The sequence below is a fragment of the Vibrio panuliri genome, assembly GCF_009938205.1.
GTDB classification, from domain to species: Bacteria; Pseudomonadota; Gammaproteobacteria; order Enterobacterales; family Vibrionaceae; genus Vibrio; species Vibrio panuliri.
In genome coordinates this window covers 1,496,381-1,554,051 of record NZ_AP019655.1, presented here as the reverse complement: position 1 = coordinate 1,554,051, position 57,671 = coordinate 1,496,381, and the positions used below count along the sequence as shown (strand labels likewise).

At 44.7% G+C, this 57,671-nt stretch carries 51 protein-coding genes and 1 riboswitch (1 of these 52 cut by a window edge); of the genes, 36 read left to right on the top strand and 15 right to left on the bottom strand.

What is annotated here, in order from left to right:
* Positions 1–669, bottom strand: partial view of a LysR family transcriptional regulator gene (locus GZK95_RS21715; RefSeq protein ID WP_075705756.1) — the 5' portion only. It extends 240 nt beyond the left edge of the window; 669 of the gene's 909 nt are visible here — the first part of the coding sequence; the start codon lies at positions 667–669; its stop codon lies off the left edge, out of view.
* A 304-nt stretch (positions 670–973) separates the two neighbouring features.
* Between GZK95_RS21715 and GZK95_RS21710 the strand changes: the two genes are divergently transcribed.
* Together GZK95_RS21710 and GZK95_RS21705 are read left to right on the top strand one after the other, a co-directional pair.
* Entirely contained in the window at positions 974–1,708 is a 735-nt protein-coding gene (locus GZK95_RS21710; RefSeq protein WP_075715470.1) for a beta-ketoacyl-ACP reductase, read from the top strand.
* A gap of 14 nt (positions 1,709–1,722) precedes the next feature.
* Entirely contained in the window at positions 1,723–2,934 is a 1,212-nt protein-coding gene (locus GZK95_RS21705; protein ID WP_075705754.1) for an acetyl-CoA C-acetyltransferase, read from the top strand.
* A 72-nt stretch (positions 2,935–3,006) separates the two neighbouring features.
* Here the strand turns inward: GZK95_RS21705 and GZK95_RS21700 are convergent, their stop codons facing one another.
* Positions 3,007–3,948, bottom strand: coding sequence for an alcohol dehydrogenase catalytic domain-containing protein (locus GZK95_RS21700; RefSeq protein ID WP_075715469.1), 942 nt, complete (start codon positions 3,946–3,948; stop codon positions 3,007–3,009).
* Between the two features lie 182 nt (positions 3,949–4,130).
* Here GZK95_RS21700 and GZK95_RS21695 point away from each other — a divergent pair, with 182 nt between their 5' ends.
* From GZK95_RS21695 to GZK95_RS21680, 4 genes are all read left to right on the top strand, one after another.
* Positions 4,131–4,904 (top strand): phosphotransferase, encoded by a 774-nt coding sequence (locus tag GZK95_RS21695; protein WP_075715468.1) that lies wholly within the window; start codon positions 4,131–4,133, stop codon positions 4,902–4,904.
* Positions 4,905–5,003: 99 nt separating this feature from the next.
* On the top strand, positions 5,004–5,528 hold the full coding sequence (locus GZK95_RS21690; protein ID WP_075715467.1) for a TetR/AcrR family transcriptional regulator: 525 nt from the start codon (positions 5,004–5,006) through the stop codon (positions 5,526–5,528).
* Positions 5,525–6,571: an alcohol dehydrogenase family protein gene (locus GZK95_RS21685; RefSeq protein WP_075715466.1), complete on the top strand. Its 1,047-nt coding sequence runs from the start codon at positions 5,525–5,527 to the stop codon at positions 6,569–6,571. The genes GZK95_RS21690 and GZK95_RS21685 overlap by 4 nt, the downstream gene beginning before the upstream one ends.
* 225 nt (positions 6,572–6,796) lie before the next feature.
* Entirely contained in the window at positions 6,797–8,473 is a 1,677-nt protein-coding gene (locus tag GZK95_RS21680; RefSeq protein WP_075715465.1) for a DUF342 domain-containing protein, read from the top strand.
* Between the two features lie 86 nt (positions 8,474–8,559).
* Here the strand turns inward: GZK95_RS21680 and GZK95_RS21675 are convergent, their stop codons facing one another.
* On the bottom strand, positions 8,560–8,937 hold the full coding sequence (locus GZK95_RS21675) for a hypothetical protein (RefSeq protein ID WP_075715464.1): 378 nt from the start codon (positions 8,935–8,937) through the stop codon (positions 8,560–8,562).
* A 726-nt stretch (positions 8,938–9,663) separates the two neighbouring features.
* Here GZK95_RS21675 and GZK95_RS21670 point away from each other — a divergent pair.
* The 3 genes from GZK95_RS21670 (at position 9,664) to GZK95_RS22170 (ending at position 12,134) form a co-directional block, all read left to right on the top strand.
* Complete coding sequence (locus GZK95_RS21670) at positions 9,664–10,389, top strand: IclR family transcriptional regulator (protein WP_075705748.1); 726 nt, start codon at positions 9,664–9,666, stop codon at positions 10,387–10,389.
* Positions 10,390–10,394: 5 nt separating this feature from the next.
* The gene (locus GZK95_RS21665) at positions 10,395–11,228 is read left to right on the top strand and encodes an arginase family protein (protein WP_075705747.1); all 834 of its coding nucleotides are present in this window, start codon (positions 10,395–10,397) and stop codon (positions 11,226–11,228) included.
* A gap of 753 nt (positions 11,229–11,981) precedes the next feature.
* Positions 11,982–12,134 carry a hypothetical protein gene (locus GZK95_RS22170; RefSeq protein WP_167369906.1) on the top strand — a complete coding sequence of 51 codons (153 nt, stop codon included), beginning with the start codon at positions 11,982–11,984 and terminating at the stop codon, positions 12,132–12,134.
* A gap of 74 nt (positions 12,135–12,208) precedes the next feature.
* Here GZK95_RS22170 and GZK95_RS21660 read toward each other — a convergent pair whose 3' ends face one another.
* A complete protein-coding gene (locus GZK95_RS21660; RefSeq protein ID WP_075705746.1) occupies positions 12,209–13,099 on the bottom strand; it encodes a LysR family transcriptional regulator in 891 nt (296 codons plus the stop codon).
* 450 nt (positions 13,100–13,549) lie between these two features.
* On the opposite strand from GZK95_RS21660, the gene GZK95_RS21655 reads away from it, so the two are divergent.
* Positions 13,550–13,984, top strand: coding sequence for a hypothetical protein (locus GZK95_RS21655; protein ID WP_075715461.1), 435 nt, complete (start codon positions 13,550–13,552; stop codon positions 13,982–13,984).
* Between the two features lie 16 nt (positions 13,985–14,000).
* Here GZK95_RS21655 and GZK95_RS21650 read toward each other — a convergent pair whose 3' ends face one another.
* Complete coding sequence (locus GZK95_RS21650; RefSeq protein ID WP_225623965.1) at positions 14,001–14,363, bottom strand: HMA2 domain-containing protein; 363 nt, start codon at positions 14,361–14,363, stop codon at positions 14,001–14,003.
* A gap of 141 nt (positions 14,364–14,504) precedes the next feature.
* Here GZK95_RS21650 and GZK95_RS21645 point away from each other — a divergent pair, with 141 nt between their 5' ends.
* The 7 genes from GZK95_RS21645 (at position 14,505) to GZK95_RS21615 (ending at position 21,358) form a co-directional block, all read left to right on the top strand.
* A complete protein-coding gene (locus GZK95_RS21645; protein ID WP_171972113.1) occupies positions 14,505–14,837 on the top strand; it encodes an HMA2 domain-containing protein in 333 nt (110 codons plus the stop codon).
* On the top strand, positions 14,834–15,649 hold the full coding sequence (locus tag GZK95_RS22355; protein WP_083626256.1) for a hypothetical protein: 816 nt from the start codon (positions 14,834–14,836) through the stop codon (positions 15,647–15,649). Before GZK95_RS21645 ends, GZK95_RS22355 begins: the two co-directional genes overlap by 4 nt.
* Positions 15,646–15,954, top strand: a complete 309-nt coding sequence (locus GZK95_RS21635; RefSeq protein ID WP_075715460.1) for a magnetosome protein MamC — start codon at positions 15,646–15,648, stop codon at positions 15,952–15,954. Before GZK95_RS22355 ends, GZK95_RS21635 begins: the two co-directional genes overlap by 4 nt.
* Positions 15,944–16,243 carry a hypothetical protein gene (locus tag GZK95_RS21630; protein ID WP_075715459.1) on the top strand — a complete coding sequence of 100 codons (300 nt, stop codon included), beginning with the start codon at positions 15,944–15,946 and terminating at the stop codon, positions 16,241–16,243. Before GZK95_RS21635 ends, GZK95_RS21630 begins: the two co-directional genes overlap by 11 nt.
* Complete coding sequence (locus GZK95_RS21625) at positions 16,240–18,303, top strand: heavy metal translocating P-type ATPase (RefSeq protein WP_075715458.1); 2,064 nt, start codon at positions 16,240–16,242, stop codon at positions 18,301–18,303. Before GZK95_RS21630 ends, GZK95_RS21625 begins: the two co-directional genes overlap by 4 nt.
* A 315-nt stretch (positions 18,304–18,618) precedes the next feature.
* Positions 18,619–19,371, top strand: coding sequence for a phosphatase PAP2 family protein (locus tag GZK95_RS21620; RefSeq protein ID WP_075715457.1), 753 nt, complete (start codon positions 18,619–18,621; stop codon positions 19,369–19,371).
* Between the two features lie 295 nt (positions 19,372–19,666).
* A complete protein-coding gene (locus tag GZK95_RS21615) occupies positions 19,667–21,358 on the top strand; it encodes an amidohydrolase (RefSeq protein ID WP_075715456.1) in 1,692 nt (563 codons plus the stop codon).
* Between the two features lie 55 nt (positions 21,359–21,413).
* Here the strand turns inward: GZK95_RS21615 and GZK95_RS22535 are convergent, their stop codons facing one another.
* Positions 21,414–21,512, bottom strand: a complete 99-nt coding sequence (locus GZK95_RS22535; protein WP_225623975.1) for a DUF333 domain-containing protein — start codon at positions 21,510–21,512, stop codon at positions 21,414–21,416.
* 119 nt (positions 21,513–21,631) lie between these two features.
* On the opposite strand from GZK95_RS22535, the gene GZK95_RS21605 reads away from it, so the two are divergent.
* Complete coding sequence (locus GZK95_RS21605; protein ID WP_075712849.1) at positions 21,632–21,952, top strand: SMR family transporter; 321 nt, start codon at positions 21,632–21,634, stop codon at positions 21,950–21,952.
* Between the two features lie 94 nt (positions 21,953–22,046).
* Here the strand turns inward: GZK95_RS21605 and GZK95_RS21600 are convergent, their stop codons facing one another.
* The 4 genes from GZK95_RS21600 to GZK95_RS21585 form a co-directional block, all read right to left on the bottom strand.
* A complete protein-coding gene (locus GZK95_RS21600; RefSeq protein WP_075712851.1) occupies positions 22,047–22,685 on the bottom strand; it encodes a hypothetical protein in 639 nt (212 codons plus the stop codon).
* A gap of 239 nt (positions 22,686–22,924) precedes the next feature.
* Positions 22,925–23,569, bottom strand: coding sequence for a helix-turn-helix domain-containing protein (locus GZK95_RS21595; RefSeq protein WP_075705735.1), 645 nt, complete (start codon positions 23,567–23,569; stop codon positions 22,925–22,927).
* Between the two features lie 373 nt (positions 23,570–23,942).
* Positions 23,943–24,566, bottom strand: coding sequence for a DsbA family protein (locus tag GZK95_RS21590; RefSeq protein ID WP_075712853.1), 624 nt, complete (start codon positions 24,564–24,566; stop codon positions 23,943–23,945).
* 429 nt (positions 24,567–24,995) lie between these two features.
* A complete protein-coding gene (locus tag GZK95_RS21585) occupies positions 24,996–28,049 on the bottom strand; it encodes an efflux RND transporter permease subunit (protein WP_075712855.1) in 3,054 nt (1,017 codons plus the stop codon).
* A gap of 631 nt (positions 28,050–28,680) precedes the next feature.
* On the opposite strand from GZK95_RS21585, the gene GZK95_RS21580 reads away from it, so the two are divergent.
* Positions 28,681–29,226: an NAD(P)H-dependent oxidoreductase gene (locus tag GZK95_RS21580; RefSeq protein WP_075712857.1), complete on the top strand. Its 546-nt coding sequence runs from the start codon at positions 28,681–28,683 to the stop codon at positions 29,224–29,226.
* 6 nt (positions 29,227–29,232) lie between these two features.
* Positions 29,233–30,438 (top strand): NupC/NupG family nucleoside CNT transporter, encoded by a 1,206-nt coding sequence (locus GZK95_RS21575; RefSeq protein ID WP_075705731.1) that lies wholly within the window; start codon positions 29,233–29,235, stop codon positions 30,436–30,438.
* A gap of 60 nt (positions 30,439–30,498) precedes the next feature.
* Here the strand turns inward: GZK95_RS21575 and GZK95_RS21570 are convergent, their stop codons facing one another.
* Entirely contained in the window at positions 30,499–31,179 is a 681-nt protein-coding gene (locus GZK95_RS21570) for a Crp/Fnr family transcriptional regulator (RefSeq protein WP_075705730.1), read from the bottom strand.
* A gap of 302 nt (positions 31,180–31,481) precedes the next feature.
* On the opposite strand from GZK95_RS21570, the gene GZK95_RS21565 reads away from it, so the two are divergent.
* Positions 31,482–32,213, top strand: coding sequence for a nucleoside phosphorylase (locus tag GZK95_RS21565; RefSeq protein WP_075712859.1), 732 nt, complete (start codon positions 31,482–31,484; stop codon positions 32,211–32,213).
* 56 nt (positions 32,214–32,269) lie between these two features.
* Here GZK95_RS21565 and GZK95_RS21560 read toward each other — a convergent pair whose 3' ends face one another.
* Positions 32,270–33,157 carry a LysR family transcriptional regulator gene (locus GZK95_RS21560; protein WP_075712861.1) on the bottom strand — a complete coding sequence of 296 codons (888 nt, stop codon included), beginning with the start codon at positions 33,155–33,157 and terminating at the stop codon, positions 32,270–32,272.
* A 145-nt stretch (positions 33,158–33,302) separates the two neighbouring features.
* On the opposite strand from GZK95_RS21560, the gene GZK95_RS21555 reads away from it, so the two are divergent.
* Entirely contained in the window at positions 33,303–34,559 is a 1,257-nt protein-coding gene (locus GZK95_RS21555; RefSeq protein ID WP_075705727.1) for an adenylosuccinate synthetase, read from the top strand.
* A gap of 1,319 nt (positions 34,560–35,878) precedes the next feature.
* Positions 35,879–36,358 carry a GNAT family N-acetyltransferase gene (locus tag GZK95_RS21550; protein ID WP_075713043.1) on the top strand — a complete coding sequence of 160 codons (480 nt, stop codon included), beginning with the start codon at positions 35,879–35,881 and terminating at the stop codon, positions 36,356–36,358.
* Positions 36,359–36,422: 64 nt separating this feature from the next.
* On the opposite strand, the gene ribB is transcribed toward GZK95_RS21550, so the two are convergent.
* The gene (gene ribB, locus GZK95_RS21545) at positions 36,423–37,079 is read right to left on the bottom strand and encodes a 3,4-dihydroxy-2-butanone-4-phosphate synthase (RefSeq protein ID WP_075705724.1); all 657 of its coding nucleotides are present in this window, start codon (positions 37,077–37,079) and stop codon (positions 36,423–36,425) included.
* Positions 37,080–37,187: 108 nt separating this feature from the next.
* Positions 37,188–37,329: riboswitch (FMN riboswitch) on the bottom strand.
* A 243-nt stretch (positions 37,330–37,572) separates the two neighbouring features.
* Here ribB and GZK95_RS21540 point away from each other — a divergent pair.
* The 11 genes from GZK95_RS21540 to GZK95_RS21490 all read left to right on the top strand — a co-directional run bounded on the left by GZK95_RS21540 (position 37,573) and on the right by GZK95_RS21490 (position 49,421).
* Positions 37,573–37,983, top strand: a complete 411-nt coding sequence (locus tag GZK95_RS21540; protein ID WP_075713045.1) for a putative signal transducing protein — start codon at positions 37,573–37,575, stop codon at positions 37,981–37,983.
* On the top strand, positions 37,983–38,804 hold the full coding sequence (locus tag GZK95_RS21535; protein ID WP_075713047.1) for a helix-turn-helix domain-containing protein: 822 nt from the start codon (positions 37,983–37,985) through the stop codon (positions 38,802–38,804). The genes GZK95_RS21540 and GZK95_RS21535 overlap by 1 nt, the downstream gene beginning before the upstream one ends.
* Positions 38,805–38,912: 108 nt before the next feature.
* Entirely contained in the window at positions 38,913–39,512 is a 600-nt protein-coding gene (locus GZK95_RS21530; protein ID WP_075713049.1) for a GNAT family N-acetyltransferase, read from the top strand.
* A gap of 104 nt (positions 39,513–39,616) precedes the next feature.
* A complete protein-coding gene (locus GZK95_RS21525) occupies positions 39,617–40,069 on the top strand; it encodes a GNAT family N-acetyltransferase (RefSeq protein ID WP_075713051.1) in 453 nt (150 codons plus the stop codon).
* Positions 40,070–40,466: 397 nt separating this feature from the next.
* Positions 40,467–42,554 (top strand): type VI secretion system Vgr family protein, encoded by a 2,088-nt coding sequence (tssI, locus tag GZK95_RS21520; RefSeq protein WP_075713053.1) that lies wholly within the window; start codon positions 40,467–40,469, stop codon positions 42,552–42,554.
* Positions 42,542–43,348, top strand: coding sequence for a DUF4123 domain-containing protein (locus tag GZK95_RS21515; protein WP_075713055.1), 807 nt, complete (start codon positions 42,542–42,544; stop codon positions 43,346–43,348). The genes tssI and GZK95_RS21515 overlap by 13 nt, the downstream gene beginning before the upstream one ends.
* On the top strand, positions 43,341–46,424 hold the full coding sequence (locus GZK95_RS21510) for a hypothetical protein (RefSeq protein WP_075713057.1): 3,084 nt from the start codon (positions 43,341–43,343) through the stop codon (positions 46,422–46,424). The genes GZK95_RS21515 and GZK95_RS21510 overlap by 8 nt, the downstream gene beginning before the upstream one ends.
* Positions 46,421–47,422 (top strand): tetratricopeptide repeat protein, encoded by a 1,002-nt coding sequence (locus tag GZK95_RS21505; protein ID WP_216350090.1) that lies wholly within the window; start codon positions 46,421–46,423, stop codon positions 47,420–47,422. The genes GZK95_RS21510 and GZK95_RS21505 overlap by 4 nt, the downstream gene beginning before the upstream one ends.
* A gap of 15 nt (positions 47,423–47,437) precedes the next feature.
* A complete protein-coding gene (locus GZK95_RS21500) occupies positions 47,438–48,100 on the top strand; it encodes an SEL1-like repeat protein (protein WP_083626126.1) in 663 nt (220 codons plus the stop codon).
* Between the two features lie 22 nt (positions 48,101–48,122).
* Entirely contained in the window at positions 48,123–48,461 is a 339-nt protein-coding gene (locus tag GZK95_RS21495) for a hypothetical protein (RefSeq protein WP_083626124.1), read from the top strand.
* A gap of 168 nt (positions 48,462–48,629) precedes the next feature.
* On the top strand, positions 48,630–49,421 hold the full coding sequence (locus tag GZK95_RS21490) for a nucleotidyltransferase domain-containing protein (RefSeq protein ID WP_075713865.1): 792 nt from the start codon (positions 48,630–48,632) through the stop codon (positions 49,419–49,421).
* 73 nt (positions 49,422–49,494) lie between these two features.
* On the opposite strand, the gene GZK95_RS21485 is transcribed toward GZK95_RS21490, so the two are convergent.
* A complete protein-coding gene (locus GZK95_RS21485) occupies positions 49,495–53,079 on the bottom strand; it encodes a hypothetical protein (RefSeq protein ID WP_075713863.1) in 3,585 nt (1,194 codons plus the stop codon).
* A 209-nt stretch (positions 53,080–53,288) separates the two neighbouring features.
* On the opposite strand from GZK95_RS21485, the gene ggt reads away from it, so the two are divergent.
* Both ggt and GZK95_RS21475 read left to right on the top strand, forming a co-directional pair.
* Positions 53,289–55,031: a gamma-glutamyltransferase gene (gene ggt, locus GZK95_RS21480; protein WP_075713861.1), complete on the top strand. Its 1,743-nt coding sequence runs from the start codon at positions 53,289–53,291 to the stop codon at positions 55,029–55,031.
* Positions 55,032–55,145: 114 nt separating this feature from the next.
* Positions 55,146–56,396, top strand: coding sequence for a peptidoglycan DD-metalloendopeptidase family protein (locus GZK95_RS21475; RefSeq protein WP_075713859.1), 1,251 nt, complete (start codon positions 55,146–55,148; stop codon positions 56,394–56,396).
* An 82-nt stretch (positions 56,397–56,478) separates the two neighbouring features.
* Here the strand turns inward: GZK95_RS21475 and GZK95_RS21470 are convergent, their stop codons facing one another.
* Entirely contained in the window at positions 56,479–57,561 is a 1,083-nt protein-coding gene (locus GZK95_RS21470) for a permease (RefSeq protein ID WP_075713857.1), read from the bottom strand.
* Positions 57,562–57,671: the final 110 nt, after the last annotated feature.

The following is a 57,671-nucleotide window of genomic DNA, read 5'->3' as shown; positions in this document are numbered from 1 at the left end:
CACCTCAACTGTTTGGGCAATATCGACCGTAGTCATTTCACCATCGCGTTCGAAAACCCATTTGTTGCCGCCCACTAAGGTCGAAGCATACAGACAGTTGTGGCGCCTTAAATCTTCTGGCAGTTCTGGTTCGCCATATTTCGCAATGTATTCGGGGGAGCAGCAAGCCATCAGCGGATATTTCAGCAGTGAGCGTTTTACCAACAGGCTATCTTTCTCTTGAAAGCCTTGGTATATCGCACTTGCTCGGATAGCAAAATCGATCTCATCGATATGGTCCATATCAAAGGCGGTTTCCAATATTCTAAAAGTGACATGGGGGTGCTGCTGTAAGTACTCGCCGACGATTGTGCCGAGAAAATATTTTGCAAACAGTGGCGTTGAAGCGATGCGGATCACGCCACGGTCATCGTTGCCCAGGTTTTGAATCTCAGTGAAAATTTCATCTATTTCACCATTAATGCGATCAAACCGCTCATACAGGCGCAAACCCGCTTGCGTGGGTACCACCTTTCTGGTTGAACGTTTAAGCAAACTTATCCCCATGCTCTCTTCAAGTTCGATTATCCAGCGGCTACCTGCTGACGCTGAAATACCATATTGCTTGGCGGCAAGGCTAAATGACCCTGTGCGGACCACGTGAAGAAAGTAGACGATTTTATCGAGCATAGTTAAGACCCTAATTATTGCATTTACAGCGCAATAAAATTTATAGCCTAGCTGGTAGCAAGAAAAAATAACCTTGTTGAAGTTTAGCAAGCGAGTTCAAATTTCTAGCGGTGTACTCATTGTGCAAATCATGACGAGCAAAGTTCAACCCCATTTTCAATATTTGATTATCCCTTATTTGCAATAGTGTTTTGAATTGGAATTAGTCAACAAATGGTATTTCACTCCATAGAATAAATTCACCCACTGCGAATAATACTATGCCAAGACATAGCCTCGCATCCTTTCGAAATAAGGTGAAACTATGCTTACCAATAAAATCTGTATCGTAACTGGCGGCGCTCAAGGAATTGGTCGCTGTATCGTTGAAACATTCGCCAAGCAAAATGCGGCTATGGTTTACGCGTGTGACATGAACACGCAAGTCGCTCAGGAACTGCAAGCGGAATATGCCAATGTGCAAGTGAAGCAACTTAATGTTTGCGATCGCGCTGCGATTCAAGCCTTGGTTGAAGAGATCCAAGCGCAGCATGGCAAGGTCGATGTGTTGGTCAATAATGCAGGGATCACCCGTGACAACTTGCTTGATCGTATGAGCGAAGATGACTGGGATATGGTGATCAACGTGAACTTGAAAGGGGTGTTTAATATGACACAGGCGGTGGCACCTCTGATGATCGAAAATGGTGTTGGTTCGATCATTACCATGTCTTCAGTAGTTGGTACCGATGGTAATGTTGGTCAAAGTAACTATGGCGCGACCAAAGGTGGCGTAATCTCAATGACGAAAGGATGGGCAAAAGAGTTTTCTCGTAAGGGCGCACAAGTGCGTGCCAATTGCGTGGCTCCTGGCTTTATTGAGACTCCGATGACTGTTGACTTACCTGAGAAAGTCCTCGATTACATGAAATCAAAAACACCATTAGGTCGTATGGGTAAGCCAGAAGATATTGCCAATGGTGTTGCATTCTTAGCCAGTGACAATGCCAGCTTTATCACAGGACAAACACTTAAAATCGATGGCGGCTTAGTCATTTAAACGGAGGCAGTAAGATGAGAAAAGTCTATATCGTTGCGGCTAAGCGCACTGCGCTCGGCAGTTTTGGTGGCAGCCTCGCTTCTACGCCTGCGGCTGAACTGGGCGGGCATGCGATTGCTGCCGCGTTAGCGCAGGCCAATATCGCCCCTAATTTACTCGATGAAGTGATTGTTGGTAACGTGCTAAGTGCTGGGCAAGGTATGGGGCCAGGTAGACAAGCTGCCAAACTTGCTGGAGTACCTGATTCTGTTCCCGCTTTTACGCTTAATATGATTTGTGGTAGTGGCATGAAAACGGTGATGGAAGCGGCCAGTAAAATTAAAGCAGGTGATGCTGATCTTATTGTTGCTGCGGGCATGGAAAACATGTCGTGTGCACCTTATGTTTTGGATGCAAAAAACCGATTTGGCAGCAAAATGGGCCACCAACAACTGGTGGATACCATGATTAATGATGGCTTAACCGATGCATTCAACCAATACCACATGGGTATGACGGCTGAGAACGTTGCAGAGAAATATCAAATTGATCGCCAAACTCAAGATGCGTTTGCATTACGCAGCCAGCAGCGCGCGGTTGCCGCGATCAATCAAGGCAAGTTCACCGATGAAATTGCTCCGATTGAAGTATTGCAGCGTCGCGAGAAAGTGAGTTTTGCTCAAGATGAATACCCAAGACATGACGCATCACTAGAGAGTTTAGCCAAGCTTAAACCCGCTTTTAGAAAAGAAGGCAGTGTAACGGCTGGTAATGCTTCAGGCATCAATGATGGTGGTGTTGCATTTATTTTAGCGTCTGCTGATGCGGTAGCGACTCATCAGCTTAAACCACTCGCGGAAATTGTCAGCTATGGTCAGGGGGGTCTTGATCCTGCTTACATGGGATTAGGGCCCGTTCCGGCGATAGAGCAAGCACTGGATCGCGCTCAGATGACACTGGCGGATATGCAGCTACTGGAGTTAAACGAGGCATTTGCCGCACAAGCGCTTGGTGTGATGCACGGATTGAGTGACAAATACCAGCTTCCTATGACGTGGTTTGACGATAAAACTAACGTTAACGGTGGAGCGATTGCGTTGGGTCACCCACTTGGTGCATCTGGAGGGCGTATTTTGACGACCTTGATTTATGAGATGGACAAGCGTCAACTTGAGTATGGTTTAGCTTCTCTCTGTATTGGTGGTGGAATGGGTACTGCAATCGTGATTCGAAAGCTGCCCGCGTAACTGGAAAATTGGCTATTAATGACAAAGCGGCACTCGAATGATTGCCGCTTTTTAGTTTGCAACTTATGGCTTTTAAACCACAACCACTGATTTCTGCTTGCTGGTCTCGCTATGCTTTAGAGCTGTACGCATGTCGTCAAAGTGAAACTCTGTGGGTGACTCTACCACGAGTTTATGTTCGATAACGTGATTGAATAAAACTTCACCATCATTCATTAACTCAAGCCAATCTTGCTCATCGCCGAAGCTGTGCAGCGCCCCAAGTGCAATTTCATGATAAGAGATGGTTTTGGTAAAAGGCGCGTCGATAGGCGTTTCGACTCTACCTTGAATACAGACCACATGACCGTTGGCTTTGATGTAAGGCACTAACTCAGCGGCATTGTCTGGTCCAACCGCATCGTATGCAGCAAAGTAGTGCTGGTCGACGTCATTTAGCTGACGATAGACTTTTCTAATACCGAGCTTCTCAGCCAGTTCAGCCGAACAACTTTTGGAGATCACATCCACGACAAAACCACGTTGCACCAATAATTGTGTGACTAGCTTGGTGACGGCTCCAAGTCCAGAAATCAATACATTTCGCGTGGGTTTTACAGGGATTTTCTCCACCGCTTGCCAGGCAGTTAGTATTGGACAAGGTAGGGCTGCCGCCAAACTGAATGCCATTGTTTTTGGTAGCTTCATTAAGCGATTAAGATAAACAGGGGTGTGCTCAGCAAAGCTACCATGTCGGGCGAGTGCAGCATGGTAAGCAACGGGGGTACCTATCCAAGCTTGGTCGACATCTTCGCCTACATCAACGATTACACCAGCCCCATCGACACCAGCAATATGACCTTCTTGCCATGTGAGAGGATTAGCTTGGATAAATTTCCAATCCACAGGATTAATGCCAATGGCTTTATTGGCGACCAATACTTGATTTGGTTCTAGACTCGGTACGCTTTGCTCAGCTAGCGAAACGTCATAGTGCTCAGGCTGATAGGCCCATACTTTATGCTGTGTACGCATCGAATTAATCCTTTCTTCATGGGTGTAGTTATCGTTCTACGTTAAATTATCGACTGATGTTTACAATGTAAATTGAATATTTACGAGTCAGCTCAATGGGTTCACATCGAGCTCAATCTTCCTCTCTGCCACCAAGGTATCATGTTTCATCATCTGAGCAGTTAAGGTTGAAAGGGGATAAAGTGTCTGACGAAATTTTAGGTCGTGGTGGCGTGATTTCCAAGCGCAATGGGTGTGTCGTAAGACCATTAAATAAATGGTCTGCTTCAGTGCACTTGCTCTTATCTCATCTTCATCAAAAGGGGTTTCATCAATGCCCAGCTTTGGTGGCGATTGAAGAGAAATGCGAGGTATTGAGTTTTGTCGCTGGCGACTGTTATGACTACCCCCTGCAAGGCGCAATCGCCACTGAGCAAGCATTGATCTCTGCCGCTCAGTTGCTGCGTGAGTTCCATGATGCCTCCAGTGATTTTTTACAACAACATGTGAGTGATAAATTGGTGTGGATGTTGCCATCAAGAGAGCCACAACAGGTGATATGTCATGGGGATTATGCTCCCTATAACCTTGCCTTAAATGGCGATAGCGTGCGCGGTATTTTCGATTTCGATACTGTCCATCCCGGCCCAAGGATTTGGGATATTGCCTATGCCATATACTGCTTTGCACCATTTAAAACCGATGTGAATGATCGCCTTGGTTCCCTCGAACAACAAACTTATCGAGCGCGTCTGTTTTGTGATATCTACGGTGTTTCGTCGCTAGACCGTGGCCAGTTGGTTGACAATATGGTTCAACGATTACAGGCACTGGTTACTTTTATGCATCAACAAGCGGAGCAGGACAACAGGCAGCTTATTGAAAACCTCCAAGATGGACATCATTTAGCGTATTTAAGTGACATCGAATATCTGATTGAAAATAAGCGATTTATATCCGACTCCATCATTAGGTAGCCTCGCTTGTTTGGCGGTTTCTTGTACTTCTCATTGACAGGGTAGAACAAACGCTCTACCTTAAAGGTAAAATAAACGTTCTACCTAGGTTTTATAACCATGCTTAAACAACAGATAGCAGCGGATCTCGAAAAAGCGTTTAGTCGGTATGGCTTTGCTGAGCCAAGTGTTGCTCAGTTAAAGGATGCTTGTCATGTCAGTTTGAGAACCTTGTACAAATATTATGCGTCGAAAGAGCAAATGATCGCGGCAGCATTGGAACATCGCCATCAGCGCTATATTGAGTTTCTACTTGAAGACAACCAAGAGGTAGGGACATCCAGCATTCTCGCGGTGTTCGATAAGCTGGGTATTTGGATGCGAGATTTTGCCCCGAATGGTTGTATGTCGAGTAACGCTGTCGCCGCTTTTCCCGAGAATCAAGAGATTAGGGAAGCCGTCTCCCGACACAAACTCAATGTTATGGCATTGCTCGGCGAAAAAAGCCAACAACCACAATTTGCCACTAGCTTGCTATTAATTCATGAGGGGATATCAAACTCATGGACGGTTTTGGGCGAGCAATCTGTGGTGACAGCAAAACAATTAGCTACCACGTTATTAGAAGGAGATGCACCACAATGACCATTCCCAACACAATGAGAGGCGTTGAGCTTATCGGCCACGGCGGTCCTGAGATGTTGCGCTATCGCGAGGATATCGCGGTGCCAAAACCACGAGAGTTTGAAGTCCTCGTGCAAGTATTGGCTGCGGGGGTGAACAATACCGATATTAATACTCGCACTGCATGGTACTCAAAAGGTGATAATGATAGTGCGGATGCTAGTTGGTCTGGTAATGCATTGCCTTTGCCACTGATTCAAGGTGCAGACGTATGCGGTGTCATTGTGGCAGTGGGCAAGTGTGTCGATGTTGCACGAGTTGGTGAACGCGTTTTGATTGAGCCAAGTCTGCAAGAGGTGAATGGTCAGCAACTTGACTCGCCTTGGTATTTTGGTTCGGAGTGCAATGGCGGATTTGCCCAATATACGACGGTATCGGCGAAACATGCGTATCCGGTCGAAAGTGCTCTTACTTCAGTTGAGCTTGCTACATTCCCATGTTCCTATTCCACCGCGGAAAACATGCTGACTCGGGCGAATGTGACCGATCAAGATACGGTACTGATTACTGGTGCTTCTGGGGGCGTAGGATCTGCCGCGGTGCAACTGGCGAAGGCTCGAGGAGCACGTGTTATCGCAATAACCAGTGCAGAAAAAACGCAGCAGTTACTCGATCTTGGGGCTGATCAAACGGTCACAAGGAATGATGATCTTGTCAGTGTTCTGGGGCAAAACAGTGTCGAAGTGGTGATTGATCTTGTCGCTGGAAAACAGTGGCCAGAGCTGCTTAAAGTGCTTAAGCCGAAAGGGCGCTATGCTGTATCAGGCGCGATTGGTGGGGCGATGGTAGAGTTAGATGTGCGAACCCTCTATCTAAAAGATTTAAGCTTTTTTGGTTGTACGGTGTTAGAACCACAAGTATTTGGCAACTTAGTTAAGGTGATTGAATCTGGGAAGATTCAGCCGATAGTGGCACAAATTTTCGATTTAAAAGCGATCAACCAAGCCCAAATTATGTTCGAGCAGAAGCATCATGTTGGCAAGATCGTTTTGTCAGTGACGTAAGCTTCGAGCATCTTAATTTATTGCTAAAAAAATCAGATAATTAGAGTGATGTTTATTCCATATTATCGGGGTGAAATGTATAAATTTCTCATATGTGAGACACATTTTGTTACGTAAGGTCGGTTAAAAATGTCGACCTATGCTGGAAAATGTTAGCAATTTCATACTTATATTACGTCAACTTATATACACTGTTTACAAGGTTACTGTTAAGTTGAGTGAAGCATGTGGAAAGAGCTGCTTGTTCTGTCTGATGATAAAAAACAAGTCATCGCAAAGCTACCGAATGATCTTACGCTACCGCGTGATATGGACTTTTCTGGTCTTGAAGAGGCAATGGTTCCGCTTAATGCTGACGCATTTTTTATTTACGAAGAAGAAGTCCTTCGTTTTCTTACTCTCGCCAAAGAAGGCAAATCAGAATCTTTCCATGGAATTGTTATTGCTCAAAAGCTAGATGCGACCGTCGATCTGCTGGTCTCGGAAGACGATATGCTCGCGAGCATGGTTGTGACAGGTGCTTATGGAGGCAAACCTTTGAGTGGCCCTCAGGTTGTCCAAGCGCTTGCCAGTGGATCAGTAACCAAGGGTATCAATAAACTCGCATTGAAAAAGGTACTTGTTGTCAGTCGCCAACTAAAACCGGGTAAACAGTATTCTCAGCCAGTTGCAACAGGAACAAAGCCTGTTGATGGCAAGGACACACAGTTTGTCCCACTAGTGAAAGATGTGACCAAGCAAGTACTTGCGCCTGTTGAAGATGAAACAGGCAAGGTGGATATGCTTAACCTAGGTGAGACGGTGAGTGTGACTAAAGGTCAACCCTTAATGCGGCGAGTTCCCCCTTCTTTAGGCAAACCGGGTCTTACGGTTCAAGGCAAAACGATCCCTGCGGTTGATGGTAAAGATCTGCCACTTAAAGAGGGGAAAGGATCGCATATTTCTGACAGTGATCCTGATCTGTTGGTTGCGACGGTAACCGGCATGCCGATCCTGCAAGAATGCAGTGTGGATGTCGACGATGTGCTGGTGCTCGATACCATCGGAGTGGCTACTGGGCACGTTAAGTTCAAAGGTAACTTGTTGGTAAAGGGCAACGTTGAGTCCGATATGAAGGTGCGTGCCACGGGAAACATTACCATTGGTGGTTTTGTTGAGTCGGCAAATATTCAAGCCCAAGGTGATGTCACCATTGCAAAGGGCATAATAGGGCACAACGTTTCAGATAATCAGAAAAAGTCATGCATCATCAAGGCTGGTGGGTCTATCAAAGCCAACTACGCTCAGTTTGCAGAGCTTCAGGCTGGCCACGATATTGAACTGGCGATTCACTGTATGAACAACGAGATCCGCTGTGGCAACAACCTCTTTGTGACGAATAAAAATGGTAGTCAAGGCACGCTAAGTGGCGGTGAAACAAAGGTTGGTGGCAAAGTGGTGTGCGTCAACTTAGGTGTTGAAGGTGACACCGCCACCTATGTTCATGGTTTTGCGCGCTATAAAATGCACAAAGAGCGGCAAAATAAGTTTCGCGAGCATTATCAACTTGCCCAAGAAGCGACCATGGATGTCGTACGTAAGGAACTTGAGTTTAAGAAACGGCCTAAAGCTGAACGCAGCGAAGAAGAAGAGGCGCAAATTGAGTCGAGTAAGGTCGCAGCCAGTGCGAACTTAGAGCGTATCAAAACCGCCAGAGATTTACATTCTGAAGAGTTTGAGAGACTGCTGGTCGAAAATACCATTCAAGCGACTAAAAAGGTTTATACGCGAGTTATCGTTCAGTTTGGTGATGATAAGGTTACGACGAAGCGAGTGCATGGCGCCGCGACCTTCTCCTACAATCAGTATGAAATTCAATGTTCCTCAATGATAGATGAGGAGATGTTAGAAGACGATTTGTAAGCTTTAGACATAGACTCTGATGGCTTCATACCCAACCATCAAAGGAGCGAAGTAACACCTCACCATCGCTGCGATAAGCTTAGCGGTTAATATACTTTACTCAGTTCCTTCCGCCATTCGGGCTGAACATCTTCAAATGCCCAGTAGGTTTCCATTCGGCTAATTTGACTCGATGTAAATGTGAAAATGCTTGTCGCATAGAAACTGTTCGGGCAAGAAGGGCTTGTAACGTAAACAATGCTAATGACTTTATCCGAATCAGTGCTTTCTACATGCTTTACTTCAAACATCCAGTTTTTACCAAAGGCCTCGTTTACAGCAATGAACTGATCCACACTTTCATAATATTCTCGACTTGTTGGCCATATCACTTCTAACTGTTTGCTGAATAAGAATTTAGAGCCTTCATAGTCTCCAGCACTGAACTTATCCCATAGACTTATTACTATTCCAACGTTATCCACTTTGCTTTCCTCGCATCATGACTTTGCCAGGCAACTCTAATTGGCAAACTCTAATTCTAAAAAATCAATCTCTTGCCGTTTTTCAACGCTATTGCGTTGATATATTCGCCCTCATCTTGATTCGCTTTTTGTTAAGTGCGCCTATCCAACAATATCTGTTTTTAAATGCACTACCTGATTTGGTAGTAGAATCTGCGACTTACTCCACTGTAGCCATCGACTCATCAATTGAGTAAGGAAGCACTTTTACTGACTCAATCTATAGAGAAAGAGAAGCATCCGTTATTGATACTCGATCACGTTGTATCAGTGTTTGGTTTCCAACTTATTTTGAGTGGGATCGGGCAATACTCAAAGTAAGAGTACTGCCTTAGCTGGGGGATAAAGTGTTGCATCTGAGTATTGGTAACATTATCACTAAGTAAGAATGGCTGGGTTTCTCGCTAAACAAGAATGGTTGAGAATTAGTCGTCGCACATCATCGGTGTGTCGGGCGCACTCCGCTTTCCTCTATACCTCATCGAACCTAAGCAGTTCACACCACTGAACTAAAAATAAAGTGTGGGATAGGTAACCGTTTACCTAAACGTTTATTGCCAGGTAATAAAAAGGGCTTCATTATCACACTGTGAGAATGTGAGGTTCTCTGTGTTTATAAATTCTCATATTCTAGGAATACAATTTGGTCAATCCAACCCAAAACGTTAAAACATAAGTGTGAACTCGATGAAGCAAAATTCCGGACAGGTCAACGAAAAACTGCTGCAACTGCTGATGCAGGTCGCAGTAAATGATGAGCCTGTAACAGCGAAGACACTGAGTGATATGTTAGGGACGCCGATAAGCAGTCTTTACCGTCATCTTAAATTACTCAAAGAGTGGAACTTGATTGAGGAAAGTCCAAGTGACAAAACCTTGATCATTGGTCCGGCTGCATTGCTATTAATGCGCAGTTACGAAACCAGCCAACACGACTTGGACGCGGTTGATGCCGTTCTCAACCGCCTTCAAAAACAGACCGGTGAAATGGCTGCCTATATGGTGCCAGTGGGTTATCGTGCTTTGTGTGTTAGTCGCAAAGAAAGTATGCAAGCTCTACGTTGTAGCTATGTCCAAGGGCAGAGTCAGCCACTGCTGCGTGGTGCTTCATCGAAGGTGATGTTGGCGTTTATGCCAGCACAGCGACGTGAAAAGATCTTACGCTACTTTGGGGAAGCTCACCGTATTAACGAGTGGCAGCATGATTTGGATGCGATTCGTGCCCAAGGTTATGCATTCAGTACTTCGGAGATTGATCCCGGTGTATCAGGGATTAGTGCTCCTGTGATGAAAGGCTCTAAGTTAGTCGGCGCAATTTCCGTAATGGCACCTGCGCATCGAGTTCAACAAAATCAACAAAGGATCATTCTTCACGTTCTTCAAGCAGCAAGGGCTTTGCCCCCAGAAAGGTAATGCATATGTTCGGCCTATTTCGACGCAACAAAACTCACAGTGTTACTGGTGTTTCTTCTTTCTCGATGGTGTTGATGAGTGTTTCTCAATCAATCAAACCGATGAAAGCCGTTGAATTTGAAATGGCCGATCAAAGTCTGCAAGATGTGTTCGATTGGTTGGCGGAACAGAAAAACTATCGTTGGTTAAATGGCGGTCATTATATGCTGTCAGAACAAATGATAGGCCGCTATCAGTTGAACTTAAGCCGCTACTTGGGCTCGCACACTTTGCCGGTGGTATTTAGCAACTGCACCGAAGGGGTGCTTCATGCACTGCCATTGATCAATAAAAAAGGGACAGAGCTAGGTATTATTCATATTGGCAACCAGTTTGAAATCAAACCGACCCTAGAGCCTGAGTTAGGCTCTGCCTACCATTTTGCTTTGGCTCGCTTTAACGAACTACGCTTATTTTGCATGGGAATTGATAGCCATCGTCAAAATGAGAAGACTCTAGAGTATGCTGAAGATCTTGGATGTGATTGGATGACTCAAGCAGAGTGTCAGTTTAGTCATCGCTTTTTGATGAAGGAACAACTGGCGAGTTACTTGTCTCATTGTGATCAAGTGATCCTAAATATCGATCTTGCTTCGCTTTGTCCACCATCACTTGTTGGTACGGATCACTACCTAGATGTGCAGATGGTGAATCGAATCATTCGCCAATGCTTGGTTTCAGGCAAAGTGAAAATGGTACAACTCGTGGGTTGGAAGGATAAGCATATCTTTGCTAAATCGACTTTAGCGATTTTACATGAGCTGTCTGGTATGGTGCCGACAAGCGACAAAGTCGCCTAAGAGGTAGTAAAGACCACTTTTCCAATTACACAATGGAAATGACGTGGCTTAAGAGCAAGGATGGTTTTGTTTTTCAATCGGTTAAATACGCTCCCAGAAATACAAAAGCTGGCTAAATAGCCAGCTCATACGTTGTTGTAACTTACAATTTTACGATTTCGCTACCTGTTTATTGACTTCTTTCCAGTACTGGATGCGAATACGATGTAATTGTGCTTTTCTCATTTTTTTCATGATATTCCCTCACTAAAATCTTGCTTCCATATGAGCATGTGTGAATACAGTTCCTCATGAACTCTTTGAATGTAGCTGTGTTCTGTTTGTATAGCTAGGATTTTGATCACATTTTCGTGTCGAAATTCTGCTGTCTTTAACTCTTAATATGGCTGACATCTCACTATAATTTTTCTGACAGCAAAATGTAATAAAAGTGCCACTAAAATTAAATGTAAACAAAACATGCGTTTAACGTGCTAGTTGCCGCTATGATCTATTAAGCAGTTTTAATGCCAACTAAGTCAATTGCCACAGGCTAGATAGCGCGAGGCTTTAGGTGTGATGCGCTTCATGTTTAGGGCTCGAAATGTGATGAGTTTCTAAGGCTAAAAATCTGAACAAAAAAACAGCCTAGAGTGAAGTTTTTTCTGGCATAAATTTTGTGACCTTGTATCGCTTTTGTTATTCACTTGATTGACTAACCAAACATCGAGGCGTAAGTTGTAAGTATCTGTTCAATATTTGAGAGGTAACGCTATGTTAGTTTTAGCATTTCTAGCAGTCGCTATAGGCGTGTTTTTCGGCTCTTGGGTATGTCACCATGGTTTGCCTATGATGGGGCTTCATGTTGATACCAATGACGCTTTGCTTCTCTGTGAGGTAACAGGACAAGACGTGCTAGAAGCATAAATTGAGTGAGTGTGAAAAGAGAGCCGTTAGGCTCTTTTTCAGTTTATGGGCGTTTGAAAATCCATCGGCAAAAATTAGCGTGACAATATGTTTTCTATCTGATTAATGATTGTCGTAAAACGTAGGGGTCTGCGCGCCCGTTGCTTGGTAATCAAATAGAGTGTTTCGGCAACTTCTTGCTTGGCTTGATAAACCACAATCTTCTCTTTTTCTGGGAAGTTCTCTAATGCCCCTTGCGGCAACACAGTAAACCCGAGTCCTTTCGATACTGGCAATAAGATCTGGCTGAGCTGATTGACGTATCCTGTAATTGGGATTTGATCAAAGCGTAGATCTTGCAGCCACTCTTCATGGCAGTTTTCGCAATAAAGTGCCAAACAGTTTTCGGCATCAGGATGATTAATCATGCCCAACTGTTGCAGTTGATCAATACTGAGGTTGTCTGATGGGTGTGAGGCTGGCAGCATCAAGCAAAGGGGCTCAACACTCAGTTGTTGGCTGACTAAACGTTTGTCTGTAGGGATGCTAGTGACGATGCCAATGTCCGCTTCACCAGAGAGAACGTCTGCTAATACTTTACGTTTTGGCGCAGCCTCAACATGTGAAATAAGTGCAGGATGCTGGCATTGTAGTTCAAGCAGGTCAGGGTAGAGCAGCAAGGCTAACGAACCTGAACAAGCAATTTTAACCGTGCCTTTGTAAGGGGAGTCAGGCTCTAAGTTGGTGAGTAACTGCGTCTCACGTAGTTGCATTTCCCGTGCATAGTCATAAACGGCTTGCCCTTGGGTCGTGATATCAAAGCTTTTGTTATTACGCTCAATGAGTGGATAGCCGCATTCCGCCTCTAGCTTCTTTATGTGTTGGCTAACGCCCGGTTGAGTCATAAATAGCTTTTCTGCTGTACGCGTAAAATGACCTGTTTCAATCAAGGTAACAAATGTTTTGAGCCACAGAGGATTCAGCATCAGGTTACTTCCCAATCATATAGTGTTATGGCTAAATCATATACTTTATACTCAAGTAACCTCAAGATGCTTGGTTCAGCGAGAATGACTTGGTTTGTAGGCAAGGCAATGAGTTGAAGGTCTAGTGGTTCTAAACCAAAAATCGTTAACGATGCATACGAATCAAGTAAACTCGCCCTTCGGGAGCCAGTCACTGGCACTATTTCTACGTCAAACTACTTGAAAATAGATGGCTATTTCACGTCGCAGTTTTCCTTGAACTCGAACCAGTGACAGGGCTCTGAATCCTGCATCTTGAAGTCACTTGAGTATATAATTGAGACTAGTGAGTCATAAAAGCCCTATCCATCAATTGGTTGCAAATGCTGCAAAAGACGGTGGCATTACGCTGCAATCGTATCTTTGCTAATCTGCAATAGTTCTATCAACAACAGCCGGTCTAGAAAGGGTATGGGTGCGAAAAAAACGCTAAAAAAATTGAAGAAAAAAGTCGAGAAAAAGGTGCAGTCCAAGTCAATGCAGCAGCTTGGTGCTTTGACTTCGTCTACCCAAAATTTTAATCGTCCCCAGCAAAACTCATCATCACAATGGCAGGCAGAGTTTAAGCAAGTCTCTCAGCAAGCATTGGTTAATGTTGCCAGCGAGTTGGCAGCACCGCTCAATCCTCTTTTATCATGGTTTAATGATGGCAACGTAATACCGATGCCCCAGATGGGGAGGGCAACCTCTAGCACCAACAGTGAGATCAAAAAGAGCGCAGAGTTGCGCCCTAATATAAAGTCTATTGTTCATTTACCTTTAAAATCACCACCATGTAAGCGCTGTCCAGCCCTAAGTAATGGTGTTTGTAAATGTGCAGCTAAGAAGCTTCAAATGTCTGCCTAAATCACGCCCTGCTATCTTAACCCAAACTCATGATCACTCGGCTTACGGATGGGCCGACTAAACGCGAAAGTGCCATTCCAGCCATTCCTTTGGCAAAAGTCTTCGTTCCACTGATGACCGCATTTTCAACAAATGAAGGTTTTGGATTGCTACGCAACCAGCCATGACTTTCTAAGATTTCCAGTACGCTATCGGCATCGAGTTCATTTGGGTCAAAGGTGATCGCCACGGAACCTGCGTGATGTTTATGTTTAACTGCAACAATTGCGTCAATCTGCTCAAGTTGAGAAATCAACGCGATTACATCATTTTTATGCTCTTTAATATAGTCAGATCTAACTCTAACTCTTTGATTTGTTTTGTGAATGTAAGTGTTCATATAAACGCCAATGCAAACGATAACAATTGTTATTTGTATACAATAGCACGCGATATGACTTGGCGCAAAAAAATACCAATCCGTACGCAATGTAACCACATTTTTCGTGGGGTTTGATTTGCATTCCTATATATTTGAGTTATGAAACAACACGTAGATATGGCCTTAAAACTAAGAACGTGGGTTGTGATTGGCCATCACATTCCGGGGCGAGTTCGCCTGAAGTATAAAATGGGGATTGTCGCTCATTTGGCGAAATACAAACTTCAAGATATCGAACATGCTTTGGCTGCTATCCCTGCGTTCAAAAACTACAAACTCAACAGTGTCACAGGCAGTATTTTGATTGAGTACGATCCAGTCATTATTCAACCACAGCTCGTAGATAGGTTGTTTTCCGGATCCGATCAACAAGCAGAGCAAGCTTGTTACGCCATTGCTGAGAGTTTGAACTTAAATGGAGTTAACTCATGAGTGATAACAAGCAGCAGAGCTCGGCCAACGGTGAGCAAGCCTATGCTGCCTTTGAACAGAGTGAGCAAAGCACTCAACAACCGCCCTATGGTGGTTACTATGGTTACCCACCTCATTTTGCCCATCCCAATCAACCTCATCAGCCGATGGGTCACGCCCACTTCCCACCCCATATGGGGCATATGCCACCGCCTATGTGGCACCACCCAATGTGGATGCATCACCCGGCCTATTGCCACCCTTCTATGATGCCTCCGCCGAACTGGCATCCACACATGCATCCCGCCGCGCATCAGGCGATGCATCAGGGAATGCCACCACATATGCATCCAGGCATGCAGGGACAAGGTGAACCGCAAGAAGAAACAAATGACGCGTTATTTGAACAAGCTCAGGCAATGTTAGAAGGGGCCATGGGCGAAGACGCGGGAATGTTTAACGAGATTTTAGGGAGTTTAGGTATGAACGATAAAGAGTTTTGGAAAGGTGCCGTCGTTGGCGCAGCAACTGCGCTATTGCTCAGCAATGAAAATGTCCGCGGCAAACTGATGGGCTTAGTCTCGGGAGCGGGTGATATGCTCAAAACTGGCGGTTCTGCTGCTAAAGAGACCGCGACCAATACGGCACATAGTGTTAAAGAAAACGTCAATGCTGGTGGCGAGATCTTCCGAGACACTTACACCGCGGGTAAGCAAGGTTTCCAAGAATCGGTTGAGCGTCATAAAGAAGCGAAACAAGAGGAAGTTGCGCCTGATGTTGAAGCGGTAGCGCAAACAGATAGCGAAGCTGACTCAGATGTGAAGCCGGTATGAGTAACTCAAGTGACAAACTCAGCGCTGCCAGTCGTGCCATGATTATTGGTGCGATGGCAGGGGGCAGTGCGTCCGTAGTGAGCAATTGGCAACGTCATCAGCAAGGTGAACTGGCAACTAATGATATGGTTGCCCAAGCTTCAATTTCTGCAGTGAAGGCTGGTGTCGTCAGTGGCGCATCAACCTATGTTGCCGAAAAGATGGCGGGTCGCCCAGTGCTTTCTTTATTAACCATTTTAAGCGTTGGTGCCGCAGGTGTTTACCTGATGGATCAACTCTCGGAAGAGCCTAAAAATGAACAATAACAATCCTTACTACTATGGTTACCCATATTACGGCCATGCTGGTCAGCAAGGTAATCAAGAGCAACCGTACAAAAAGCAAAATAGTAAAACTCATTTTGCTATGGGGTTGGTTGCCGGCGCTGCGGTTGCTTACATCATAAGCAACAAAAAGTTCCAACAAGGCGTTGCTGCGACCGGTGAAAAAGCATGGTCGACAGTACGCGGTGAAGTTGAAGAGCTTAAAGAGCGCTTAGAAGATACTCAAGCAGAGCTAGAATACTACCGTAACTTGCACAAAAGTGAGGAGTGATTGGTTTGCAGATAAAGCATCACTTCCCTGGGCGAGTGCGCTTTAAAGTCCGTGAACTAAAAGCGCATCTTGATATTGGTGATTGGATTAAACAGAGTTTAATGGCAATCCAAGGTATTCGAGATGTGCGCGTTAACCAAGTTGCTTGCTCTATTGCCATTGAGTACGACACGAGCTTATTGAGCAGCAAAGTGCTTGAAGCTCGGCTTGAACAATTGGACTTTTCACAGGCGGAATCACAAGAGTCAGAACACCAATACACACGTGGTGATGTGGCGATGAATGTGATTGGGACGCTTGCGGCTGCGATGTTGCCAAATAAGTGGGGGGCGGTCACCACAGCAACACTGATTGCTCCCACTTTGGTGGAGGGGATCAATGAGCTGCGAGATAAACGCATTTCAGTCGAAGTATTGGATGCTATAGCAGTCGGCCTTTCGGCATGGCGTGGTGACTATCGCACGGCGATGATGACGCAAAGTCTGATCAGTCTTGGCGAGTATATGGAGCAAAAAACCAGCCGCAACAGTGATCAGTTGCTGGCTGAACTTATGCACCCCCAAGAGTCACTGGTTTGGCGTATTGCGCAAGATGGTAGTAAACAACAAGTTAACTCGAGTGATCTTCAGCCAAATGAGGTGATTGAGCTTGCTCCGGGTGACGCTATCCCTGTCGACGGTATCGTTATAGCCGGAACGGCACTTATCAATCAGTCCTCGCTGACTGGTGAGAATGTCCCAGTCAGACGTGAGTTAGATGCCTATGTCTATTCTGGCACTACCGTTCATGAAGGCACCATCAAAGTTCGAGTCGAGAAAATTGGCAGTGAAGCCACGACGGCGAAAATTGCCAAGCTGATTTATGACTCTTTAAGTGAAAAGAGTGAAATTCAGCAGGTGACGCAAGATATGGCGAATCGCCGAGTTAAGATCACACTTGGTATTGGGGCGGCTGTTTTTGCCTTAACTCAAGATCTTAACCGAGTTGCGTCAGTGTTTTTGGTCGATTACTCCTGCGCGCTGAAACTCAGTACACCGGTGACGTTTAAGTCGATCATGTACCGCGCTGCGCAACAAGGGATTCTGCTTAAAGGTGGCAGTGCGATTGAGAAGCTCGCTCGCGTCGATACTTGTGTGTTTGATAAAACTGGCACACTCACCTATGGCGATATGGAAGTAACGGATGTTATCCCACTTTGCCCTAAAAACAGTGCGCGAGATTTGCTCGCGATAGCGGCATCGGTGGAAGAGCATAGCAACCATCCCCTTTCACAAGCGGTGGTCAATGCGGCAACTAACCATCAATTGCCACATATTGAGCACGGTGAAGTGGAATATGTCATCGCACATGGACTGCGCAGTACACTGAAAGATCACTGCTTGGTGATGGGAAGCCGTCATTTCTTAGAAGAGCATGAGCAGGTGGATTTCAGTGAGGTTGAAGATGAAATTCGTCACTTTGAACAACTTGGTCGTCATCTTATCTTTATCTCTTCTGAGAAGAAGCTGATTGGTATGATTGGCTTGCGAGACCACCTTCGCGAAGATGTGCATCAGACACTTGCTGAACTTCGAGAGCTGGGTATTAGCCAGCTAGTGATGATCTCTGGTGACAGCACATACAAAGCGCAGATGCTCGGAGAAGAACTCCAACTTGACCGCGTGTTTGCTGAAGCCACACCGAAAAGCAAATCTGCCATTATTGAGGAACTGCAACAGCAGGGGCGCAATGTGATGTTTGTTGGTGATGGGGTTAATGATGCGCCAGCACTGACCAAGGCGGATGTAGGTATTGCGATGTGTCGCGGTACAGAGCTTGCGCGCCAAGCTGCGGATGTTGTGTTGTTGCAAGATAAGCTCGCTGGCGTATCACATACGGTGAGATTAGCCCACGTAGCAATGAAGATGATTCATCAGAACATCAAAGTCGCGGAGTATGTGAATAGCGGCATTATGTTGGCTGCGGCGCTAGGTATGCTAAGCCCTACAATGAGTGCACTCTTACACAATGGAACCACCTTAGCGATTCTTGGGCGGTCTGTCGCCATCAAGAACGATTGATAAGGACCCTCCAGTGATTAACCCAATGCCTGTATCTCGTGTGCAGGCATTTTTTCCTCGTCATATCTTCAGTTCTGTTTTTGCATCTTTTCTAATTTTAGCGACATTTTTCTCGAATTTGACAGCAAATTGATAATTCAAGCAGGTTTTATCGGCTAATATTCGCTTCATAGTTTGGCTACCCAGTCGGATACCCCTATCCATTGCGCCCAAACTTTGAACTTCCTGCTTGGTCATGGGCAGTGACAAACACACCGTCCCCACGTAAACCAATCGGATCTTGCAATTTTTACCCACATAAAGTGAGTTCTGGTTATGAAAAATCTGCTTTTGGCTAAACGAGGTGGTTTGGCATTGCTTGTTTTGCTGTTAGTGCTAATCGCTGTGATGACTCGATTCGTTGGTCATATTGATCTTCTAGCGGCAGTGAGTGACCAACAAGGTGCATTTTTTACCACGTTGACCCACTCGGCTGGCAGTCAAGGCTTTGTCGTGACTCTTGCGGTATTTTGTGTTGGTGTCATGACGCTTCGTCTCACCCCAAAACAACTTATATCGAAAGCGGCTCAGTTAGGGCTGTTACTTGTCATTGGCTTTGTGGCTAAAACCGGTCTTAAGCAGATGACAGAAAGCCCGAGACCTTACACAGAAACGCTGTCTCATGAACTCTTGGTGCCTAACCCAGAGCATTTCTATCACTTGTCAGCAGAGCAACAAGAGTCGGTGATTCACAAGGTTTCTGAGCATGTTAGTCACTGGCGAACTCAGCATTGGTTGGGAGAAACTGATTACTCTTTTCCTTCAGGACATACGATTTTTGTCGCTATTTGTGTCGCTTTCTTTGGTGGTCTATTTGTCGAACACAAACGTTATCTACTCACCGCTGGAGTAATGGTTTGGGCGTTAGGCGTCGCATATAGTCGACTGTGGTTGGGGATGCACCGTCCCATCGATTTGATGGCATCAGTGATGTTTGTTTTTATTGTTTATGCTCTTTTGCCGGATTTTGACGCAGTAGCGGGCAAGATAAATGGTTATTTGAATCTTAAAAATCGTTGCTCTGGATAGCTAACTTCCCCATATATCGATGGTTTGTCTGAATAAGTCCGATGTTGTAATCAATATCGGGCTTTTTTGTGGGGTGCCAACAGACACACATAGTCGTAATACCATCACCTCCCTCTATAACACGCCTTATTTTATCTAGATTCCTGATGTTATCATTATCAATGAAATGAGTATTTAATGTTTATGTGTTAAATGAAATGCTTCTAAATAGATGATAGTGTTAATAGTTGGGGTTATCTAAACTTCTTAAAATTCAATATAGTTACGATTGAAGTGAGTTAAACAAGGAAAAGTTATGAAGCGATTGGTGATATCTTCGGTGATCTCGTGTGTCAGCTTTAGTGTGTTGGCAGATGCAGACGCGGTTTTTTACAATGGTAAAATCTACACAGTCAACAAAGCTCAACCTTGGGCCGAAGCTTTTGCAATTAAAGATGGTAAGATCATCGAGGTTGGAGAGCTATCTTTGGTGAAAAAACACCAAGACTCTGAAACAAAGCTGATTGATCTGCAAGGTAAGATGGTGATGCCTGGCATTGTCGACGACCATATTCACCCTGATATGGGGGCCGATAATTACTTGAATATCTTTATTTCTCCTACGGACTCTTGGGAGCAGATAAGCAAGGTATTGCGGGATTATCGCGCCAATAATCCTGATAAACGTTGGATCTATGGCGGTAACCTAAATTGGCTAGCGGATAATGGCGAGTTTATCTCTGGCACTGAGATCCCCTCTCACAAATCTGCACTTGATGCGATTATCAATGACCGACCCGTCGCTTTGTGGGATCAGGGTGCCCATGCCATGCTGTTAAACTCGATGGCGTTAAAAGAGCTCAATATTACCAAAGATACTCAACCACCCGCTGGTGGCATTTTAGTAAAAGATGCACAGGGTGAGTTGACTGGTGTCGTGAGAGAAACCGTGTCTGAATGGGTAACCGCAGCTTTAGATAACCCACCACTCGAAGAGTGGGCGGAAAAAGGTATGAAGCCATTTTTCCAAGAGATGCATTCTTATGGTGTTACCGCTATGAACGATGCCTATGGTGTTAAGCGCAACTTCGATGCCTACCAATATCTGGAAAAGCAGGGTGATATGAATATGCGAATGCATGTTAGTATTTCATCACCGCTTAATGTTCCAGAGCAGGCGACGAAAGACGCTTTACAGCAGCTCATTGACAATAACCAGTCCTATGCCAGTGATAGAATCTATCCTTATGGTATCAAGTATATCTTAGACGGCTCAGCCGCTGGGCAAACCGCGGTGATGTTGGAACCATTTGTCGGTACAAAATACAAAGGGTCGCTGAGGATTCCTCAGCAAGATGTGATGGAGGAGATGCATCGCCTAGAGAAACAGGGCTTTGTATTTAAGGTTCATGCGATAGGGGATGGTGCGGTTAGCATGATGCTCGACAACTTATCTCAATTGCCTGTTAGAGACGATGGTCGTTATCATAGTATTGCTCATGGTACGTTTACGAACCCAAAAGATTATGCTCGTTTCCATAAACTGAATGTGGTTTATGAAGCTTCGCCAGCGTTATGGTTCCCTTCTGACGGTATGGATGTGATTCGCAAAGATATTGGTGAAAAACGACTTAAGTACATGTGGCCGATCCGTCAATTGCTCAATAAGGGTACGTTAATTTCATATGGCTCAGATTGGACAGTGGCGTTCTCACCGAATCCTTGGTTAGGTATTGAGGCAATGGTGACGCGAGAAAAACCGGGTGGGTCAAAGACTTCAGCGTTCGATTTTAGTGCGATTAAGTTAGATGAAGCAATTGAAATCTTTACGTTAAATGGAGCCAAGGCAATAGGTTTGGGTGATCAGCTTGGTTCGATCGAAACCGGTAAATTTGCTGATTTTATTGTGATTGATAAGAATATCTTTGATGAAAAGATTCGTTCTGTCCATCAAACAAAAGTATTGCAAACGTATTTTAATGGTGAGTTAGTCTATTCAGCAGAATAGTCGTAAATGCCATCTTTAGGGCTAGTGGTAGGCTAGCCCTTTTCATTTTTGAGCACTATTGATTTGTTTGTTGACGAAACAGTGCCCATTCTTCGTGGACTTCACCGTTTGGCAGTTGGCAGTAACCAACCCCACCTTGCTCGGTTTCTTTTATAATTGATCCTAACTGTCTAAAGTATTAATAGTATTTCCCCCGTTTATCAAAGTCGTTTGAATTCACTAGAAATAAAAGGTTCGGCATGATTGAAGCAAGAGGTTTCAAAGGGGAATGCAATGGCTTACTTAGCGCTTGCCATATTATCTGAGGTTGTCGCCACCACACTGTTGCCATTGACTCAGGCTTTTACTCGCCTAGCGCCTTCTGTTGGGTGTATTGCTGGCTATATTGCGGCCTTCTATTTCCTATCTTTGGCGACCGCTGCTGGAATGAATAGTGCGACGGCCTATGCGATTTGGTGTGGCGTAGGGATTGTTTTACTTGCATTGGTGCAGGCATTGATAGGCAACGTACCTAACGTTGCCACCGTCATTGGTATGCTATTGATTGTTACTGGGGTTACCGTGATTAACCTTGCGGGCTCAGTGAGCCATTAGCACTGATACGATAACAGCGCCTTAAGTGTGCGCTATGAGTGACGAGAGGCGATTTGGTTTGTTTACCGAACCACCAAGATAGCTCTCTTGACCACTACTCTTTCCAATCACTCCATGTGCGCCAACTTTCAATTAAGCGCGGGTCACCGTAGGTGCGAGCAAATTTTGGAAAACTTTGTGGGCAAGATACGCCGAGCGTTGCTTGACACCATTGATTGATTTTATAGTGGCTACTGTAGCCTTCGTGCATCATGGCGTCATAAGCTAAATGACATTTACGCCAAAAAGCGTGGTTGGTTTGCCCTTTGGTTGCTTCCCATGGAAATGAAGGTTGATCATCGACTTGCGCATAAATGGCTTCCCCCATCATATGGAGTAAACGGCTAATATTGTCTGCGCCGACGTCTTTGATGGTGAGGCTTTTGATGGCGTCAATATCATCACCGACTTTCTCCGCCACCTGATTGATAATAAAGTCCATATCTAAGTCGATACAGGCTTTATAGCCAAACCAGTCAAGCAGTTCTAAAATCGCGTAACGATAATCTTCTTTAGTGAACTTTTTCTCGCGTAATGCTTTGCGGTAACTGATCGAATTCTGGTTATTGCTGGAGAGATACGCTTGCAAGTTGGGGTAACTTTCGAGCGCGTTGATGTTACTTGCTAATAGTTCGAGCAGTTTGTTTTGATCGGTTAAAATATCGCCTAACTCAGCACGAGTGTTATTATCCAAAAGAGTTTCCTTCCATTTAGCCTATCGTCACTATGAGCCTACCATAATATGCAGTTAAGACCACGGGTTAGATCAACAAGGATGGTAAGGGAATGTGAGGGCAGGTGATATTGATAAAAGTGGTTCAAAGCATGACGCTGACAGGTCAAAGGTGCACACGTAAGGTGCACCTCAATACAGCAGCGAAAAGTAGCGTCAATCAATTCAGAGAGCGTATTGATTGGACATCATTGGTGCTTTTAGCGGCGTTTTGCCCACGTTCCCCAGCAGACAATACCCAAAACTTCAATTTCATCTTCAGTGATAGAGTGAATTGGATTTTTGGTGGTATCTTCACCGTACCATACGTGGATGGTGTCGGAGACTTTGACTAGCGTAAAGAAATCAGGTGTTGGGTTATTGCCGATACGAGCGAGCACGATATCGTCGTTGACCCAGTTTTTGTCTTGCAAGATAAGTGCAGCGCAATCCCAAGTATGAGAGATGCTGCCTTGAGCAGGGTAAACAACACCAAAGCAATCACCGAACTCTTTGTGGACAGGCATTTGCGTAACAATCGGCGCTTCGCCAGTTTCGATAAACTTTGCCACATCAGCTCGGCTGTATACGTTTACGGTAACAGCACCACTGGTCGACATTTTATTGATGGTCGCATCATCAGTGTACTTATCGCCAATACCGAATGCCAACCAGTGAGGTTGAACACCTAAGTAAGCAGCGATCTCGCTAATCTCTTCAATACTTGGGTAGGTTCTGTTGCTCGACTTCGATAGGTAACGGCCAACAGTGGCTTTTCCTTTATGGATACCAATAGCTAAGCTGGCGTTTGTTTCGCCTTTTTCTTTGAGCAACGCGATAATTCGATCTTGATAGTTCTCTTGCATTTACGATGTACTCGCTATTTGAATAATCTATTCGTCTTCATTTCACAAATGAAACAGACCTGAAGATAAATTACTTCTTTTGGTAGTTCAAGAACGAAAACTTAAGCTTGCGAATATTTATGAGGTAGCGAAAGCGTCTAAAATGGACTAGTTCAGTGCATCAGCACTCAAAATGAAGATGTTAACGTTTCGGTTTTTATTTGCAATGCTATGATTTTATTAGAGTTTTAACTTAAATTTCGCAGTTGGTAAAAGGCTGGAATGGTTACTAGGGTAGGCAATGCAGGGGAAATAGTGAGAAATTTGCTTACACAACCGTTAGAGCAAAAATGATAGCTGCCTCTAACAGTTGTGTTGGTTAAAGTCGGGGGCACTACGATTGAGACAGCTCAATCAGTAAGCTTTCGAGCTCAGCGAAGCTCTTTAAGCCGCCAAGCAAAACTTGCTTATTACCGTTGACGATGATGGTTGGAGTCGAGGTGATTTTGTACTGCTCAACCACTTGGTCAAAATAGGCCGTTTTCTGTTGCAATTCTTGACAGTCTTGACGGAATTTTTCTGAGTCGACGCCACATTCTTCCAGCATTAGTGCTAACTCTTCACGACTATTTGGTGTTGTACTCGGTTGAAAATGGATACTTGTGATCAGGCGCTGCACATAGTTCTCAGCATGACCTTGATCGCTTGCCGCGGCGATACTTGCTTGGATGTCCTTACCGAGTGGGCCAAAATCTACAGGGATATCATAAAATTTTAGCCCTACTTTCTCAGCCATCTTTTGTAGTGGTTTGTGCACAATGGCACATGGGCGACAGTACGGCGTGTAGAAGATCTTGACCTGTTTGTCTGGAGAGGCTTGGTGGTCTAATGTCACGTAGTGAACGTTTTCGGCGAACTGTGACGCCATGACTTTAGGCGCATGCTTTAAACTCACAGCAAAAAGTGCGAGTAGTAAAAAGAGATACGTAATGGAGGTTTGTTTAACAAGCTTACACATAGATTGATCGACCAATTGTTAAGGCTGATGCCTTTATAACTAAAAGAAAATCATCCTTGAGGTTTACTGTTGAATGTTAAAGTCACACTGACAGTCAACACGTGTTCGATGTAACGGCTGTTTACCATGCGAAAGAAGTGACTCGAAAATGGTTAGGCTCGTTTCATTACTGCTCTGAAATTTCTAAATGGTTTGCTCGATTGGCAGTAACTCGTGTTGATGCAAACTTAAAATGACTAAAAATCAAATTTATGTTCTAAAAACGAGTTTATTGTATCATGTTTGATGTTGGTGTCTAGTGTAGTTAGGATTTTGAATCATATTTATAACAATTCAGGCTTGTTGGGGTCGTAAAATGAGCTTGTGATGTGTAGATAAATGAGGGGTTAGGATTGGGCGTAGTGGAGAGTTAGCCCAATCCATCATTGTTTAAGCGCGTCGTTTGCCTAATTCCCTAAGATTTTGGATAACAACGAAGAACACTCCGGCGAAGATACAGCCGATAAACGTCGCGGTGACAATACCGCCAAAAGAGGCGAAACCAAGCGCTTTTTGTCCGCCATTACCAACACCATCTGCCAGCATTAATGGGATAACACCAACGGCAAAGCTGAATGCGGTCATAAAGACAGCTCGCGCACGCTGACGCATCGCTTCGATAGCGGCATCACGAATCGATAGACCCTGCTTTTCTCGTAGTGACTTCGCAAACTCGACGATCAAAATGGCATTTCTTACTGTCATACCAATGAGAAGTACGGCACTTAACTGCGTGAGGATATTGATATCGCCACCAAGCCAGAGCACGCCACCCACAATGCCAGTTACCGCGGTTGGAACCGTGAGCATAATAACGGTAGGGATCAGCCACGACTCATATTGAGCCACCAGAACCAAGAAACAGATCACCAATGCCAAAGAGAACACGATAATCGCTTGGTTGCCCGCTTTAATCTCTTCCAACGCGGTGCCAGTAAATTCAATACTGATACCCTCGGGTAAGTCGAGTTGTTGGAGGAAGTTAATGGCATCGCCGCTGGATTGAGAGGGCATCACGTCGATGGCGACTGATTGAGTCGCGTTAAAGCGATCTAAGAATGAAGGTACGGTGATTTCTTCCATCGTGAGCACTTTGGTTGCTGGGATCAAACGACCATTCGCTTGCACTAGATTGAGCTTAGAGAGTGCATGTTTATCTTTGGTAAACTTAGGGTCGTTTTGCAGCATTACTTTGTAGTTACGTCCGCCAAGGTTGAATGTATTGATGTACATTCCCCCCATAAACGCCTGCAATCCACTGACTACATTGGCGTAATCCGCCCCATAGCTATCTAAGCCAACACGATTTAAGTGCAGCTTCAATGATGGCTTGTCGACATTAAACTGAGTGTATGCGCTACTCACACTGTCATCATTGTTGATATCAACCAGCAGTTCGTTGACGAGATTAGCTAACTCAGTTGGGGTTCTTGACAGTGAGTCTGTAATCGTAAAGCTAACGCCGTTTACTGTACCTAACTCGGGAATGACTGGCGGCTTAAATGCGAAGCCGTAAAGCCCCTGTTGCTTGGCAAGCAACTCATTAATTGCTTCGGCAAGTTCTGCATCTGAAACACTTCGCTCCGTCATCGGAGGCATGGTTGCCACCATCATTAATGAGTTCATTTCTGGTGAGCTTGTCAGTAGGTTGAAGCCACTTGCTCCAATGACATTGCTTACCCCTTCAAGTTGCATTATCTCGTCGCTTAACGCTTGGAATGCGTTATCTGTGACAGGAAGTGATGTGCCAGGAGGGAAAGAGCCAATCACAAAAACAGCGTTTGTATCTTCCTCAGGTAGCATGCCACTGCTTAGTTGTTCACTTTGCTGGTAGGTTATAAACAACAGGCCGCCTAGCAGCAAAATAGAACATAGTGGGAATCGAACCGCCCCTCTAGTTAACGATGTAAAACCGCTAATTTTAAATGAAATCAGTTTTTCAATTGAACGCGCCAGGATGCCTTTTTGCTCACGTTTCATCAGTAGAGCACAAAGCGCAGGGGTTAATGTTAGTGCCACAAAAGTACTTACCAGCACCGATGAACACAATACAATACCAAATTGACCAAAAATGATACCGGTCATGCCATTCATAAAGATTGTTGGTGCGAACACGGCTAGCAGGACTAAAGCACTGGCAATAATGGGTGAGACGACAGTCTTGCCGGCTTCAATGATCGCCTGTTCAACAGTGATATCAGGGTTGTTATGCAGTGTCGCTTCTGTATTTTCGATAACAATAATCGCAGCATCTACAACAATACCAATTGCCATAACGAGACCAAACATCGAAATGATATTGATGTCGATATTGCATGCCTGCATCAAGGCGAACGTACCAATCAATGAGACAGGTATAGCGGAAATTGAAATGATGGTTAGGCGGATAGATTGCATAAAGAGCCATGTTACCAAGGAGACAATAATGACCGCTAAAACTAGTGTTTCTAAAACGGTATCAATCGCTCCTGAAACAAACTCAGTGGTGTCATATACTGCTTCAATCTCAAATGGAGTGTTAAGGCTTGAGATCAGCTCTTTGATGCTACTGCCTACAGCCATGGCGTTGGCGTCTGGTGTGCGATAGACAAAGATCAGTGAACCAACACCACTGTCTACGTAGGCATTGGCGACGTAGCTTTCACTGCCCAACTCGACTCGCGCAATGTCTTTTAGAAAAACGGTTTTAGACAAGGATGCATTGCGGATTACGATGTTTTCAAACGCTGTTTTTTCTTCTAGACCACCATCAACAGAGAGCGAGTATTCCAGTTGATCACCGACAACTCGACCTGCACCGGCAATTTTGTTTTGTGCAGAGATGGCGTAGCCAACATCTTCTATATTGACTTTGTACTTAGCCATTTTCACCGGATCGGTCCAGACGCGCATGGCGTATTTTTTTTCGCCGATGATTTGGACTTTGGATACACCACTCACTCGCTGCAAGGCTTCTTTAAGGAGACCACCTGAGAATGCGTTGATCTCAAGTTCACTCGCATCGCCGCTTTTATCGGTGACCGCTAATGCCATGACCATACCACTGGTAAACTTCTCTACGGTCACACCATTGCTTACCACTGAGCTAGGCAGTTCGGGCATTGCTAAATCGACGCGGTTTTTTACCAGAGTAGCGGCGCGGTCAGGGTCAACTTGGTTGTTGAACACCACTTGGAGATAATATGAGCCATCCGAGTTACTGGTACTCTTCATATACTCCATACCCGGGGTGCCGTTAACACGTTGTTCGATAACTGGAGCAACGGATTTTGCCACTACCTCGGCACTGGCACCGTCCATCCAAGTATAAACTTCAATCGTGACGGGAGAGACATCGGGGTATCGTCCCATTGGAGATTGCAATGCTGCCAGTGCACCAATCATAGTGATTAGTGTGCTGAGCACGATTGCAAACTTGGGGCGTTTTACAAAAAACTCAAACATATCATTTTTACCTTAGGCCACTTTGGCAGTTATGAGCCTTAGCACTGCTTAGTTGGACCGGAGTTGTTTCACATCACCTTGGTACTGATGAGTACTTGGCGAACGCTTAGTTTCACAAAGAGTCTTAATGAAGGCGGTTATATTCTTATTGTGTTATTAATGAGTCTTAATTTTCTGTATTGAATCATATATGAATCCACAATTCTACTTTTGGTCATGAATTTTGCTGTTGGAAATGATCTGGATCTATATTTGATTTAATGTGAGTTTTTTTGATTAAATTTTGACACAAAAGAACGATAACTGTTCATAAGTGGTAGCGTCGGTTCGCAACATTGAGTCTTGTCTGGGTGTTTGTTATGAAGTGGTCAGCTTTTAGAGAACGCAATATGTCCTGTGAAAGGGGGAGAGTTCGTGCTACCAAATTTGAAACTTTTGACCTGACGCCACGCTGAAGGGACTTTTGTCCTCCTATTTGGATTTTCCGGGCGGTATGCTTTACCTATGAGTTATCAATACAACTAATGAGATACGCTGGTCGCTGCTATGCTCCCCCCAAACTTTGTTTTAACAAACGAAGCTAATGCATAGCTCAGGCGAAACTGTAGCGTGATCAACTAAGGTTACCCCTATGAACGTACTTGTTATCAATGGTCATCCTGACTTGGACAAATCATTTGCCAATGCCGAGATCATCAAGCTTTTACAGCAAAGCACTGATTGGACTATTGCTCATACTGCTGACTTTTCCGGAGATATTGCCGCTGAACAGCAACGCTTGTTAGCCGCTGATCTTGTCGTGGTTCAGTTTCCACTTTACTGGAGCACGTTTCCTGCGGTTATGAAGGAATGGATTGATCAGGTTTTCACTTATGGGTTTGCTTTTGGTCCAGATGGAAGCCAGCTAAAAGGCAAAAAAATGTTGTTTTCAATTACCGCTGGAGCAACAGCAGAGTCGTACTCTGAAACAGGCTTCAACTTTATGCCATTAGAAAACTACCAACGCTGCTTTGAACATGCGTTTAAAGCCGCAGAGATGGATATTGTCGATACCATCGTCACATTTGAGATGAACGCCATCCCAGAGGAGGGCGGTGACGCCGAGAAAACCATCGCACTGGCTCATCAACACACCGAGCAAATCATCGCTGCAGTAGAAAACGCACAAATCGGATAAATTACTATGTTGCAATCATTAATTGGTATCGCCGTACTTCTCGGCGTGGGCTTCCTATGCTCTGAAAACAGAAGTCTAATTAGTTGGCGTGCTGTCGCTGGGGCATTTGCTATCATCTTAGTTGTCGCCGGTTTTGTATTGGCGACAGACATTGGCGCAGGTGTGCTGCTTGCCGTTTCCAATGGCGTTGGCAAGGTGTTTAGCTATGGTGCTGAAGGGATCAAGTTTGCTTTTGGTAGCCTAGTGAACTTCAGTGTTGACGGCATTGGCTTTATTTGGGCGCTGCAAGTATTGCCACAGATTATCTTTACCGCATCACTGACATCATTACTTTACTACCTAGGCATTATGCAGTGGTTTGTCCGTATTATTGGTGGCGGGTTGCAACGTGTTTTGGGTACATCTCGTGCTGAGTCTATGAATGCTGCTGGCAACATTGTACTTGGTCAAACTGAAGCGCCATTGCTTGTTAAGCCGTACCATCGTGTTCTTACTCGCGCGCAGATTTTTGCCATTATGGTCGGTGGCCTATCGTCTATCGCTGGTTCCATTCTAGCGGGGCTTGCTGGTATGGGGGTTGATCTTAACTACCTGATTATGGCGTGCTTTATGTCTGCGCCTGCTGGACTGATGTTTGCCAAACTGATCATTCCTGAGACGGAAGAGACGATTGATGAAGTGCCAGAGTTACCGGACAACGAAAAACCAACCAGTTTCATTGATGCGGTCGCAAAAGGTGCGATTGCTGGTACGTCTATTGCGGCGATTGTGGGCGCGGTTATTATCTCATGTATTGGTTTGATGGCTTTGCTTAATGGTGGCTTAGGTGCAATCGGTGAGTTCTTTGGTTTTGCTGGTTTAACGGTTGATGTGATCCTTGGCTTCTTCTTCTCGCCTGTTGCTTGGCTGATTGGTGTGCCTTGGGAAGAAGCAATGTCTGCGGGTTCGTTCCTTGGTCAGAAAATTGCGCTAAATGAGTTTGTTGCCTTTGCTAGCATGGGCTCGGTTGAACTGAGTGCTCGTACTACTGCGATTATGACGATTGCACTGTGTGGTTTTGCCAACATTGGTTCGGTGGCAATGGTGTGTGGCGCGTTAAGTAGCATGATCCCTGAGCGAGCAGGTTTGATTGGTAAGCTAGGTATGAAAGTTCTTTTGGCTGCAACGCTCGCGAACTTGATGAACGCAGCGATTGTCGGTCTATTTGTTTAATTGACTTGCTCTGCGCATAATGAAAAAAACGCCACTAGCGGATTGCAAGTGGCGTTTTTTTTACTCATAGGTGTCGAGAAAAGCACGTAACGCTTGTTTATCGACGATTTCCAGCCCCTGTTCACCTTTACGAATTAACGCTTTATCCATCAAAGTTTTAACTGCCCGGCGATATACCCGCCCTGAGGTTCCAAACCGTTCTGCCTCTTGGTTGACTTTGTCAAAGCCGGTTAGCGATGGACTGGCTTGCTCTTGCATTAGTAGATCGTAGGCGATGTTGTAAGTGATAGGGTGGAGCAGGCGGCTGGTATAGATATCCAGCGAGTCTTGATAATCATCTGCGAGTGCTGAGGCAAAAAAGAACAGCATCTCTGGTTGTTGTTGAAGCTGCTCGCTGAGCTTCTTAATGCAGATAATATCGACTTGCATATGCTCATCTGATACTACGCTCCATTGGCACGGTGTTTGAGTAAAAAACTCCATTTCACCAAAGATATGGTCATCGCAGTTGGCTTCTCCCAGTTGGAAACGACGTCCATTGGCTGCCAAGATACTCATTGAAACACGACCAGCAGGAACCACATAGATATGATCTAACGGCTCCCCTTGGGTTAAAATTGCTTCTCCAGCGTTGAAATAACGACTCCCCACTTGGCACTGATAGATAAAATCACGAAATGCTCTGCTTCTCTGTTCCAACAGGGTTTTAAATCGGCCGGTAAGGTAGGGTTTAATTCTCATAACTTCTCACGTTTTTGGGGCGGTAATGCGCAATTGAGCAAGGCTTTTGGCGTGCAACTTTTCTATTTTGATATTTGTCACACATCCTAGTGAAATGGTGCATCTTCCTTGAGTTATATGCGGTTTTGCAGGACAAATGTCCTCCCGCGAGCAAGAACATCTCACCTAAGATTGGCCTAGTTTAAACACATTATTGTCAGACTTCGATATGCCTAGCGTTGAACTGGTGAGGTTTTCACCGTCCAATCGTTTGCTGCACGATCGTAAACTCTGACTTGCTGAACCTAGTAGAGGATCAATTCATGCTTAAGCAGCCTCATATTGGCGTAGATGAAACCCAGTTAGCGCCTTTGGTGATTGTTTGCGGTGAACCTGACCGCGCCAACCGCATCGCGGCACTCTTTGATCGTGCCGAAATGGTCTCTGAAAATCGTGAGTACCGGATTTTTACCGGTGAATATAAAGGAGTGCCTGTCTCTGTGTGCAGCACTGGTATTGGTGCGCCCTCGATGATTATTGCTGTGGAAGAGCTTAAGCAATGTGGTGTTACCCATGTGGTACGTGTTGGCTCAGCTGGCGCGATGCAAGTCGGCATTGGTTTAGGCGAGCTGATCGTTGCTGAAGGTGCGGTGAGAGATGAAGGCGGTTCAAAAGCGTATGTTGAGCCTGCTTATCCTGCCTATGCCAGTTTGAGTTTATTAAAAGCATTAGAGGGCTACTTAGCTAACCAGTCGATACCTCACTATTTTGGTGTAGTGCGCTCCCATGACAGTTTCTACACTGATGATGAAGAAGCGATTTGCCAATATTGGAACAAAAAGGGCATTTTGGGCGCCGATATGGAGACCTCAGCTTTGTTTGCTGTTGGTCGCCTGCGCGGTTTACATGTGGCGTCTATCTTAAATAACGTGGTGCTTTATCAGCAAGATGTGAAGCAAGGGGTAGATCAGTACGTCAACGAAGCTGAAGTGATGATGCTTGGCGAAAAGCAAGCATCATTGGCGGCTCTTGAAGCGTTGATCATGCAGCGTTAACCACACCAACTTACAGGCTCGCTCCCACGGTATTGGAAATGATTGCAGGGAGCGAGTTAACTTCCAAGTTGTGAGCGGACAATTTCTTCATTTACCCAGTTTAACAACTGTTTTATTGCGCGAGACAACACCTGATTTTGTCGCACTATATAGCCAAGACTGGTGGTTGGAAACTGCGGTAGTGGCGTGATTTTGGTTTTTAAGTTCAGTTTTTGATGCAGAGAAAACTCCGGTACGATCGCCACCCCAAACCCTGCTTCTGCCCAATCAATTTGCGCGTCCACACTGCCTACTTCCATGATGCGATATTTTGGTAAGTTTAAGGTGGGTAGCGCGAGATCGAGTAAGTCGCGTGTTCGAGTATCGTGGCCGAGCAAAATTAGTGTCGGTTCTTCTTGCTTGCTTTCCCATTGACCTTGTTGCCATGCTTGCAAGCCATCGCCTAATGCACACCATTTGATTTGCTGAAGCTCGGTAAAGTGCAGAGGTTGGCTCTCTTTTTGTGCCATCACAAAGCCTAGATCCGCTTTAGCGCTTTTGACCAACTCTGCGGCTTGTGAAGAGGTGGTATTGAGCAATGAAAAATCGATGCCGGGAAACTCTTTCTTAAACAACTGAAAGGGTGAAATAAGCAGTAAGCGCGAGATAATATCACTGGCGGCGATAGTCAGAGTACCTTGGTCTAAATCATTGATAGCGTTGATATCGGCTTGGCAGATTTGCAATTCCATCAAAGTGCTTTGTGCGCTTTTTAGCAGACGTTCACCGGCCTGAGTGAGGCGAAATGGGTTCCGCTCGATAAGCTTGACTCGTGTAGCCTGCTCAAGCTGTTTGATATGCAAACTCACATTCGGTTGCGTCATATGCAGCTCGTTGGCCGTTTTGCCAAAGTGCTCTAAACGAGCCAAAACAACAAAGGTATTAAGCCAGTTGAGGTCTATCATAATTATCCTCGCTAGGGTTCTATGCCGATCGCAAAAATCATCATAATCCCATATGAAATCCTTATTAGGGTTATAACGATTATTAATTTTTCTTATTTTGAGCGGATGTTTAGGATAAGTCCATCGCTTTTGAGGAGAGTTAATTATGTCGTCTATTGTTGTTGTTGGTGCAAACTGGGGTGATGAAGGTAAAGGTCGAATCGTTGATTATTTGGCAGACCAAGCTTCAGCAAGTATCCGTTTCCAAGGTGGTAATAACGCAGGTCACACTGTTGTAAATGACTTTGGTACATTCAAACTACACCAACTACCAAGCGGCGTATTTAACCCAGACTGTATTGCAGTTCTTGGCCCTGGCATGGTGATTAGCCCAGCTTCTCTGTCGCAAGAAATTGCAGAAGTGGAAGAGTCAGGCGTAAAAGTAAACCTATGCATCTCTGACCGCGCGACACTGTGTCTACCGCTGCACGCGCTAGAAGATACGCTAGAAGAAGTGCGTCTAGGTGACAAAGCTTACGGTTCAACTCGTCAAGGTATCGCACCTGCATACGGCGACCGTGTCATGAAAAAAGGCATCCTTGTTGGCTGGCTAAAACAGCCTGAAGTATTGGTTGAGCGCATCAAATTCTGGATGGACTGGAAACTGCCTCAACTGCGTGCGCTATACCCAACATTCGAATTTGAGCAAACTGCACAAGAGATGGCAGATTGGTTACTCGAAGTATCAGCGCCTTGGCGTGATGCTATCTGCAACGTAACGCTACCGCTAAAAGAGCTGCAAGCAAACAAGCAAACGCTATTGTTTGAAGCTCAGCTAGGTGCGGGTCGTGACCTTGTGTATGGAGAGTACCCATGGACCACATCATCTAACGTGGTTTCTATGTACGCAGGTATCGGTAGCGGCCTACCAGCCCTTCGTCCTGAGCGTGTTATTGCGGTAGCAAAAGCATTCAGCTCATCAGTCGGTACCGGTACGCTAATTACTGCGATGGAAGAGCAAGATGCATTCCGCGAACTGGCTGGCGAATTTGGTGCAACTACAGGTCGCCCTCGTGATATGGGTTACTTCGATGCAGTTGCAACTAAGAACGGTGTTGAGCTACAAGCGGCAACCGAAATTGCACTGACTAAAGTTGACTGTCTCACTGGCCTTAAAGATCTTAAGATCTGCGTGGGCTACGAAGGTGAACACAGTGAAAACCCAATTTGGCCACAAACCGCTGCACTAGCACCAATCTACGAGAAGATGGAGAGTTGGAGCGAAGACATCACAGGCTGTCGTCAATTTGAAGAGCTACCACTCGCGGCGCAAAAATACGTATTACGTATTGAAGAGCTAATGGGCGTGCCAGTGAAGATGGTTTCAGTTGGCCCAGGCCGTGAGCAGATGATCGTACGTTAATTATCAACAAAGAGTTTAATCTAGTTGCTTTAAGTGAGCTTAAGAGACAGCTAGGAAGAATAAAGGAGGCTGACCATGGATGGTTGGCTTTCTTTCTATTTGGGGGATGGTAAAACGAAAGGGCTCACCTTGTCTCTCTTAGTTGAGCGGACTCATTCATTCTAGTACAGGATGGTATAGCGAGTTAAGGGTAAGGGCTAAGCCATATAAATCCACAGGTGGCGCTGTGTCTTTCTCATTTCTAGCGGTTAAAAGCTTGTGGCTTTGCCCTTGTTCTCTGAGTGTGCTTTCTAATCTAGGAAAGCTTATTTCAGCAGTTGTTGTCACTGTGATTCGACAGACGAGAGGATTGTCTGAAGAGTGGGTTGACGAATGAAGCGTAAGCTTCAAAACCATCAAAAAAATACAATAAACTCGCCTACCTGAGAATTATCTTTGCCAGTAATACTGCCCATCGATGTTGCTTCACAGAAAGAAAAGTCTAAATCTAGTTCACTTAAAGGGCTATTTGCCAGCACAAGTCGCTGTAAAATATCACTATTAAGTTGATGAATGTTCGCACTCCAAGTTGTATTGTTTTTGAAAATATTAAATGTAATTAGCAATCGTATACCTATTTATTAAATGTTGAATTAGAACGAGTTTTTTGAAACCAAAATCTTTTACGACCGATTGAACGTGCCATATTATTTTTCCTATTTTTAAAGTTAAGTTTAATTAGTTGCAGTCGAGACAAAGTCGACAAGTATGTACTCAGAAGATATACGAATTGAGGTAAGGCGATCGGTTACGCCCCCGCTCTTACAAAGAGTGGAGATGTGATCAAGCGATACCAATAATCAGTGCGATAAATTGGGCACTGTAGGTAGATCAAACGAGTATGTATACCATGTATAAAATTTCGGGAGGGTTTTGTTTCCCAGCATTAGTGTGCGGGGAGCGTATCTATCAGATAATATTCACAATACAGCCAAAGTGACGGAGCTTCGCTGTTTTTACTTTACGCTTTAGACCGAATCGTCGGCCTGCAAAACCATCGCAAATAATAGAGTTAATCGATTTTCTATTATTCCGGAAATCAATGCGCTGAACTTAAAGAATCATTCTTTAATATAGATATGAGGGTATTTCAGGGAGTATCTTGCTAGGGATGCCTCTGGAAGACTTACTATACTTTAACAACTCAATTGTCAGAGCAAGGCGGCAATATACACCTTTTAAACTGAATTGCTAGCGTTATTTTTAAAATATTTTATTAAATTTTTTCTAAGTGTACGACTAAGATGTAGGTTAAGCATAAGAACAATAGAGATAAGCATATGAAAATAGTCAAGGTTGATAGCAGCAATGAGCATGTTTTTGCCAACCTGTACCAAGGTTACGCTGCCGAATTTTCTCGTATTATTGATGACAAACCTGATGAAAATGGGCTGTTTGAAATCTACCCTCAGTTAGGTGACAACGTCACGGGGTTTTTGCTTTATGTGGATGGTGTACCAGCAGCTTTAACCTCTATTGCTGAAAAAGCGCCACAACAGTTCGACATCTGTGATTTCTATGTGGTGCCTTATTTCCGCAAAAACAAAGTAGGTAAGCAGTTTATCTCGAAAATGTTCGATAACTTGCGAGGATCTTGGGAGATCAAGCAGGTAAAAGGTGCTGATCATGCGGTTAAGTTTTGGCGCGATGTCGTGAGTGACTATGCTCAAGCTGGCAATATTCAAGGTGATTGGAACGAAGACCAGTATCAGGATGATAAATGGGGCATGGTGACCAGACAGTATTTTACCGTTAAGTAGGTGACTTGTTATTGAGCAGGGCATCCCAGTTAATGGGATACCCTAGCTATTTTGGCGTTGTTAACTAAGCACTTTTCTGCATATGTTGTGTACGGTACTGCACGATATCTTCAATCGTCAACACTGGCATATCATGTATCTTTGCAAACGCAACTATTTCAGGTGCTTTTGCCATTGTGCCGTCTGGGTTGGTTAACTCACATAACAAACCAGCGGGTTGTAGCCCTGCTAATGTCACCAAATCAATCGTACCTTCAGTATGACCACGACGAGTTAAAACACCGCCTGCTCGGGCGCGCAGTGGGAAAACGTGACCAGGGCGAGCGAGATCGCTTGGCTTGGCATTCGCAGCAACAGCCGTTTTTACTGTGGTTACGCGATCTTGTGCAGATACACCCGTTGTTACCCCTTCTTTTGCCTCAATGGACACGGTAAATGCGGTTTGGTTTGCACTGTTGTTATTCTCTACCATTGGTGGCAGTTCAAGTTGATTGGCGTGTTCTTCGGTCAAACATAGACACACAATGCCGCTGCACTCGCGGATCATTAGAGCCATTTGCGCAGATGTTAGGTGCTCAGCTGAGTAGATGATATCGCCTTCATTTTCACGATCTTCGTCGTCTAGCAGCATAACGCCATGGCCATTTTTAAGCGCTTCGATAGCTTTAGTTACGCGTGTGATTGGGTCGCCAAATTCGGCAAGTAGTGATGTCTGATTCATGGTTAACTCCTATTCATTACCAGAATCAGGGCTCATTGGGAGGGATAGAACACAATGCAAAATGCACCAGCTCGCGGCAGGCATTGTCTGCCTTTGATCTGGTGTGTTACTCATTCTCTCTCATCCGGACTATAACCGTCGGCTCTGGCTTCTCACCAGATCTGCTGACCTCGATAAATCGAGCGCTCGCGGGCTCATCTACTAAAGATATACCGCCGGTAGGGACTTTCACCCTGCCCTGAGAATTACAAATTTAGATTATTGCCTAAGTTAGGCAGCTGAAAGAGTATTACAAATGCGGTTGCTCTGGCAATAGCGTGGCTAGTTTCTGGTTATTTGTTGTTAATCAAAGTAGTTTGTTGAGGATATTGGATACCTTCTGCTGTCCGTTTTTATGATGATATGTGCTTATTTTAGTGAGTGGCTTGAAGTGACCTTTCCACATCCGGCACAATAGCATTGACGTTCGCCACTGAGTTGATAGGAGTAGAAAATGATGGTAGTAGCGAGATTTTCATTTCCTCATGAGGCGCAGATTGCCAAATCTAGCTTAGAGGCAGCGGGAATAGAATGTTGTATAGCCGATGAACACACTATCAACACACAATGGCTTTATTCGAATGCAATTGGTGGTGTGCGACTATTGGTCGACGAGGAAAATGCTGAGCTTGCTCAATCAATCCTTGCGACAGACTTTTCAGATGCCGTGGATGAGAGTTTGGAGATGGGCTCTTCTACTGAGAGTTGTCCCAACTGCGGAAGCCACCATTTGCTCCCCTTTACACAGGGTAAACGCTCTGCTTTTGTGGTGTTTATTCTGCTCGGCTTTCCATTGTTTTTCTATAAGCATGGCTATCAATGCAAAGATTGCGGCAAGTTTACACCACGAGCAGAGACTAAATAGTGATCGCTTGGAAGCTGCCATTAGAGGGCTACGAATGGCTTGTTCATCAGGTATGGTATTTACAAGTCGAACAAGATGAGCAAATTGATCCTAAGCCACATTTGATTCCAAATGCCCGTGCCCATCTGCTTTTTACACCAGAACAGCAAAGCTATAGTTATGATGATGGTAAACGGGTACTTTCTGGAAGTGGAAGTCACTTGCTGACAGCTAACGATCAACTACTCTTGCTTGATGATCAGCCACCACTCAAAAGAATTGGGGTTACCTTCCGCCCAGAGGCTCTTTATTGTCTGAGCGCTGAAGGTGTGCAATCTACCAATCAATGCCAATGGTTTGATTGGCTTACGCCGCTTTTTGATCAAACGTTTCAGCAGTCTCTTTGGATGACAACCGATGAGCCTAAGTTGCTGCTGGAGAAGATTAAACAACAGCTGGACAGACTTCATATTCAACCAAGCCAAAGCAACGCATTTAAGCTCGCGCAAAAATCGGTCGCGTTAGTTGAGAGCCAGCATGTGTTGGAGATTGAATCATTGGCTCAACATTGTGCTTGTTCGCGCAGAACGCTGGAACGAAGCTTTAAAAAAGTCACGGGGCTAAGTGTTAAACAGTACCTACAGATGATGCGTTTGGAGCAGATGATTATTGCCATTTATCAGCAAGAAGAAGAGATTGATTGGACTGAATTTTCCCAGCAGTTTGGTTTTAGCGATCAGTCTCATTTGATTCGCACTCTAAAGCAGCAATTGCGCAAGACGCCATCAAACTACCTGAGAAAACGCGATTTAACTATCGATATTTACGGCGACTTTGAATGATCGATATACGCGAATAATTGTCGCAAAAATTCAATTTGTTGTCGGAACTCTTTGTTACTATTTGCCGCAAATAGAGGCGCAGTATACCAAGCGCTAGGAAAGGTAAAAATGAACACTCCCAACACCAGCAAATATACAGAGCTTAAACAGGGCAACGCAGTAGCTTTTGGCGATGATTTGACTATCGCACTGATTCAACCATCTGATCTTATTGATATCATTGCGATGCTAAACGATGAACGAGTCAACCAGTACCTGTTTTTTGCACCGGCCGACAATAGCTTCTATGAAGGGTATTTTAATCCACTTATAGAAAGCACCCAACATGCGATAGAGTCAGGTAATTGGGCTGAATCTCTAGTCTTTGTAATTAGAGATTCGGCTGGAAAATATATGGGTATGACGGCAGTGACCTCAGTGATGTTCCTTACGGGGAATTATGAAGTGGGCTATCAGCTACCCTACCATGCTTGGAGGCAAGGTATCGCTACACGTGCTTGTCAGCTAATGGTGGATATTGGTTTTCATCAGCTTGGTGCTCATAAGATTTCCGCAGATTGCTATGCATCAAATGTGGGCTCGTACAAAACGTTGGAGAAATGTGGTTTTGTCGCCGAGGGATGTCAGAAGGATTATTACAAAACTGAGCATGGTTTTGATGACAAACTTTATTACGGTCTCACTCAAGCCGCTTTCAATGCTCGATAGCGGCAAACAGCATGATTTTACCTTTGGTATCACCAAGATTAAGTTAAAATTAGGACTTCTTGCCAACGTGCTAAGAGTCTTTCGATAATAATAAGAGGTGAAACATGGCTAAGATTGAATTCGCGACTGGCGCGCTTGATGCGCAAACACATCTAGAACTGACCAACGGCCTTGAATCTCATAGCCAAAACTTAGCGGCGCCGACCTATAACAAACAGCATTTCAATTGGACGTTAAGAGACGAGCAAGGCAAGTTAATTGCAGCGCTTACCGCCGACTTACTTTGGGACTGGCTATACATTAGCGAGCTATGGGTTGATGAAAGCTGCCGTGGCTGTGGTATGGGTAGCCAATTGATGCAGCAAGCGGAACAGTACGCGCAAGCTAATCGGCTGACTGGTCTGTGGCTCTGGACACAAAGCTGGCAAGCACCGGATTTCTACAAACGCCTTGGGTTTGAAGAGTTTACCACCTTTGACCATTTCCCTGTTGGACACCGACGCATCGGCTTACGAAAAATGCTTCTAGGCTCAGAAGATGGTTCGACTCAGGGGTGATGTGGCTCATTTTTGACTGAATGTTCGTGCGTTCCCTTCTTTGCTGGGCAGTTTTTTGCTCAGCAAGCAACCTTTTGCTCAGCTTGAGCAACTTTTTCACTTCTATTGACCATTGTGTTCCCCCAACCAATTGATAAATAACAAAAGCCATATTGGCACGTGTTTTGATTTAACTGCTTCTGGTCTAATGAACTTTGGCGACTGACTTGACTTGCCATGACAGCAGCAGTGGAACAGCGAATCGGTCGATTTTAAGGCAACGCAATGCCAAGCTGCAGACCAAAGACTACTTCCGGCTCTGATAACTGACTAGGGTTTTCGGGCCAATATTCAGCTTAACCAGTGTGAAGGGGGATCTTTGCGCAGGTTTCTGTTCGTGGAAAAGAAGGCGCATAGGATGGCAAAGCTCACATTCACTCTCACTGTTGAAGGTTTACCGCAAGACACATTTGTTGTAACAGGATACCAAGGAAAAGAGTCGGTTTCACAATCGATGTTTGAGCAAACACTGCCTTGCTATGGTTTTCGTTACCATATTGATTTGGGTAGTCGGCAGCAGGGGATTTCGGCGCAACAGGTAGTCGACCACTCCGCGATGTTAACCATCAAGGTTAATGGCGATCCGGTTCAATATGTACACGGGGTCGTACGGCAGTTTTCTCAAGGAGAAATTGGTCATCACCACACATTGTACTCGTTAACATTGGTGCCAGCCCTCGAGCGCCTTTCGCTTCGACAAAACAGCCGCATATTCCAACAAAAAACAGTTCCTGAGATTATCGCGATTCTTTTGCAAGAGATGGGAATTGAGGATTTTAGTTTTGCTATGACTGGAACGTCAGCAATGCGTGAGTTTTGTGTTCAGTACAGAGAAACTGATTTGGCGTTTGTTCACCGCCTTAGTGCCGAAGAGGGATTGTGCTACTACATTGAGCAAACTGATGTGAAACACTCGGTAGTTTTTGTTGACGATACCAGCCTAGTGACCAAGTTTTCCGAACCCATTATTCACAATAGTTTGTCAGGGGGCGTCACTGATCAACCTTATATTTCAAAGTTCTCGATAACCCATCAGGTTGAGCCGAGTCGCCTTGAAATGAAAGACTACAGTTTTAAAAAGCCCAGTTACGGTTTTGTGCAACAACAGATTGGTTCGGACTTGAGTTCTCAGCACGATCAATATGAGCATTATGACTACCCTGGACGCTATAAAGAGGACGGTACGGGCAAGACGTTCAGTCAGTATCGCTTAGAGTATTTACGCCGAGAGTCGCACGTGGCAGAGGGTAAGAGCAATCACGTTGCTTTGCAAGCTGGGGTGAAGTTCGATCTGATTGAAAACTTGGACACCGACGCTAATCGTGATTGGTTTGTAGTGGAAGTGATTCATTACGGCTCACAACCACAGGCTTTAGAAGAGGAAGGAACTCACGGTGCGACTACCTATCACAATCAGTTTAAAGTCATTCCTGCCAATTTAAATTGGCGTTCACAGCCCCAGCCTAAGCCGCGAGTTGATGGTCCTATGATTGCGCTTGTGGTTGGCCCAGAAGGGGAAGAAATCTATTGTGATGAGCATGGGCGTGTAAAGCTCCATTTCCCTTGGGATCGTTACTCAGCAGGGAATGAGCAAAGTTCATGCTGGGTTCGAGTATCACAGGGTTGGGCAGGTGGGCAGTATGGTTTTATGGCGATCCCTCGAATCGGCCATGAAGTGATTGTTGAGTTTCTTAATGGCGACCCAGATCAACCGATTGTCACGGGTCGCACATATCATGCTACTAACACACCACCATACCCCCTGCCTGATCACAAAACTAAAACAGTATTGCGTAGTGAAACTCACCAAGGAGAGGGCTTTAATGAACTCAGCTTTGAGGACCAATCAGAGAGCGAGAAGGTCTATCTTCATGCCCAGAAAGACTTTGATGTCGACATTCTTAATGATCACACAACACACATCAAACACGATAAACATTTGTTGGTAGAAAATGACCGCTTTACTCAAATTGAGCACAATCAGCATTTGGTTGTTGAAGGAGAAAGCTGCAGTAAAGTGACTCAAGACAACACGGTGGTTGTTGAGGGGAGTTTGCACCAGAAAACCGCAAACTTAGAGTCTCTTGATGCAGGTATGGAGGTGCACCTACAAAGTGGTGCCAAAGTGGTGATTGAAGCTGGCGGAGAACAAACATTCAAAGTCGGTGGGAATTTTGTCAAAGTGGATGCCTCCGGGGTGACGATTACGGGCGCGAATATCAATCTTAACTCTGGTGGTGGTGCCGGAAGTGGCAGTGGGTTTGGGGGCAAGATAGCGGCCTTGCCAAACGGTGTTGAATCGCCACCGCCACCACTATCAGTCACGCCAAATTTTGCCGACGCAATATTACGCTCAGCTCAGATTGGGATGTATATAGTCCCTATTTGCGGCCAGCAAGCGGATGGCTCTTGTACGTTAGGAGAAGAGTGTCGATGCAAAAAATAGATCCCGAACGGATTTTTCGTTCAGTGAGTCGTGACTGTTCATTATTTTTACTGGTAGATATCAATCAATATAGTGAGCCGCAAAACTTGCTCCGACAGCTTGAAGGGCTGGAAGTCAGACATTTGTTTGTTGGTACGCCGTTTAGCCAACTCATAATACAAAGTCCAAGACTGGTTGAACTCTCATTGCAATGTACGGATTTGCTAAATGACGTATGCCGTCAACTTTCGGGTTGTATTGTAGCCAGTCATCTTCCTATTGATAAGCTGAATCAAGATCTTGGAAAAATGTTACTCGCTGATCATGAAAGCGATGGAAAAGTCTATTTACGTTTTTTTATGCCTGCGATGGCGAGAGTGATATTACAGGATTCGAAGCATACACATTGTTGGCCTAATTGCTCTCGTTTGTGGCTACCTGACTATAGAAGAGAACATTGGGATGAGTTTGAACTTAATGACATTAATAAATTACAGCCTCTCTCCATCAGCTCGCACACTGAGCAGTCGCTGAAAGCTGAACATCTCACCTATCATTTGGCCAGAACCAAACACTGGATTAGCAAACCAATCGAGACAGTCAAGCAAGCTATGCAATCATTGGCTCTATTAGCTGTGTTGGATTCGCTCACTGTGCGAGAACTGAATCAGTGGTCAGAGTTTATGGCTAACAATTCAGAGCTACTTAAACCCGCATCTTGGTTTTCACTTTTACACCAACCAATATCCAAACAAGAAAAGTGGCAGAGGGCTATTGCGTTGAATGACAGAGAAAGAGAGTTAACACATGACTGAGAAAATAAAAGAACTTCCTTTGCCGAACGATAGGGAGATCATATCGTCGACACCACTTAACTCGTCAATACCAACTGAGGTATGTCTTCTGTCGCAAGTGACTAAAAGGTATAAAGATATCGCTTACTTTGTGGGTAGTAAGAAATTTTACTTATTATCGGAAGATGCGTGTGATTTTCTTGATAAGGCAGAGGAAAAACTCACTCAAGTTATTGAGAATCAGGGCAAAGATAACTTAAGAAATGCGTTAGCAGAGGCAGGTGTTATTGATGGTTTGGCAAATGTCGACCCAGCAAGTTTTCTTTCGGCGCAAGATAAAGTTGAATATGACAAGGCTAAAGCTTGGTTGGATGATATCTTGACCCATAAGCAAGAGTTTTACCAAACTCAGATCTTTGAAACATATCAAGCACATATAGAATGGGAAAAAATCAAAGCGCCATACCAACGTACTTTCCGAGACTTAGTCGAAAAAGGGCGTAACGCGGCAGTTGAAGCTGGTTATCTGTGGGACAGAGGCAGACTATTTTCTCCTAGAGAAGCAAAAATAAAAAAGTACATCGCACAATATAAACAAGCGAAAAAAGTATTTTACGATAATCGCGAAGTTACCCCCCAAGAGCAAGTTGAGCAGTTAAAGCAGCGAATTGATGTCATTAAGGGGCTGCTAAAAAGTACTTTTCGCGCTTATCACATAAAAGATGCAGCAGAGTGGCACTTACTCGATAAGCAAAAAGAGCTAGAAGAAAAAGAACCCAAACTCAATCAGCTTTTGGAGTCTATAAAATACTTAGCAATGGTGGGTATCGCCACGCCGGAGTACGCTCTTGGGCAGATTGATGGTGAAGATGGACATGCTTTATTAGCTGAGTATCACCAATACTTAATAGACGCAGAGAAGATTAACCAGCATTTAAGAGAAAGGTTAATGTCTTTAAGTAAATCGTCGGATCACTACTCTATTCCGCCTAAAGATATTTTAAGTGAAGAGTATGAAGAAATTAAAAAGCTGAGAAGGCAAGCTAAGAAACTCCACCAAAGTGCTCAAGTTGTGGTACTACAGATGGATAACCCATGTTTTCTACTTTGGAATCCTTCCGATTACAAAGAAAAACCAGATGACCGAATATATACCGCCAATTTCCCTTTAAGAGAGTATCTAAGGGGAGAGAAAAATCCCAAGTATAGCATGGGTAAGTTTGCTGGTTTGCGTTATTTTAGCTATCAGCACCTTGGCGTGCCCGAAGGCAGTAAAAGTCACACTCGGCCAAATTGGTCCCCTGTTGTCGAACCTGATTTGGCTTTTCAAGCCGCCATGTACCAATACGTGGATGTTATTTCTATCGAAGAGACTTGGTTCAGTGATAACGGGTTACTCAATTATGAGGCTTTAAAAGATGATTTGACGAACAAGGGGATTCACATTGATTCATTGGGTGAAGATTTTAGCCAAGCCCCCCAATGGCAAGAAACTTTAGAAAATATACTCTATTCAGAGGAGCTCGAAAAACGAGTTGAACCTTATGATAGTTCGCTACAAGCTCAGTTTTTTCGTTTTGCGACAATGGAAATCAAAGCGGGGCCAGAATACAGTGAGAAAACTGAGTTTGCGATCGATCTCGTCGCAGATGAAGAGGGCAACAGGCAAAGTTCGAGTGTTTCAGAGCGGAAAATAGAGCTAAAAGCCGAAGCCATACTCGCAAAAGGTGAGATCAATATTGTTGAAATGCTCAGTGGTCGTAAGTATCTCTATTATCCTGCTGCTGAGGATTTACGTCCGGATCAAGAAGTGCCAATCCAATATTTTGATAAAAACCAGCGGCAGGAGACGCAGTTCTGCTTTGGCGCGTTGCAAAGCCGCATGGGGGTCAAGGCCTACGGTTTTGCAGGGGCTAACTTTGCACTTTGCGGGGCTGTAACCAGAGATGGCCTTGGTTTCAAATTGCCAGAATTATACCAGACACGCGCTATTTCCGATGAGGTTGATCATAGTGTTGATGACAGTGCAAACGAAGGTAAAGGAGTTTTCCCGAGCTTTGTTGAAATGAAGGCAGAAGCTCATTTGGGCGTCGAGATTTCTTGCTATATAGATTGGCATCTGCCTAGTGGTGATTATGATATCCCAGATTACATTCTTGAGGACAAACCTGGACCAGTGACATTGGTTAAAATAGCTGGTAAAGCTGAGCTTGCAAAAGAGATTCAAGCGCCTATTTATTTAAGGATTAAAGATAAAAAAGTACGCATCGGTATTAAGGTTGGCAATGGTGCTGGAAAATTCACCATAGAGGGTGATATTAACCCTGATTCTCTGAGTGCATGGGTATGGCAGTTCCAGCGTTTACTCCGTAAATGTAATTATCGCCGTATGGAAGTAGTCGATGACGAAACATTTGCAATGATGAGTAAGTTCAGCCGTTGCATGTTATACGCTCAAATTGAGATCGGTGTCTTTTTAGCAACTTGGAAAGACGCACTTGATAACGTATTAAGCCTCTTTGATACCGACCGCGCTGGCATGGTAGCCTACACCTTATATACAGGGCAGGAAAAATACCTGATGGAATGGATTCGCTATATGCCACCAGAAGGGCTAGGACCTTTAATTGGGACTTTGTTGGAAGAGCCTTCATCAACGAAAATACTTGAAGATCGTGGTGTACTAACTGACTTTACCAGAGACGAAGTATTAGCAATGCAGCAAATTGCGCTGGCTAATATTCTTCGCTGGTTGGCAACAGACTTAGATCGACCTACGATTGAACGTCTAGTAGAAGAGGCTTTTGCTAGAACCCAAAATCATCCTTACTCGGTCATTAAAGAGTGGCGTTTACTCGAGTTTAAACGAGTAAAAGAGGTTATGTTTGATTTTTTAAAATTAACTCCAGAATTAGATAACAACCAGTTTGAACTTAAGCGAGACAGGAAAAACTTGCTTGCTAGTGTAGAGAGCAATTTAGAAGCTATTACCCACAAGTTATATAAAGAAGTAAGAGCTAATGTTCATGGGTATCAACAAGATCTGTTGAGGAAAACACAAACGGATATTACCCAAGGATGGAGGGTGCAACTTTGATCAAACGGATTATATATAAGTTAATTTTATTGCATGTCACTGTCTTGGCTGCGGGTTCATTCTCTTTAAATGCAGCGGAAGAACCATTAGAGATAGCGCCGCAAAGAGCTTATGAAAAAGGAACATTGCTTTTTCAGCAAAACAAATATACTGAGGCAAAACCGTTTTTATCTCAAGCTCTAGATCATGGCTATCCATCAGCGGGTTTAATGCTTGCAGATATCTATAAGACGAATATTTTTGTACAGACGAAGAAGGAAGCTAAGTACTTATTGAAAGCCGCTGAGTTAGGCAATTTTATCGCTATGTTTCGACTAGGTGGATCGCGTTCTATACATACGAATAGTAAAGAATGGGATGAAAAAGTGATACCTGAGATTAAGCGGTTTGCGAAAAACGGTAGCCCTTACGCAATGCGATTGATGCATGCTCTAGCGACCGATGAGGAAGAATCTGATCAGTGGTTAAAGAAGGCAGCTGATGCAGGGGACGCGTACTCACAGCATAAACTTGCAAAGCGTTACAAAAATGGTGAAGGGTGGTTTTTAATTCCCGGGAAAAGAGAACGAGAGGTTGAACGACTATTTAAAGCCTCAGCGGATTCTGGTTATCGGGAAGGGATGTTGAGTTACGCGTATCATCTTCTCAAGAATGGAAATGATAAAGAATATAAGGAGATATTTGATCGCCTGCTAGAATTAGGTGATGCAAAGGTTATTCTGGCTCTATCCATAAATTACTTAGATGATGGAAAATATGATTTAGCGGCTTATTATAGCAAAATATATTTGATGTCTATGGGAGGGGAAGAATTAAAGAGCAGTTATCGTACCGTTCAATCAGTTTACGATGAAGCGATCATTGAACTTAATGAAGAGCAAATTTCTTTTGCTCACGACAGGGCTGAAGATTATCTTGCCACTCATACCGTCCATTACCAAAAGCGCATCGAAGAGTATGAATACACGCTGGAATCGTTAAAACAGCAAATTAAATAATGGATGTTAAGCAGGATGCTAACTAACCTATCGATATATTTAAAATCACTACTTATTGCCGTTTTCCTCTTCTCGACGATATCGGTATATGCGGAAAAAGGGGAAGTTAACTTAACGTCAGAACAAGCCTATCAGCGTGGTACTCTGCTTTTTCAGCAAAATAAATATGATGAAGCAACCCCATATTTAGTTTATGCAACAAAAAAGGGATATGCTGGTGCCGCTTTAATGCTCTCAATAACCTACAACACAAATATTTTTGTTCAGACTCCTAGAGAGGCTGAATATGCCCGCAAAGCAGCAGAGTTAGGTAGTGTGATTGGTGCTCTTAAGTCAGATAAGTACAACTCTAATTTTTCAAAGAACAGTGATGCTAGCAAAGGTACGCTACCTAAATTAGTTTCACTTGCCAAAGAAGGTAATGCGTTTGCGATGCGTCAGGTTTATAACTGGACCGATGATAGGGGCGATGGATTCGATTGGCTTAAGAAAGCAGCAGAAGCAGGCGACCCCGTATCTCAGCATGAATTAGCAAAGCGGTACCGAGATGGTGATGATTGGTTTTTAATTCCCGGGAAAAGAGAACGAGAGGTTGAAAGACTTTTTAAAGCCTCTGCAGACTCTGGCGATCGGGAAGGGATGTTGGCTTATTCTAAATTACTGAAGCAAAAAAAATGATGTGCAAGGTTACACGAGCATAATGAAGCAACTAGTAGATATGGGTGACGCTAAAGCGATCTATAGTCTGGCCTCTACTAATAGAAGGGAAAATAACAACAAAGTGGCGGCATATCACTATAAAATATTTATTGAATCAATGGGTGAAGGGGTAGGAGAAGACCGCGTTACATATAGTACAGCCCGTGATATGTATAAAATGGTTACGGCAAATATGCTAGGTGATGAAATAGAACAAATAGAACGAGATGTTAATGAGTATTTGCAATCTCACGTCGTCCATTACCAAAAGCGCATCGAAGAGTATGAATACACGCTGGAATCGTTAAAACAGCAAACTGCCGATTTAAATGCTCGTTAAGCAGGACGCTAACTAACCAACCATTGCGGCTTAAGGAAGCAGTAAAATACAGCCAGTTTGTAGCAATTAGATTGATAAACGCAGTGTTAATAGAGTACGCTATAATGCTGCGTTAATTTTACCGCACTAGCTGTTGCAGCAGCTTTAACTTTTAAAGAAAGGTAAAATATGAAGTCTCCTAAGTCACTTCCAACTTCTCATCAAGCACTACTAGAACAACTTGTTCAGGTACTTTCTCAAGATAGCCGAATATGTGGTATTGGTTGCAGTGGTTCCTTTGCCTCTGATTCAATGGATCAATATAGCGATTTGGATTTAGTTATTGCAATTGAACCTGAACATTATCGAGAAGTGATGGCGCAACGCTTTGAGATTCTGAATCAGTTTGAGCAATTACTAGCCGCGTTTACTGGAGAGCATGTTGGTGAACCGCGATTAATTGTTTCAATATTCGGCGGCACTGAACTGCTGCATGTCGATTTTAAGTTTGTCGCTCTGCCGGATGCAGCACAGCGTGTTGATGACACTCAAGTACTTTGGCAGAAAGAGTCAATGTTAAGTGATGTATTTGCCACTGCTGAGCCACAATATCCACAACCTAATCCGCAGTGGATTGAAGAGCGTTTTTGGATATGGACTCATTATGCAGCAACGAAAGTTGCGCGAGGAGAGTTTTTTGAAGCGCTCGAGTTCATCTCATTCTTACGTCAGAATGTACTTTCTCCATTAGCGCTCAAGCAAGCAGGATTAACGCCGTCAGGCGTTAGAACCATCGAGAAAAGATTGCCGGAGTTTAGTGCAAAGTTACTTGAGACAGTTGCAATACCTGAGAAAGAGTCTTTGATTTTTGCCTTAAAGCAGTGTGTTGTTCTCTACTTAGAGTTACGCCAAAACGAAGAAGTTACGGTTAACGATAAAGCCAGAGAAGCGTGCGTAGGCTACCTGAGTGAGTTGATTTAATCATTAAAACTGACACTAAAAACACCCTTGGTATTGCCAAGGGTGTTTTACTAGCATAGTGAGTGATTCTGCTTTACGCCGAAAATACACAACGAGCTAATGCTTCTTTCACGACGCGCGAGCGATCTTTTGCGAGAGGTTCCATTAACTGAGTAGCATCATCCGCTTGGCTTAATATCTCTGGCAGTTGCGCGCGTCTACCTGCGTGGAGGTAATTGAGTGTTTGCTTAAAGTTGCCATACTGACCTCGCGCGTGAATTCGAATAAATTCACCACACGCTTCGAACTCAGCATGTTTTATACAGAACAAAGTCATGTGTGCTGGATCAATCTCTAGCTCTAGCATCCAGCGGAGTAGAAATAGCATCCCCTCTTCAGAGGTCTCTTCCTCTCGCTCTTGCTCTAAGTAGTTGTCAAAATCAATATCACCTTGAGCAAGTTGATGGATTAACCACGCTTTCTCGTGCTGATTTTCGATAACTTTAAAGCCGCGATAGTCATGGTTAAAGAGAAGCTTAGCAAGCCTGTCACGCTGCGGTTTAGCCAACATCCACATCAACTGACCTAATGTATAAAGACGATATTCATCGGCACTTGGGCGGAAATTTTCTGTGGCAATTTGTGCGCGGTAAAGTGTCGATATACTCGAATAATCAACATCTCCAGCAAGATACGCGAGAGTTTGCTCAACAAGGTAGTCAACGCGTTTTGGTGTTTGTTGAAGTTGCAAAATTCGTTGCAGAATCTCTTGGCGGTCGGCCGTTTCATCGAGAATGACTAATTGACCATTCGGCAGACCGTTGCGGTAAGCCTCTAGCGGTATTTCTTGGTCGGCCATTAACACGACATATTGATCGCCTTGCTGTTGCACAATGGTACTGATCATCCAACTCATGCCATCCATATGACAAGGCTTGTCGTGCACAGTGTGCTCGTCAGAGATGATCGCTTTACGCAGATTAGCCGGTACTTTTTCCCCCTCGCCAACATAAAGGCAACAAGCGCCTAGCTCGTGTGCTAAAGCGAACTCCCATGAGGTTGTGTTGAGCTCGACAACAATGCGCAGGGCACGGGCGAAATCATGCTCAATATCCAGCGTGATTTCTGGGTATTTGAGTGACGCGTGATGCAAGAAAGCAACGCGATCGCTCTCATTGATAAACTTCAAACCTTGATGCAGGGCCTCAGCTTTCTTGCGATCGAGGCTACCAAACATGCTGGTTGAGGTGTTGGTGATTTCGCTGTAGCGATCTAACCAGTGTGAATACTTTTCAATGTCGCGGGTGCTGCTGACTCGGCTCATCTCAAAAGCTCGTAGAATACCGGAATCCATGCCGGCTTTTTCAAGTTGCTCGTGAATCTCAATCTCATCCAACACGTTGTTGAACTCAATACTCCAAGGTCCATCTGAGTAGGCGCGTAGAACGTTACGCGCCACACGCACGGGGGCTAACGCCGTGATAAATTGCCAAAGTCGATCCGCCTGAACTCGCTGTGGTAATGGTAATTGTCTTAGCCAGAACGCAATGAGGGTAAAGCGTTGGAAATCTTCATCGTGATCGCTCAAGAAGTCGTAACCGGGCTGATATTCACTGAATTTGTTGAGGTAAAGATTGCCTCGACAACAGTCATCACGGTGAAGTTGCGGTTCTAATAGCGCAATCAAACTGGCTTGATCTTCTGTTGGTTGATCTGCGCAAAAGTAGTCGCGTACTCGAGCAATATCTTGCTCAGTTAAACCCTTGTGCTCAGGGCAATGGTAGCCACCTTTTACAAAGGCTTCTTGTAGAATTTTATCAACCGCTTGTTGCCAAATATTCTGTTCATTTAAGTAGTTGAATAGTGCCTCGGTAACTTCGTCGCCGATGCGCTGATTGAAATCGGTATAAAGCTGATAACTGGCAAGCGCAATACAGCCCATATGTTTTTTCGGGTAGTGTTGCGGATGGCATAGATCTCGCGAGCTTCGCATTACGCTGTCGACTAGTTCAAAGTTTTTCTTACATAGAATCTCATCGTTATCCGTAAAGGTATAAAAGATGGATTGTACTTCGCGTGTCAGCGCGCCATCTTGCGTCTCACCAGCCTCAGTTTGGGGCTCAGGTAATTGACTGTAGCGGCGGTAGTAATCTTGGCGAGATAGAAGTGGCTCATCATCGTCAGTGAGCGAATCCATCATATATTCGCTAAACTCACGCTTGCCGAGTGCTCGATAGAAAACATCGACCACACGCAAATATTGTTCGCAGCGTGCCTTAAGCAGAGAAACCTCACTGTCTGGGGTAACCGTTAAAGTTGTGATCAAGCCATTCGCATGTTCAATCGTGGTCTCTTCGCCGAAGTGATCGGTTAGTAGATCTCCGCGAACGAGCTCGAGAACGCTCTCCAATTCTTCTGCAATGCCTTGGTTGTTGTATTCCCACTTACAGACATGATCGTCCATATGAGCAGCCATTTCTGACGCATATTGATGGGCAAGGGGTAAAAGCTCGATCTCTTGTAACGCTTCAAGGGCTTGCAACTCTGTACCATTTTCAATGTAGCGCCATAAACTTTCGCCTTGAGGCATAGCTAGAATCAAAGGTTTAAGCACTTCGCTACCATAGTTAAGCTCATAGCGGCGATCATCACGTTCAAGATAGGCGCGGTATTCTGCGCGTTTTTCTAGTGCACGCTCTGAAGGCTTGACCAAGTCTGTATTAACTCGGTTTTCAATATAACATTGCAGATCATAAGCTTCGTCTTCAAGCGTGCTTGCCATAAATGGCTGCTGCATAAAGGCGTCTTCATCTTCATCATCATAACTGCGAGCAAATAAGGTTTGATACAGCCAAATAACGGGTTTGTAACCGCTTAACTCCGGCTCATCCTCGTCTGATTCATCATAGCTTGTAAGCAATACTGGCTCGGCTTGGAAACGCTCCATAACCATTTGCTTAAATCGTGCGTATTGGCATGGATTCTGTTGCAGATACTCGCCTAGCGGCTGATAGGTGGTGTCATCGCTGTATGGGTCATCCATAAACATACCTGAGCGGAAGCTCGGATTATCACACCAGATAAAGGCTTTGATGACCTCTGGGTGCCAACCATGCTCAACTAACAATGAGGCAAGGTATTCCTCATATTGAGTTGCATGTTCATCGTCCCAATAAGGTACAAAGAATTGACCGACTAAGTAGGCGTATTGCAGATCGGTTTTTGCCAGCATATAAACCGCTTCGATACCAAATACGCGCATATCGTCTATCCACATATCGTCGGTGTCGTTGACGCGGCGAGCATAAGCGACAATTGCTTTAGCAGTATCGACAACCGTTGACTTGATGTCAGGGTATTGAAGTGCGGCAGCAAACAAGATCACTTCCGAGATATAGACTTCACTCTCATCAGTAATTGCATGGCGGTAATAGTGGCTACCCCCTTCTTGCCCCATATTAAGGGAGGCTTTAAGCAGTTCAATATTTTCTCCAGCATCGCTTGGTTGCAAGCGACGAATGCCGTCGGAGTCTTGTTGTTTGAACTCGACATCGAAGTGGTGCTGGTTAAAGGCATCGCCGCTTTTGAGTAAAGTTTGATACTGATTGAGCGCCGATTCAATTTGCTGAGGGTTTTGGATATCGAGAGTGATGATTTGGTGTTTATCAAATTGGTTCATGGACCGATACTGCATGATGAATTAACTGCAAATACAGTAATTTAAAATGCTATTCACTGAAACTAGCTTGGAGCAGAAAGCTGAGCTTGCGCAATTAACTGCAGAAAAAACGTCCTTGAACTCCCTATTTTGATTGAGAAATCAGCAGATCGCCGTGGTCATTGCTAAAGTGTTTAGAAGATATCCGCAAGCTCACAAGGACGAGAACCATGGATAATAAAACGATGCTGATACTAGGTTTAGCGTTTGTCGCTAACCCATTATTTGCCACCGATGTTGCTGATCACGTTGCCCCTGAACTCACCAGCCAAGTGACCTCCAAGCAGAGTGTGACAGCGAAAGAATTTGTGGTTGCTGCCGCACACCCGCTGGCGGTGGAAGCAGGCTATCAAGTGCTGAAAAATGGTGGCAGTGCCGCGGATGCTTTAGTGACGGTACAAACGGTGTTAGGTCTGGTGGAACCGCAATCATCGGGTTTGGGCGGCGGGGCATTTTTGGTCTACTACAATGCAAAGAACAAACAGTTAACGACCTATGATGGTCGAGAGACTGCACCACTATCAGCAAAACCCGAGCTGTTTCAGGATGAAAATGGCGAGCCACTGCAGTTTTTTGATGCAGTTGTGGGCGGGCGGTCAGTGGGTACACCGGGAACCGTTAAGCTGCTTGCTGATGTTCACCGCCATTATGGTCAGCAGCAATGGGCGAGTTTGCTTGAACCTGCTATTGATTTAGCCACAAATGGATTTGCTGTTTCACCACGTTTAGCGAGCGCAATTGCCCGCGATAACGAGAGGTTAAGCCGTTACCCTGACACAAAGCGCTATTTCTTTACGGAATCTGGTCAGCCGTTGCCGCAAGGCAGTTTACTTAAAAACGCCCAGTACGCTCAGACATTAGAGTTACTTGCCAAAGAAGGGGAGCGCGCGTTTTATCGAGGCAAGATCGCACAAGACATTGTGAACAAAGTTCAAGGGATTAGTGATAACCCTGGAACCTTGTCTCTTGAGGATTTTGCCACTTACAAAGTGATCGAACGCGAACCTGTCTGCGCGCCTTATCGTCAGTATCAGGTATGCGGCATGGGACCACCTAGCTCTGGGGCATTAGCGGTAGGGCAGATCCTTGGTATTACCTCCCACTTTGAACTGAGTGAAATGGGGGCTGATGATCCGCATTCATGGCAGATTATTGGTGATGCCTCACGTCTCGCGTTTGCTGATCGCGGACGTTACATCGCCGATACGGATTTTGTTCCTATGCCTGAGGGATTACTTGACCCTGAATACCTAACTCAAAGGGCGAGTTTGATTAAAAAAGGCCAAGCACTCAGCCATGTTGAAGCGGGCAATCCACCTTGGAATCAGAGAATGGCGCGTGCCGATGATGAGTCGATTGAGTTACCCAGCACCACACATATTGTGATTGTTGATAAACAGGGCAATATCGTTTCGATGACCAGCACGATTGAGAATGGGTTTGGCTCTCGGGTGATGAGCAATGGTTTTCTGCTCAATAATGAGTTGACGGACTTCTCGTTTGCCTCGTACCGAAATGGTTACCCGATTGCCAATCGTGTTGAACCGGGTAAACGTCCCCGCTCTTCAATGGCACCTACCATTGTGATGAAAGAAGGGTTGCCCTATATGGCATTGGGTTCTCCGGGAGGTTCTCGCATCATTGGCTATGTCGCGCAAACCTTGATTGCTCACTTTGAGTGGGGGATGGATATCCAGCAGGCGATCAACATGCCGCGGATGCTCAACCGCTTTGGAACATACGATATCGAGCAGGGGACACCAGCGGTCAGTTTTAAAGCCGATCTTGAGCAGATGGGCTTTAATGTTGAGGTACGCGATCTCAACTCAGGTTTACAAGGGGTTGTTTTTACCGACGGGCAAATGATTGGTGGTGCCGATCCGCGTAGGGAAGGTATCGTGATGGGGGAGTGAAGGCAAAGCTGCCCTTTAATGAAAGCTTAGTTTGTAAATCAATATTACGGCGATTTCATATTTTACTTGTTATGTTATAACATATCTCAATTTTGTTTTATGTCATCGTCTATTATGCTAAGAATCAGATTTATATTGGCGGCCATTGCCATTAGCGCCTTTTCGGTCGCCGCGCTTATTTCCGAGCCTCCTGATGAGGCAGCAAAGCCGCAACCAATCAAGATCACGCCTTATGAATCGCTCATTGACGCTGTTGATGTTGCACGGATTGAGCCTGTGCACAGTGAACCAATTAAGGTGCACTACTTTGTCAAAGTCGGCGATACATTAAGTGGGATATTTTCTGACTGGAACCTGCCTTATACCGATTTGCAGAAGATCCTTTCCGCTGACCACGCAACATTGCAACTCGATACCATCAAACCAGGGGACTACCTAGAATTCACCTTGGACAGTCACACTCGGCAGTTGATAAGCCTGAGCTACCATATCAGTTTGGTTGAAAAAGCCATCTACAGAAAAAATCCTCAAGGCGAGTTTAGTTACCAGTTTGAAGAGACTCCTTCACAATGGCGAGAGCGTTTGTATTCCGGTGTTGTGAACGGTAGTTTCTCGCTTTCAGCCCACAAGTTAGGGCTCTCCTCTAATCAAATTGGCAATATTACGCGGGTACTCAAAGATAAAGTGGATTTCTCTCGGGCCTTAAGAGCCGGTGATAGTTTTAATGTGTTGGTCAAAGAACAGTTTTTGGATGACCATCCGACTGGAAACAATGAGATTCAAGCGATCTCCTTTAAGCTTGCTAAGGGCGAAGTGGCAGCATTCTTAGCCAGTGATGGGCGTTTCTACGATCGCCATGGCAATAGTCTTGAGCGAGCGTTTAATCGTTACCCTATCGACACTCGATATCGCAGAATCACCTCGCCATTTAACCCCAAACGTAAACATCCAGTAACTGGGCGGATATCACCGCACAACGGCACGGATTTCGCGACACCAGTGGGTGCGCCGATATACTCAATTGGTGATGGTAAAGTGATTGGGGTGCGCAATCACCCATACGCGGGTAAATACTTAGTGATTGAGCACAATAGCGTTTATACCACGCGCTATCTTCACCTGAGCAAGTTCCTAGTCAAGAAAGGACAATATGTGCAGCGTGGACAGAAAATTGCGCTCTCTGGGGCGACAGGGCGACTAACGGGGCCGCATTTGCATTTTGAGGTGTTAGTTAGAAACCGAGCGGTGGATCCTATGAAGGCAGACTTACCGCTTGCTTCCTCTGTCTCTGCCAATGACAAAGCTGCGTTCTTAGCTAAAGTGAAAGCGTTTGACTCCATGCTGGTGGAAAAGCAAAGTGGATAAGAACTTGTCTTAAAAGAAAAGCCGCTACGTTGTCAGTAGCGGCTCTATTCGTTGAAATTTGAATCGTCAGTGGATGGTTGGTTTAGCCAAAAATCACGCTGTATAGGAAGCCGGCACCAATTGCCATGCTTAGAATCACAGCTAAGAAAGCAGCAATCATCTGATTTTTGAAGATAGACTTAAGCAAGATAACTTCCGTTAAACTTGCACCTGCACTACCGATAATTAGCGCCATTACTGAGCCTAGTGCCATGCCTTTTTGTACTAGTGCCGCACTAAGTGGAATCACCGCTTCAGCACGAATGTACAACGGAATACCAATCACAGCCGCGACAGGAATCGCATACCATTTACCTGCACCAGCGTATTCCGCGATTAGGTCAGTTGGAATAAAGCCGTAGATAAATGAACCAATCGCAATACCTAGCATTAGGTAAGGCAGTACTTGTTTAAAGTCTTTCCATGTTGAAAGCCAAATACGCATCCAACGGTTTGGTTGTTTTGTCTCAACGATAGTTGCGGTTGCCGTGCCATCGGTAGAGCAACAAGATACTTTAACTTCAGGTTCTGGTTTTGAACTTGTACAGCAGCTCGTTGGCGCAGGTACAGGCTCAGGTTTAGTACAGCATGAAGTTGCTGCTGGCGTCTCTACTGCCGGTTTGCTATCGCCACAGCTTGATTTGCTAGAGCAGCTTGATGCATTCGTTGACTCGTAAGCTTCTGGTTTTACGTAACGCTCAAAGCCCAGTTTTTCTAAGATAAAGCCAGCGACTACTGATACTGCCATTGCAATAGCAAAGTAGAACAGCGCAACTTGCCAGCCAAATGTCACGACAAATAGACCGATAATGACAGGGTTAAGTAGCGGGCTTGCAAATAGGAACACCATCATTGGACCAAAGCCAGCACGAGCACGTAACAAACCTTTCAAAAATGGAATGGTAGAGCATGAGCAAAACGGTGTAATAGAGCCAAGTAGTGCGGCAATAAAGTAACCTTTTCCTTTACGTGAACTTAGGATCGATTGGATCTTTTCTGGGGTCAGAAATTCTTGCAACACACCCACAATGTAGCTGATTGCAAGGAATAGAATGATCAATTCCACTGCTAAAAACGCGAACATATCTAGGGCTTCGCGTGCCATTGTCATCAATTCATTACTCATAGGAGCCTCAAATTCTGTTTAATTTCGAAGTTTCTCGAATTATAGAAATGTTTCGCTAATGATCAAGTGTTATTTCGATAAAAATCGAAATAATTTAATGAGAGCATCTA

What these genes read in the sequence shown, in the direction of transcription:
- GZK95_RS21710 (WP_075715470.1), top strand. Translation starts at nt 974, where the DNA reads ATGCTTACCAATAAAATCTGTATCGTAACTGGCGGCGCTCAAGGAATT.
- GZK95_RS21705 (WP_075705754.1), top strand. Translation starts at nt 1,723, where the DNA reads ATGAGAAAAGTCTATATCGTTGCGGCTAAGCGCACTGCGCTCGGCAGT.
- GZK95_RS21700 (WP_075715469.1), bottom strand. Translation starts at nt 3,948, where the DNA reads ATGCGTACACAGCATAAAGTATGGGCCTATCAGCCTGAGCACTATGAC.
- GZK95_RS21690 (WP_075715467.1), top strand. Translation starts at nt 5,004, where the DNA reads ATGCTTAAACAACAGATAGCAGCGGATCTCGAAAAAGCGTTTAGTCGG.
- GZK95_RS21685 (WP_075715466.1), top strand. Translation starts at nt 5,525, where the DNA reads ATGACCATTCCCAACACAATGAGAGGCGTTGAGCTTATCGGCCACGGC.
- GZK95_RS21680 (WP_075715465.1), top strand. Translation starts at nt 6,797, where the DNA reads ATGTGGAAAGAGCTGCTTGTTCTGTCTGATGATAAAAAACAAGTCATC.
- GZK95_RS21670 (WP_075705748.1), top strand. Translation starts at nt 9,664, where the DNA reads ATGAAGCAAAATTCCGGACAGGTCAACGAAAAACTGCTGCAACTGCTG.
- GZK95_RS21665 (WP_075705747.1), top strand. Translation starts at nt 10,395, where the DNA reads ATGTTCGGCCTATTTCGACGCAACAAAACTCACAGTGTTACTGGTGTT.
- GZK95_RS22170 (WP_167369906.1), top strand. Translation starts at nt 11,982, where the DNA reads ATGTTAGTTTTAGCATTTCTAGCAGTCGCTATAGGCGTGTTTTTCGGC.
- GZK95_RS21660 (WP_075705746.1), bottom strand. Translation starts at nt 13,099, where the DNA reads ATGCTGAATCCTCTGTGGCTCAAAACATTTGTTACCTTGATTGAAACA.
- GZK95_RS21655 (WP_075715461.1), top strand. Translation starts at nt 13,550, where the DNA reads ATGGGTGCGAAAAAAACGCTAAAAAAATTGAAGAAAAAAGTCGAGAAA.
- GZK95_RS21650 (WP_225623965.1), bottom strand. Translation starts at nt 14,363, where the DNA reads ATGAACACTTACATTCACAAAACAAATCAAAGAGTTAGAGTTAGATCT.
- GZK95_RS21645 (WP_171972113.1), top strand. Translation starts at nt 14,505, where the DNA reads ATGAAACAACACGTAGATATGGCCTTAAAACTAAGAACGTGGGTTGTG.
- GZK95_RS22355 (WP_083626256.1), top strand. Translation starts at nt 14,834, where the DNA reads ATGAGTGATAACAAGCAGCAGAGCTCGGCCAACGGTGAGCAAGCCTAT.
- GZK95_RS21635 (WP_075715460.1), top strand. Translation starts at nt 15,646, where the DNA reads ATGAGTAACTCAAGTGACAAACTCAGCGCTGCCAGTCGTGCCATGATT.
- GZK95_RS21630 (WP_075715459.1), top strand. Translation starts at nt 15,944, where the DNA reads ATGAACAATAACAATCCTTACTACTATGGTTACCCATATTACGGCCAT.
- GZK95_RS21620 (WP_075715457.1), top strand. Translation starts at nt 18,619, where the DNA reads ATGAAAAATCTGCTTTTGGCTAAACGAGGTGGTTTGGCATTGCTTGTT.
- GZK95_RS21615 (WP_075715456.1), top strand. Translation starts at nt 19,667, where the DNA reads ATGAAGCGATTGGTGATATCTTCGGTGATCTCGTGTGTCAGCTTTAGT.
- GZK95_RS21605 (WP_075712849.1), top strand. Translation starts at nt 21,632, where the DNA reads ATGGCTTACTTAGCGCTTGCCATATTATCTGAGGTTGTCGCCACCACA.
- GZK95_RS21595 (WP_075705735.1), bottom strand. Translation starts at nt 23,569, where the DNA reads ATGCAAGAGAACTATCAAGATCGAATTATCGCGTTGCTCAAAGAAAAA.
- GZK95_RS21590 (WP_075712853.1), bottom strand. Translation starts at nt 24,566, where the DNA reads ATGTGTAAGCTTGTTAAACAAACCTCCATTACGTATCTCTTTTTACTA.
- GZK95_RS21585 (WP_075712855.1), bottom strand. Translation starts at nt 28,049, where the DNA reads ATGTTTGAGTTTTTTGTAAAACGCCCCAAGTTTGCAATCGTGCTCAGC.
- GZK95_RS21580 (WP_075712857.1), top strand. Translation starts at nt 28,681, where the DNA reads ATGAACGTACTTGTTATCAATGGTCATCCTGACTTGGACAAATCATTT.
- GZK95_RS21575 (WP_075705731.1), top strand. Translation starts at nt 29,233, where the DNA reads ATGTTGCAATCATTAATTGGTATCGCCGTACTTCTCGGCGTGGGCTTC.
- GZK95_RS21570 (WP_075705730.1), bottom strand. Translation starts at nt 31,179, where the DNA reads ATGAGAATTAAACCCTACCTTACCGGCCGATTTAAAACCCTGTTGGAA.
- GZK95_RS21565 (WP_075712859.1), top strand. Translation starts at nt 31,482, where the DNA reads ATGCTTAAGCAGCCTCATATTGGCGTAGATGAAACCCAGTTAGCGCCT.
- GZK95_RS21560 (WP_075712861.1), bottom strand. Translation starts at nt 33,157, where the DNA reads ATGATAGACCTCAACTGGCTTAATACCTTTGTTGTTTTGGCTCGTTTA.
- GZK95_RS21555 (WP_075705727.1), top strand. Translation starts at nt 33,303, where the DNA reads ATGTCGTCTATTGTTGTTGTTGGTGCAAACTGGGGTGATGAAGGTAAA.
- GZK95_RS21550 (WP_075713043.1), top strand. Translation starts at nt 35,879, where the DNA reads ATGAAAATAGTCAAGGTTGATAGCAGCAATGAGCATGTTTTTGCCAAC.
- ribB (WP_075705724.1), bottom strand. Translation starts at nt 37,079, where the DNA reads ATGAATCAGACATCACTACTTGCCGAATTTGGCGACCCAATCACACGC.
- GZK95_RS21540 (WP_075713045.1), top strand. Translation starts at nt 37,573, where the DNA reads ATGATGGTAGTAGCGAGATTTTCATTTCCTCATGAGGCGCAGATTGCC.
- GZK95_RS21530 (WP_075713049.1), top strand. Translation starts at nt 38,913, where the DNA reads ATGAACACTCCCAACACCAGCAAATATACAGAGCTTAAACAGGGCAAC.
- GZK95_RS21525 (WP_075713051.1), top strand. Translation starts at nt 39,617, where the DNA reads ATGGCTAAGATTGAATTCGCGACTGGCGCGCTTGATGCGCAAACACAT.
- tssI (WP_075713053.1), top strand. Translation starts at nt 40,467, where the DNA reads ATGGCAAAGCTCACATTCACTCTCACTGTTGAAGGTTTACCGCAAGAC.
- GZK95_RS21515 (WP_075713055.1), top strand. Translation starts at nt 42,542, where the DNA reads ATGCAAAAAATAGATCCCGAACGGATTTTTCGTTCAGTGAGTCGTGAC.
- GZK95_RS21510 (WP_075713057.1), top strand. Translation starts at nt 43,341, where the DNA reads ATGACTGAGAAAATAAAAGAACTTCCTTTGCCGAACGATAGGGAGATC.
- GZK95_RS21500 (WP_083626126.1), top strand. Translation starts at nt 47,438, where the DNA reads ATGCTAACTAACCTATCGATATATTTAAAATCACTACTTATTGCCGTT.
- GZK95_RS21495 (WP_083626124.1), top strand. Translation starts at nt 48,123, where the DNA reads ATGAAGCAACTAGTAGATATGGGTGACGCTAAAGCGATCTATAGTCTG.
- GZK95_RS21490 (WP_075713865.1), top strand. Translation starts at nt 48,630, where the DNA reads ATGAAGTCTCCTAAGTCACTTCCAACTTCTCATCAAGCACTACTAGAA.
- GZK95_RS21485 (WP_075713863.1), bottom strand. Translation starts at nt 53,079, where the DNA reads ATGAACCAATTTGATAAACACCAAATCATCACTCTCGATATCCAAAAC.
- ggt (WP_075713861.1), top strand. Translation starts at nt 53,289, where the DNA reads ATGGATAATAAAACGATGCTGATACTAGGTTTAGCGTTTGTCGCTAAC.
- GZK95_RS21475 (WP_075713859.1), top strand. Translation starts at nt 55,146, where the DNA reads ATGCTAAGAATCAGATTTATATTGGCGGCCATTGCCATTAGCGCCTTT.
- GZK95_RS21470 (WP_075713857.1), bottom strand. Translation starts at nt 57,561, where the DNA reads ATGAGTAATGAATTGATGACAATGGCACGCGAAGCCCTAGATATGTTC.